Origin of the sequence: Sporolactobacillus pectinivorans (assembly GCF_002802965.1) — a bacterium.
Taxonomy (GTDB): Bacteria; Bacillota; Bacilli; order Bacillales; family Sporolactobacillaceae; genus Sporolactobacillus; species Sporolactobacillus pectinivorans.
Map to the genome: position 1 here is coordinate 3,547,402 of NZ_NXGA01000001.1, position 57,671 is coordinate 3,605,072.

The 57,671-nt window shown below is 38.9% G+C and carries 50 protein-coding genes and 2 pseudogenes (2 of these 52 only partly in view); 13 read left to right on the forward strand and 39 right to left on the reverse strand.

Annotated features, from left to right (window positions below; translation table 11 throughout):
• The 3 genes from COP04_RS17375 to COP04_RS17385 form a co-directional block, all read left to right on the forward strand.
• Positions 1–155, forward strand: partial view of an aldose epimerase family protein gene (locus COP04_RS17375; RefSeq protein WP_100489177.1) — the 3' portion only. Its footprint begins 892 nt before the window's first position; only the last 155 of its 1,047 coding nucleotides appear in the window; its start codon lies beyond the left edge, outside the window; the stop codon is at positions 153–155.
• Positions 156–387: 232 nt separating this feature from the next.
• Positions 388–822, forward strand: a complete 435-nt coding sequence (locus COP04_RS17380) for a MarR family winged helix-turn-helix transcriptional regulator (protein WP_100489178.1) — start codon at positions 388–390, stop codon at positions 820–822.
• A gap of 175 nt (positions 823–997) precedes the next feature.
• Positions 998–1,522, forward strand: a complete 525-nt coding sequence (locus COP04_RS17385) for an NAD(P)H-dependent oxidoreductase (protein WP_100489179.1) — start codon at positions 998–1,000, stop codon at positions 1,520–1,522.
• A 309-nt stretch (positions 1,523–1,831) separates the two neighbouring features.
• On the opposite strand, the gene COP04_RS17390 is transcribed toward COP04_RS17385, so the two are convergent.
• The 4 genes and pseudogenes from COP04_RS17390 to COP04_RS17405 all read right to left on the reverse strand — a co-directional run bounded on the left by COP04_RS17390 (position 1,832) and on the right by COP04_RS17405 (position 6,461).
• The gene (locus COP04_RS17390; protein WP_100489180.1) at positions 1,832–2,215 is read right to left on the reverse strand and encodes a VOC family protein; all 384 of its coding nucleotides are present in this window, start codon (positions 2,213–2,215) and stop codon (positions 1,832–1,834) included.
• A gap of 194 nt (positions 2,216–2,409) precedes the next feature.
• Positions 2,410–5,025, reverse strand: coding sequence for a phosphoenolpyruvate synthase (gene ppsA, locus COP04_RS17395; protein WP_100489181.1), 2,616 nt, complete (start codon positions 5,023–5,025; stop codon positions 2,410–2,412).
• Positions 5,026–5,347: 322 nt separating this feature from the next.
• Positions 5,348–5,512: pseudogene (locus tag COP04_RS20360) on the reverse strand (23S rRNA (uracil(1939)-C(5))-methyltransferase RlmD); the annotation flags it as partial.
• Entirely contained in the window at positions 5,463–6,461 is a 999-nt protein-coding gene (locus COP04_RS17405; protein WP_100489182.1) for a tRNA dihydrouridine synthase, read from the reverse strand. The pseudogene COP04_RS20360 and the gene COP04_RS17405, both read right to left, overlap by 50 nt.
• Before the next feature lie 532 nt (positions 6,462–6,993).
• Between COP04_RS17405 and COP04_RS20365 the strand changes: the two are divergent.
• Together COP04_RS20365 and COP04_RS20370 are read left to right on the forward strand one after the other, a co-directional pair.
• Positions 6,994–7,185: pseudogene (locus COP04_RS20365) on the forward strand (recombinase family protein); the annotation flags it as partial.
• 278 nt (positions 7,186–7,463) lie between these two features.
• Complete coding sequence (locus COP04_RS20370) at positions 7,464–7,772, forward strand: hypothetical protein (RefSeq protein WP_239985018.1); 309 nt, start codon at positions 7,464–7,466, stop codon at positions 7,770–7,772.
• On the opposite strand, the gene COP04_RS20375 is transcribed toward COP04_RS20370, so the two are convergent.
• Positions 7,664–7,888: a hypothetical protein gene (locus COP04_RS20375; protein WP_239984927.1), complete on the reverse strand. Its 225-nt coding sequence runs from the start codon at positions 7,886–7,888 to the stop codon at positions 7,664–7,666. The genes COP04_RS20370 and COP04_RS20375 overlap by 109 nt on opposite strands.
• Before the next feature lie 158 nt (positions 7,889–8,046).
• The gene (locus COP04_RS17415) at positions 8,047–8,685 is read right to left on the reverse strand and encodes a type 1 glutamine amidotransferase family protein (protein ID WP_100489183.1); all 639 of its coding nucleotides are present in this window, start codon (positions 8,683–8,685) and stop codon (positions 8,047–8,049) included.
• Positions 8,686–8,811: 126 nt separating this feature from the next.
• Between COP04_RS17415 and COP04_RS17420 the strand changes: the two genes are divergently transcribed.
• Entirely contained in the window at positions 8,812–9,744 is a 933-nt protein-coding gene (locus tag COP04_RS17420) for a helix-turn-helix transcriptional regulator (protein WP_100489184.1), read from the forward strand.
• Between the two features lie 45 nt (positions 9,745–9,789).
• Here COP04_RS17420 and COP04_RS19790 read toward each other — a convergent pair whose 3' ends face one another.
• The 7 genes from COP04_RS19790 to pdxR all read right to left on the reverse strand — a co-directional run bounded on the left by COP04_RS19790 (position 9,790) and on the right by pdxR (position 16,140).
• Entirely contained in the window at positions 9,790–10,080 is a 291-nt protein-coding gene (locus tag COP04_RS19790; RefSeq protein ID WP_162297123.1) for a hypothetical protein, read from the reverse strand.
• A 46-nt stretch (positions 10,081–10,126) separates the two neighbouring features.
• Positions 10,127–10,351: a carboxymuconolactone decarboxylase family protein gene (locus COP04_RS17430; protein WP_100489186.1), complete on the reverse strand. Its 225-nt coding sequence runs from the start codon at positions 10,349–10,351 to the stop codon at positions 10,127–10,129.
• Positions 10,352–11,133: 782 nt separating this feature from the next.
• Positions 11,134–11,889 carry an ABC transporter permease gene (locus COP04_RS17440; protein WP_100489187.1) on the reverse strand — a complete coding sequence of 252 codons (756 nt, stop codon included), beginning with the start codon at positions 11,887–11,889 and terminating at the stop codon, positions 11,134–11,136.
• A 4-nt stretch (positions 11,890–11,893) separates the two neighbouring features.
• Positions 11,894–12,835 (reverse strand): ABC transporter ATP-binding protein, encoded by a 942-nt coding sequence (locus COP04_RS17445; protein ID WP_100489188.1) that lies wholly within the window; start codon positions 12,833–12,835, stop codon positions 11,894–11,896.
• Position 12,836: 1 nt separating this feature from the next.
• Positions 12,837–13,295, reverse strand: coding sequence for a GyrI-like domain-containing protein (locus COP04_RS17450; protein ID WP_100489189.1), 459 nt, complete (start codon positions 13,293–13,295; stop codon positions 12,837–12,839).
• Entirely contained in the window at positions 13,296–14,165 is an 870-nt protein-coding gene (locus COP04_RS17455) for an AraC family transcriptional regulator (RefSeq protein ID WP_100489190.1), read from the reverse strand. It abuts the gene before it with no gap.
• Positions 14,166–14,757: 592 nt separating this feature from the next.
• A complete protein-coding gene (gene pdxR / locus COP04_RS17460; RefSeq protein WP_100489191.1) occupies positions 14,758–16,140 on the reverse strand; it encodes a MocR-like pyridoxine biosynthesis transcription factor PdxR in 1,383 nt (460 codons plus the stop codon).
• Positions 16,141–16,313: 173 nt separating this feature from the next.
• Here pdxR and COP04_RS17465 point away from each other — a divergent pair, with 173 nt between their 5' ends.
• From COP04_RS17465 to istB, 3 genes are all read left to right on the forward strand, one after another.
• A complete protein-coding gene (locus tag COP04_RS17465; protein ID WP_204988053.1) occupies positions 16,314–16,976 on the forward strand; it encodes a GNAT family N-acetyltransferase in 663 nt (220 codons plus the stop codon).
• 630 nt (positions 16,977–17,606) lie between these two features.
• Positions 17,607–19,115, forward strand: a complete 1,509-nt coding sequence (gene istA, locus COP04_RS17470; protein WP_100486864.1) for an IS21 family transposase — start codon at positions 17,607–17,609, stop codon at positions 19,113–19,115.
• A gap of 4 nt (positions 19,116–19,119) precedes the next feature.
• Positions 19,120–19,875 carry an IS21-like element helper ATPase IstB gene (gene istB, locus COP04_RS17475; protein WP_100486865.1) on the forward strand — a complete coding sequence of 252 codons (756 nt, stop codon included), beginning with the start codon at positions 19,120–19,122 and terminating at the stop codon, positions 19,873–19,875.
• A 544-nt stretch (positions 19,876–20,419) separates the two neighbouring features.
• Here the strand turns inward: istB and COP04_RS17480 are convergent.
• From COP04_RS17480 to COP04_RS17500, 4 genes are all read right to left on the reverse strand, one after another.
• A complete protein-coding gene (locus COP04_RS17480; RefSeq protein WP_100489193.1) occupies positions 20,420–21,034 on the reverse strand; it encodes a class I SAM-dependent methyltransferase in 615 nt (204 codons plus the stop codon).
• 628 nt (positions 21,035–21,662) lie between these two features.
• A complete protein-coding gene (locus tag COP04_RS17490; RefSeq protein WP_100489195.1) occupies positions 21,663–23,639 on the reverse strand; it encodes a hypothetical protein in 1,977 nt (658 codons plus the stop codon).
• 529 nt (positions 23,640–24,168) lie between these two features.
• Positions 24,169–25,113, reverse strand: a complete 945-nt coding sequence (locus tag COP04_RS17495; RefSeq protein ID WP_100489196.1) for a hypothetical protein — start codon at positions 25,111–25,113, stop codon at positions 24,169–24,171.
• 17 nt (positions 25,114–25,130) lie between these two features.
• Positions 25,131–25,868: a DUF4145 domain-containing protein gene (locus COP04_RS17500; protein ID WP_100489197.1), complete on the reverse strand. Its 738-nt coding sequence runs from the start codon at positions 25,866–25,868 to the stop codon at positions 25,131–25,133.
• Positions 25,869–26,354: 486 nt separating this feature from the next.
• Here COP04_RS17500 and COP04_RS17505 point away from each other — a divergent pair, with 486 nt between their 5' ends.
• A complete protein-coding gene (locus COP04_RS17505) occupies positions 26,355–26,918 on the forward strand; it encodes an RWP-RK domain-containing protein (RefSeq protein ID WP_100489198.1) in 564 nt (187 codons plus the stop codon).
• A 30-nt stretch (positions 26,919–26,948) separates the two neighbouring features.
• Here COP04_RS17505 and COP04_RS17510 read toward each other — a convergent pair whose 3' ends face one another.
• The 10 genes from COP04_RS17510 to COP04_RS17555 all read right to left on the reverse strand — a co-directional run bounded on the left by COP04_RS17510 (position 26,949) and on the right by COP04_RS17555 (position 41,416).
• Complete coding sequence (locus COP04_RS17510) at positions 26,949–27,110, reverse strand: hypothetical protein (RefSeq protein WP_157800367.1); 162 nt, start codon at positions 27,108–27,110, stop codon at positions 26,949–26,951.
• 590 nt (positions 27,111–27,700) lie between these two features.
• Positions 27,701–28,495, reverse strand: coding sequence for a hypothetical protein (locus COP04_RS20075; protein ID WP_193437432.1), 795 nt, complete (start codon positions 28,493–28,495; stop codon positions 27,701–27,703).
• A 179-nt stretch (positions 28,496–28,674) separates the two neighbouring features.
• Positions 28,675–30,441, reverse strand: coding sequence for a recombinase family protein (locus COP04_RS17520; RefSeq protein ID WP_100489200.1), 1,767 nt, complete (start codon positions 30,439–30,441; stop codon positions 28,675–28,677).
• A 61-nt stretch (positions 30,442–30,502) separates the two neighbouring features.
• Complete coding sequence (locus COP04_RS17525) at positions 30,503–30,655, reverse strand: SHOCT domain-containing protein (RefSeq protein ID WP_338062858.1); 153 nt, start codon at positions 30,653–30,655, stop codon at positions 30,503–30,505.
• Between the two features lie 632 nt (positions 30,656–31,287).
• The gene (locus COP04_RS17530) at positions 31,288–32,172 is read right to left on the reverse strand and encodes a hypothetical protein (RefSeq protein WP_100489201.1); all 885 of its coding nucleotides are present in this window, start codon (positions 32,170–32,172) and stop codon (positions 31,288–31,290) included.
• A gap of 517 nt (positions 32,173–32,689) precedes the next feature.
• Positions 32,690–34,306, reverse strand: a complete 1,617-nt coding sequence (locus tag COP04_RS17535; protein ID WP_100489202.1) for a DUF2326 domain-containing protein — start codon at positions 34,304–34,306, stop codon at positions 32,690–32,692.
• A complete protein-coding gene (locus COP04_RS17540) occupies positions 34,290–34,526 on the reverse strand; it encodes an ABC-three component system middle component 7 (RefSeq protein ID WP_100489203.1) in 237 nt (78 codons plus the stop codon). Before COP04_RS17540 ends, COP04_RS17535 begins: the two co-directional genes overlap by 17 nt.
• Positions 34,523–35,284 carry an ABC-three component system protein gene (locus COP04_RS17545; protein WP_100489204.1) on the reverse strand — a complete coding sequence of 254 codons (762 nt, stop codon included), beginning with the start codon at positions 35,282–35,284 and terminating at the stop codon, positions 34,523–34,525. Before COP04_RS17545 ends, COP04_RS17540 begins: the two co-directional genes overlap by 4 nt.
• Positions 35,285–35,342: 58 nt before the next feature.
• Positions 35,343–38,774, reverse strand: coding sequence for an AAA domain-containing protein (locus tag COP04_RS17550; protein WP_100489205.1), 3,432 nt, complete (start codon positions 38,772–38,774; stop codon positions 35,343–35,345).
• Between the two features lie 29 nt (positions 38,775–38,803).
• A complete protein-coding gene (locus tag COP04_RS17555) occupies positions 38,804–41,416 on the reverse strand; it encodes a DEAD/DEAH box helicase family protein (protein WP_100489206.1) in 2,613 nt (870 codons plus the stop codon).
• A gap of 308 nt (positions 41,417–41,724) precedes the next feature.
• Here COP04_RS17555 and COP04_RS17560 point away from each other — a divergent pair, with 308 nt between their 5' ends.
• A complete protein-coding gene (locus COP04_RS17560; protein ID WP_100489207.1) occupies positions 41,725–42,426 on the forward strand; it encodes a hypothetical protein in 702 nt (233 codons plus the stop codon).
• Positions 42,427–42,502: 76 nt separating this feature from the next.
• Here the strand turns inward: COP04_RS17560 and COP04_RS17565 are convergent, their stop codons facing one another.
• On the reverse strand, positions 42,503–43,378 hold the full coding sequence (locus tag COP04_RS17565) for a DMT family transporter (protein ID WP_100489208.1): 876 nt from the start codon (positions 43,376–43,378) through the stop codon (positions 42,503–42,505).
• Between the two features lie 234 nt (positions 43,379–43,612).
• Between COP04_RS17565 and COP04_RS17570 the strand changes: the two genes are divergently transcribed.
• Complete coding sequence (locus tag COP04_RS17570; RefSeq protein ID WP_100487473.1) at positions 43,613–44,638, forward strand: IS30 family transposase; 1,026 nt, start codon at positions 43,613–43,615, stop codon at positions 44,636–44,638.
• A gap of 138 nt (positions 44,639–44,776) precedes the next feature.
• On the opposite strand, the gene COP04_RS17575 is transcribed toward COP04_RS17570, so the two are convergent.
• The 7 genes from COP04_RS17575 to COP04_RS17605 form a co-directional block, all read right to left on the reverse strand.
• Entirely contained in the window at positions 44,777–45,004 is a 228-nt protein-coding gene (locus COP04_RS17575; protein ID WP_100489209.1) for a helix-turn-helix domain-containing protein, read from the reverse strand.
• A complete protein-coding gene (locus COP04_RS17580) occupies positions 45,001–45,468 on the reverse strand; it encodes a sigma factor-like helix-turn-helix DNA-binding protein (protein ID WP_100489210.1) in 468 nt (155 codons plus the stop codon). Before COP04_RS17580 ends, COP04_RS17575 begins: the two co-directional genes overlap by 4 nt.
• Positions 45,469–45,916: 448 nt before the next feature.
• Positions 45,917–46,963, reverse strand: coding sequence for an NAD(P)-dependent alcohol dehydrogenase (locus tag COP04_RS17585; protein ID WP_100489211.1), 1,047 nt, complete (start codon positions 46,961–46,963; stop codon positions 45,917–45,919).
• A 566-nt stretch (positions 46,964–47,529) separates the two neighbouring features.
• Positions 47,530–48,318 carry an aldo/keto reductase gene (locus COP04_RS17590; RefSeq protein ID WP_100489212.1) on the reverse strand — a complete coding sequence of 263 codons (789 nt, stop codon included), beginning with the start codon at positions 48,316–48,318 and terminating at the stop codon, positions 47,530–47,532.
• 20 nt (positions 48,319–48,338) lie between these two features.
• Positions 48,339–48,899, reverse strand: a complete 561-nt coding sequence (locus COP04_RS17595; RefSeq protein ID WP_100489213.1) for a cyclophilin-like fold protein — start codon at positions 48,897–48,899, stop codon at positions 48,339–48,341.
• A gap of 68 nt (positions 48,900–48,967) precedes the next feature.
• On the reverse strand, positions 48,968–49,834 hold the full coding sequence (locus COP04_RS17600; protein ID WP_100489214.1) for an aldo/keto reductase: 867 nt from the start codon (positions 49,832–49,834) through the stop codon (positions 48,968–48,970).
• 29 nt (positions 49,835–49,863) lie between these two features.
• Positions 49,864–50,106: a hypothetical protein gene (locus tag COP04_RS17605; RefSeq protein WP_100489215.1), complete on the reverse strand. Its 243-nt coding sequence runs from the start codon at positions 50,104–50,106 to the stop codon at positions 49,864–49,866.
• 125 nt (positions 50,107–50,231) lie between these two features.
• Between COP04_RS17605 and COP04_RS17610 the strand changes: the two genes are divergently transcribed.
• Positions 50,232–51,110 carry a LysR family transcriptional regulator gene (locus COP04_RS17610; protein WP_100489216.1) on the forward strand — a complete coding sequence of 293 codons (879 nt, stop codon included), beginning with the start codon at positions 50,232–50,234 and terminating at the stop codon, positions 51,108–51,110.
• Positions 51,111–51,540: 430 nt separating this feature from the next.
• Here the strand turns inward: COP04_RS17610 and COP04_RS17615 are convergent, their stop codons facing one another.
• The 4 genes in view from COP04_RS17615 to tcpF are tightly spaced (at most 15 nt apart) and all read right to left on the reverse strand, a layout consistent with a single transcriptional unit that may run on beyond the window.
• Positions 51,541–52,437 carry a conjugal transfer protein gene (locus tag COP04_RS17615; RefSeq protein WP_100489217.1) on the reverse strand — a complete coding sequence of 299 codons (897 nt, stop codon included), beginning with the start codon at positions 52,435–52,437 and terminating at the stop codon, positions 51,541–51,543.
• Positions 52,438–52,452: 15 nt separating this feature from the next.
• Positions 52,453–53,454: a bifunctional lytic transglycosylase/C40 family peptidase gene (locus COP04_RS17620; protein WP_100489218.1), complete on the reverse strand. Its 1,002-nt coding sequence runs from the start codon at positions 53,452–53,454 to the stop codon at positions 52,453–52,455.
• Positions 53,451–55,733, reverse strand: coding sequence for a CD3337/EF1877 family mobilome membrane protein (locus COP04_RS17625; RefSeq protein ID WP_100489219.1), 2,283 nt, complete (start codon positions 55,731–55,733; stop codon positions 53,451–53,453). The genes COP04_RS17620 and COP04_RS17625 overlap by 4 nt, the downstream gene beginning before the upstream one ends.
• Positions 55,734–57,671, reverse strand: the 3' portion of a protein-coding gene (tcpF, locus tag COP04_RS17630) for a conjugal transfer ATPase TcpF (protein ID WP_100489220.1). Its footprint extends 513 nt past the window's final position; the window shows 1,938 of its 2,451 coding nt (coding positions 514–2,451); the start codon falls outside the window, past its right edge — the gene reads right to left on this strand; the stop codon is at positions 55,734–55,736.

Sequence of the window (57,671 nt, forward strand, 5' to 3'; positions counted from 1 at the left end):
TCATGGACGGAAAGCCGATGAAAGCTCATCTCGGCATGACACTGGAGGCACAAATGATGCCCGACGCCATTCACCATGAAGGATTCGGCAACATCATTTTGCGTCCCGGCGTGAAATATGAAGCCGATACCGTTTATCGATTCGATTTGATTTGATCAAAGATTAGTCGTTAGTTTAACAAAACAGGTCATTTCATCTGATGGTGGAATGACCTGTTTTCTTTTAAACAAACGAAGTGGACGAATACGTTTCCTGCGATTAACCCTTCTATTGGAGTGTCTAAAGATGAAGACTATTGGCATGCAAAAATGATGTGAGTCTTTTCATTTGATCCTCATCGTGCTATGTGGTAATTTGTATATGCAAATGAAATGAGGACTGAGAAAAATGTGCGAAGAGAATCAGCTTTTGACCCGGTGTCTCTATTTTACTGCCAGCCGATTTGCCCGCAACATCACGAAATTAGCTGAAAAAACGTTTGATGACGATGATCTTGCGCCGACTTACCTGTACTTGATCATGACTGTCAGATTCCATCCGGGCATGACGCAGAAAGAACTATGCCACAGATTGTCCATTGCACCTTCGACGAGTACACGTTTTATCGATAAACTTGAAAGACGAAGACTCGTCACACGAACGGCAGGCGGAAAGGAAACCTACATCGCTCTGACGGATGAAGGAGAAAAGATCTACAAACGGTTTCGAAAGTCTCTCGAACTCCTGTTTGATCATTATTCTAAGATCTTAGGACGTGAGTTCAGCGAAGATTTAAGCAAGATGCTTCATGAAGCGAGCAATAAGCTGGAACAGAATCAATAATTTTTTTAGCCTTTCATTTGCATATACAAATATAAGTAAGGAGGATTCCGTCTTGTAGATTCGGTGATCTATATCATCGATATCGCCTGTGCCTTAATCGGATTGCCTATGTTTTTTGATGTATAAGAATCGATTGAATATGAAATTATAATTGATAAGGGAGGATCATTGAATAATGAAAATACTGGATATTGTCGTTCATCCCCACTTGGAACAGTCTATGATCAACAAAGCTTGGATGAATCGTTTACAGCAAGAACCAAACATTACCATTCACGACCTGTATGGTGCGTATCCGAACGGAATCATCGATGTGAATAAAGAGCAGCAACTTCTATTGGCGCATGACCGAATTGTTTTTCAGTTCCCTATGTACTGGTACAGCAGTCCTTCACTGCTCAAAGAATGGTTTGATGTCGTGCTGACACACGGCTGGGCCTATGGATCTGGAGGAACGAATTTACAAGGAAAAGACTTTATACTAGCTGTATCAATCGGCGGATCGGGCGTTCATTATCAGGCCGGAGGTTCAAACAAATTCACGATCAGTGAACTCCTCAGGCCCTTCCAGGCGACCGCAAACCTGATTGGCATGCGCTTCCTCCCTATTTTTAATAAACTGGGAGTTAACCTGTTCTCAAATGAAGAAGCTAAACAAAGTGCAGAAGAATTAGTTAAGTACCTTAAAGCAGAACATTGATCCGCCCTGTTCCTAAAACAGCCTGATCCCGAATCGGCTGCATCCCATTTTTCGAAAACCATTACCTGTATGTAAATGGCCTGTGCGCCGCACCGTAATAAATTCAATATCTTCGTCCCAAAAAAGCGACACAAAAGTAGATCTTTGTGCCGCTTTTTTTCAATCAGTATCTCTCTTTCACAAATCTTATTCTCTTGTACACCACACTCCAGAGCAACAACCACCGAAACCTAGATATAGTTTTTTATCACCATAAAACCGTACCATAGTTTGAAAGCATATATAAGTCATTTTGAACCGGTCATGAAGTTACTTCTGCACGATCTGAATAAGATTGCCGCATGTATCATTGAAGACAGCTATTGTGACTTCGCCCATTTCTGTCGGTTCCATCGTAAACTTCACGCCTTTTTCCATTAGTTGTTCGTACTCTTCGCGAATATCTGCAACGCCAAACATTGTTGCTGGGATACCATCGGCAAATATTTTCTTTTGATACTCCTTTGCGGCAGGATGATCATTCGGTTCAAGTAAAAGCTCGGTACCGTCTTGATCATTGGGAGAAATAAGCGTTATCCACCTAAATTCTCCGACGGGAACATCCTCCTTTTTTACAAACCCCAGCTTTTTTGAATAAAACTCCAGTGCCTTGTCTTGATTTTGTACAAATATACCGGTAACAATGATTTTCATACTGTTTACCTCCATTGATATTTGTGGCGCATAGTGCTGTGCGAACGATCTTGCTGCAAGCAAAAGCTATTGAATATTATGAAATTGACTCATGTCATTATTTTTTTCTTCTCAGAAGGCGCCCCTGATTGGACAGCCTTCTTAGCTTTCATCTTTTATTTAATTCCACAGAAGAAAGATAACATCTTCCCCGTTTATAGAATTTCAACATAGCCTTCCGTTCCATTGATCCGGATTCTCTGGCCATCTTTTATCAGTTTGGTGGCATTTTCTACCCCGACAACTGTCGGTAAGCCATATTCACGCGCGATCACAGCTCCATGGGTCATCAGTCCACCAACTTCGGTGACTAGACCTTTTATGGATATAAACAACGGTGTCCAGCTAGGGTCAGTAAAGGAGGTGACCAGTATATCTCCATATTTTAAATCAGCGTCTTCCATGTTTAAGATGACACGTGCCCGCCCCTCTATAACTCCAGAAGAGACAGGAAGTCCTGCATAAGCTTCGGCCGGGATATTTTCTCGTTTGTACTCACCTGCAATGATTTCACCATCAGAGGTGATCACACGTGGCGGAGTCAGTTTTTCGTATAACTTGTACTCGGCTTTTCGTTTCCTGATGATTTTGTTTTCCAGTTTATTTGAACGCACAACATCACGAAACTCTTCAAAAGTGAGGTAGAATATATCTTCTCTTTCATGAATAACATCCGCTTGTACGAGTTGTTCGGCTTCTTTCATTAAAGCCTGCTTATAAATGAAGTAACGATTAACGATGCCGTATTTTGGATATTCCCTATACCCACTGAAATTTCGGATTAGGTCAATCATTCGTTTTGTTTCTTTGACTTTTTGCTCACCGTCCGGTAATTGTTTCAATCGATCTAATAACTCTTGTTCTTTTTTCAAAGCAACACGCAGTCCTTGCTCAAACTTCCGACTGCCGGCATTAGGCTCAAAGTTTTTGATGTTACTGAGAATCATCGGGACAAGTGTCGTTGGTTTTTCACTCCAACGCGGTTTAGTAATATCGATTTCTCCGACACATCGCATTCCATATTTGTTGAGATAAGCATTGACAGCTTCTCGGGCTTCCCGCCCACCATCAAACTTAACCAGTTCATTCAAAAAGTTATCTTCTTTTACATGTTGTAAATAATCAATGACTTCCGGATAAGGACGAATCACATCTGCGACATCCAGTAGCGCTAGGCCCATTTCCGAAGTAATATTGTTTGGTACAGATTGAGAAAGCGTATCTGCTACGTTTCTTTCGCCTAACCACTTGTTCATTTTTTCATTAATCCATGATGAAGCATTCATAGCAGCCATAAAGACACCCGAACTTTGTGGATCAAATAAAATCTTTTTTAATTGTTGGATATCTTCCAGAATAAAATTAAATAAATCCAGCCCTGATTTCGTTTGGATGTTTTGTTTTAACTCTTCTATCGATGTTTGACTACGCTTTATCAAATCAGAAACAATTGTCGGATTATTTTTGATTGGAGCCTCAGAGCCCACAGATGACACACTTTTATTGTTTTTACCGGAACGCTGTGCTTGCTTATCATCTGGTAACGATTTTATAAAGTCTCCCCGCGCTATGATGGTCATCAGTGCGTCTTTTAAAAGTGGATCATGTTGCCCCATGGCAGCTAATAAAACTTTTCTGCTGGCCGGTGAAGCCAGTTGTTGCGTGACATCAACAAACAACCTTCCGCCAGCTCTATACATGGGTCGGGCAGTTGTTAACTGCCACAGCGACAATCCCAATGGTTTCATGGGATCGGTCATCATCTGCTGATGACCAACAGATAGATAAACGTGATTTCCCTGATCATTTGCTTCAGGGATCGGGTATAACGTCGTGATTGGCCGACTCTGGACAATATAAAAGGTATCTTCAGCTAAACACCATTCGATGTCCTGTGGGCTGCTAAAATGTTCTTCGATCTTTCTTCCCATGCGCTCAAGCTGCAAAATCTGCTCATCCGTCAGCACTTGCCTATTCTGCCGCTCGGGCTCAATCTCCTGTTCCTTCGTCCCGCCGTCTTTTAAGGCATAAATAGCGAGCTTCTTGGCGGGTATCTTCTTATCAATAACCTTACTATTACGCACTTTATAGTTATCAGCATTCACCAAACCTGAAACCAGAGCCTCACCAAGCCCGTAACTGGCATCAATGGACAACACGTTCCTATTAGACGTGACGGGATCGGCTGTAAACAAAATTCCTGATGACTGTGGGCAGACCATCTTCTGAACAACCACGGACAGATGGACTTTATGGTGGTCAAAGCCGTTTTGAAGGCGGTAGGTTACTGCCCGCTCAGTAAACAGCGATGCCCAGCACTTGCAGATGTGCTTGAGGATTGCCTTCTTTCCAATAATGTTCAAATACGTATCCTGCTGGCCGGCAAAGGAGGCCGCCGGTAAATCTTCTGCAGTTGCGCTGGATCGTACAGCATAGGCATTTTTTTCTCCAAGCCTGGAGAGAAAGCGGGTGATCTCTTCAGTAATATCTTCAGGGATGGCTTTCCCCTCGATGACCCTGCGAATCTCACCACTCAGTTCACCGATTTTATCCCGGTCTTCCACCTTTAGAAGCGATAACTGATCAAGCAATTCATTAAGCGCCGGCGTTTCCCCAATGATTTTTTTAAAGGCTTCTGTAGAAATACAAAAGCCATCTGGTACGCGTATACCTTCAATCTTGCAAAGTTCCCCCAGATTCGCACCTTTACCACCAACAGCCATGAGTTTTGTTTTGTCAATGTCCTTAAAGCCAAGCACATAGGAACTCACGTATTTCCCCCCCATTGGAAATTTTTTGAATTTAATGAGAGTACCCCCCAAACAAATCGCATTAACAAGCTATTGCATTATAGCACCGGCAAATGCAAACAAATAGTCTGCATTTGCGGTTTTTTATATGCTCCAATTAAGATGGAGGGGTTTAACTTTCAAAAAGGTAAACCTTGAAAAGGCTAACACGATGCCAACGTACATCCATTTATAATTAAATAAAATAGTTATTTAACGAGCTGAAATAGTTCAAACAATGAAGAGGCTGTCCCCAAAGTCCAGAAATCGTTCCTATACCACAATAAGCGTTAATCATCATTTATTCTCCAGTGAGTGCCGCATACTCAAGGGCTCTTCCATACAATACTTCGGTCTGTATCGGGTTGACATGAAAGAAAGAGCGTGCAGATATTGCGAAGGTAATGCCGCCAGTTTGATCATAGATCAGATTGCGGCCCCAGATCGTCTTTGTCTTGTTGCCGAACAAAGTTATCAAGCAATGCACGCACCTCATTTGTTGACTTTGTGCTCATCAATTGGTTTCTTAATTCACTTGCCCCTCGAAAACTACGGACATAAATTTTAAAAAAGCGATGAAGAGCTGTAAACGGACGTAGCTCTAATTCTTCCGCATATTGATCATGGAGATCCAGATGCAACCTTAAGAGATCAAGCAGTTCCTTACTACTATGATCTTTCGGTTCCTTTTCAAAAGCAAATGGATTTGTAAAAACACCACGCCCAATCATTAGCCCATCCACACCATATTGATCAGCGAGTTTCAAGCCGGTTTGACGGTCAGTGACATCGCCATTAATCGTCAAAAGTGTATCTGGTGCCACTTGGTCACGAAGCTTCTTAATCTCCGGGATGAGTTCCCAGTGGGCATCGACTTTGCTCATTTCCTTTCTTGTACGCAGATGAATGGTAAGATTAGCAATGTCTTGTTTCAATATGTGTGTGAGCCAGTCGTGCCATTCGTCTACATCAGTGTAACCCAGCCTTGTCTTCACACTTACAGGCAATCCCCCTGCTTTTGTTGCTTGTATTAAATCTGCTGCGACTTCGGGACGCAAGATAAGACCGCTTCCCTTCCCATGCCTTGTCACGTTAGGTACTGGACAGCCCATATTGATATCCACACCCCTAAACCCTTGCTTCGCCAAACCAATACTCATTTGCCGAAAGTATTCAGGCTTATCCCCCCATATTTGGGCTACAATAGGTTGCTCGTCCTCTGTAAAAGTCAAACGCCCACGTACACTTTGGATCCCCTCTGGGTGACAATAACTCTCCGTGTTTGTAAACTCTGTAAAAAACACGTCAGGTTTAGCTGCTTCACTCACTACATGGCGAAAAACTACATCCGTCACTTCTTCCATTGGTGCCAGTGCAAAAAAAGGTCGTGGTAAATCACGCCAAAAATTATCGATCATAGTTAAATTCAAATCCTCACATTATGGAATACCAGAACAAAATCTTTATCCCCAAAATTGTTTTCTTAACACTTATAGCATGCTTAAGCACTTTAAAGCAAACTATATAGATTTTGAATAATTTTTATACTTAACAAAACCAAATAAGAAAAGGGCGTTTGGGACCCGGAAATCGGAAATGTTTATTTTCGTTCAGAAGTTTATTTTTTAGTTAGACAATTTTCTCTCGAGTAAAACAATTACTTATACGTGGCTCGATAAGTGCACCTTGATGTCTTGAGTGTAATTTGTCATTTTTTCGTGCTCGGAAAAAAGTCGATAGTGATTTTTGTGGAATTATCCGTTCTTGGGAACATATCCACCCGTAAGTCAATATAAATGAGAATTCGCGGTTCGCGGAAATATGTCAACGACGTTTTTTCGCATACATTCTCATAAACTCATCAGCAAATTTTTTCACGAATTCTCGATCTAAGGCAGTAGCTAGCGTTTCTTCATTATAATTTGCTGTCGCCGTCCAATTGTATGAGCCATGCATAAGGCGGACGGTATTCTGAATGGCGCGGGTCGGGAACGGTGGCATACCAGCAACATCAGCACAATTCTTCGGAATGAAAAATACATCGGCGACGCCCTTCTGCAGAAAACCTACACCGTAGACTTCCTCACCAAACAGCGTGTCAAGAACAACGGCCTTGTGCCGCAGTATTACGTGGAAAACAGCCACGAAGCCATCATTCCGCGTGAAATTTTTATGCAGGTACAGGAGGAATTGGCGCGCCGTCGCATCGTCCACACCAACCCAAATGGGAAGAACCGGGTCTTCAGCAGCAGCCACTGTCTGTCGAACATCGTTTTTTGCGGCTGCTGCAGAGAGTTTTACCGCAGGATTCATTGGTCAACCGTGGCAAGAAGTCCATCGTCTGGCGGTGCATCAGCCGTCTTGAAAACACTGGGCTATTCTGCGATACCCGTACCGTGCCGGAAGGCCAGATTGAGTAAGTGCTGGTTACTGCAATCAATCAGACATGGAGTGACAAGGATACCTTCTTCGTCACTCTGCAAAAGAACATCGAAGCCGTTCTGGAATCCGAAAAAGGCCAGCCACTTATCGATGTCGACAAGCGGCTGGCAGAACTGCAGGAGGAGCTTTTGAAGCAGACCGGTGCCCGAGCCGACTATGAGGATGTCGCCGAGAAGATTTACCGCCTACGCGAGGATAGCTTCAGCTGGAAAGCGCCGGGCGAGACGAGCAGAAAAAGCGCATCGCCGACATGGGCACTTTCCTGTGAGAACAGTCTACCGCCCTGACCGAATACGACGAGCCGCTTATCCGGCGTCTGATTGAAAAAATCACCGTCTACGAGGACAAATTCACCGTAGAATTCAAGTCCGGCGTGACGGTGGATGTGGATGAATAAAGGCAAAAGTAAACAAGGTATTTACCGAATCGTTGTATCCGTAAAGTACCTTGTCCACTTTCTAAGTTTCTAATCAAGTAGAATTTTTAATCGAAATTTATATGATACCCATATTCTGAAAGCACTTATCATATGGTCTATGTCCTGTTTATGACATAGGTGGATCAGTTTTCATTGCTAGACGGCAAAGTTTGCATGAGGGCAAAGAAATGTTTAGGCTCACCGGTACTAAAATATTCATACCAAGATTCCAGTGTGTTTGATTGAAAAACACCTAAATGCTCAATAATTTGTTTCGCCCACAACAAAGCTCCGGTGGAACTTGCAGTAATAAGGTTGTTATCCGCTACAGATGGCTTGTCTATATAAAAACTTTGCCCTTTATAACCAGGAGAAACCATTTCAAGAAATCCCGGTCCATTACTGGTATGCGGACGCTTATCCAATAGCCCAAAGTTGGCAAGCGCAGCGGTAGCCCCACAGATTGCACACACCGTAGCGCCTAAAGAGAGAAATTCGCTTGCTTTTTCGATGATAGCGCCATGCTTTGGGTCGTTCCATGTATCTGCGCCCGGTAATAGCAACATGCTTGTTTCACTCACAACAATATCATCAATTAAGCAATTGGGCACTATTGTCATCCCGCCCATTGTATTGATTGGCTCTTGAGAATAACTAACCGTTTTGAGCGATACACGTTGCGCGCCCTTTTTGAAAAATCGACCAGAATTCAGCTCCGAAATAACATGCCCCAGTTCCCAGTCCGCTAAAGTATCAAGAGCGTAAACGTAGATTGTAAACATAAATTTCCTCCATTTTCATTGATAGGTAGATTGATTTGCTTGCTTTTTTATTGTACTATGCAATCGTTGACAACAGTATGGCAACAATTTAAAATGATAACAAGAAATTTTAAAGGCGGCTATCAGATGAAAGTTGACAGGCTTGTTAGCATTATTATGATACTCCTTGATAAAGAGCGTATAGGCGCACAGGAGTTAGCAGATATGTTTGAAGTTTCACCTCGCACAATCTACCGCGACATAGACACTATCAACATGGCGGGTATTCCTGTTCGCGGGGCATCGGGAGTGGGCGGCGGCTTTGAAATCATGCAGAAATACAAGATTGATAAAAAGGTTTTTTCGACTGCCGACCTTTCCGCTATCTTGATGGGGCTTTCCAGTCTTTCCAACATGATACGAGGGGACGAACTGGTAAACGCCCTTGCGAAAGTCAAGAGTTTTATCCCCGCCGACAGAGCGAAAGACATTGAATTAAAAGCAAATCAAATATATATAGATTTAAGTCCGTGGATAGGCAACAGGAACATACAACCCTATTTAGAGATTATCAAAACAGCTTTACAGGAAAGCAAGCTACTTTCGTTTGAATATGCAGACCGCTACGGAAATAAAACCACACGAACAGCCGAGCCGTATCAGCTTGTATTGAAAAGTAGTCATTGGTATTGGCAAGGGTATTGCTATAAAAGAAATGATTTTCGCTTATTCAAACTATCCCGCACATCAAACCTACAAATACAAGAAGAATTTTTTACGCCACGAGATTATCAAAAACCGCAGTTAGATTTTTCTGATATTGTGGCAACTATGCAAACAAAAATCAAAATTCGTATTCATAAATCTGTTATGGACAGGGTACTTGATTATTGCACTTATGAAAACTTTTCGCCAGACGGTGATGAGCATTACATTGTTAGTTTTCCTTTCATAGAGAACGAATACTACTACAATATTCTTTTCAGTTTTGGGGATAAATGCGAGTGTTTAGAGCCGTTACATATCCGCGCAGAAATGAAGCGTAGAATACATGATATAGCTACCATATACGAAAGTTAATACATGGAGTAAGACGAAAAAGACAAACGAGTTGCCTTGCCCTTTTTATTCCGTTCCAACTATCAAGCCTATCAATGAACGGGTAGTGTTTTTTCGCTTTACCGCCTGCACGAGGATAAGCAGAAGCTTCAGCTGGAAAGCGCCGGGCGGGATGAGCAGAAAAAGCGTATCACCGACATGGGCACCTTCCTTCGGGAGCAACCCACCGCTCTGACGGAATACGACGAGCCGCTTGTCCGCCGGTTGATTGAAAAGGTCACCGTCTACGAGGATAAATTCACCGTGGAATTTAAATCCGGCGTGACGGTGGATGTAAATGAATAGGCAGGAAAACAAACGAGGCACTCTACGAAATCACATCGTAGGGTGCCCTTTGTAATGATTATTTTTCGATAAGTTCACTCAAGTATGGTAATGCATCTGCAACCTGAATACCCATAATTGGCAGGGGCACAAGAATAGCACTTTTTATTTCTTCTACGCTTGCACCATGTTCTTTTGCTTGCTGGATATGAAATGGCAGTCCACCATACATTTTTGTCGGCACTAATACAGAAATATAGGCGAGTTCGTGAGTCTTTTTATCAAGCGCGCTTTTTTCTGACATTTTAATCCATCTTTCTATTCAGCATAATGGCTAATAAACATTTAAGCATATTTCTGCGAAGTTGATTAGCCTATTGTATAGCTTTTTTATACCAACATCCGACCTGTTCCCACGCACATATAAAATTGAGTTAGTCTTTTAAGTGGACACACCAGAATGGGATCCCATATGAGGTGTGAAGTTTATTTAGTTCAAATTCGGAAATTTCTGACATAAAGAGTTCATGTCTGCTTCGTCTACCAATAGACCTGCGGTAATTACTTTTGGTACGTATCATCACTTTTCTTGCTAGATAATCAAATTGGATGGTCGTCTGAAAGTCATCCTGTATCTGACAGTTGAGCCTTCCATGTGGTAATTTGTTGAAAGAAGACAGTTTCATGGTGTATCACCTCCTTTCTTAGCCAGTGAGAATTAAGAAAATTTCATTCTTCTTCCCCTCTTCCACACTAACTCTCACCGAGAGGATGATATTTGTTGCGGGAAATACCTCCTATCTAAAAAAATTTTTAAGAATTTAAAAAACCTGAACGGACGTAAGCACCCGTACAGGTTTTTGTATAGACATATTCCTTTGCAGTCTTACATAATTGAATATGAGTTAGACCGTCGCTATCTCAAATTGAAAATGGTTTTTTTAAAAGGTAACTTTATTTATAACCTGCATTCCCTTCTTTTTAAATTAAGGAGGTAAATATAAGTTGTTTGTTGGGAGAAATAACAATCCCATAGTAAAGCACTCTATTCCTATTAAACTCACGTAACACTAGTAAATATCATAATTATTGGACTGTTTCTTTTCTCAGTCTCCAAAAGGCCAATAAAAAACTGACGAAACAGAGACAGATAAATAACCCTGTTACAAGTAAAACGTACAACCAATCAATAGATGTTCCCAGAATCAGACTCCGAAGGCAATTTATAATATGAGTGAACGGATTGATCATGACCGCAATCTTCAAGCCGCCTGATATACTGTTCAGTGGAACTAATGCTGTACTAGTGAAGAATACAGAAAGTACAATCAGATTCATGATCGTTTCATAAATTGCTTCATTAGGCAAACACAGACTAATCGCATATGCCAAACCTGACATAAAGAATGCCGTAAGAAAAATAAGAGGTAACATCAGAAGCAATCCAGTAAATCCAGATGTCATACGTACTGATAAGAATACAGACAGAACAAGCATAATAGCTATTTCAATGAATGAAACAAGAACTGCTTCCAGCATTTGCCCCAAAACAACAGAACTTCGTTTCACAGGTGCTATGAGTATCCTGTAGAAACTTCCTTTGGATTTCATAATAAAATTGATATAACCACCACTGCTACAAACTGCAAGTGTAACAAGCACCATAATACCGGGCAGTATAAACGCAGTATAGTTACCGCCTGATATTTGCTTCATAGACTGCTCTGCAATTGCACTGTACAATACAAGCCAAATGAGAGGCTGTATTATGGTAAGCAGTATTGAAATAGGATTTTTAAAACGCCACTTTATGTTACGCCATAAAATTACCATTGTATCCATTGGGTTACCTTCCTTCCGTCCCCGTTAACTTCAAGAACACATCTTCAAGGCTGGGCTGTGCGATTTCAATTGCCTCAAAAGGAACATTGTTTTCCAAAAGCCACTTATTTACATTTTCAAAAGTCTTTCTGCCCTCTGCAGCATCGGCAAGAATTGAGTATTTACGGATATTGATGGACGGAAGTATGTGTGTTTGAGCAAGTATCTCTGCACAATCTTTCGCTTTTTTCATATCTGAAAAGCCAATACTAAGTATGTTTTGCCGGGTATATTGCTTCAAATTTTGAGGAGTTCCCTGTACCAATTCATGACCTTCTTTTATAACACAAATGGTATCACTAAGTTGATCAGCTTCTTCAAGATAATGAGTGGTCAGGAAAATCGTTGTTTTAAAATCATCCCGAAGTTTGCACATGATTTTCCACATGGATTTTCTGGATGAAATATCCATACCAACTGTTGGTTCGTCTAAAAAAAGTATTTTAGGCATCGATACCATATTCATTGCAATATCCAATCGACGCTTTACTCCACCAGAATAGGAAGCAACTGGGAATTTTACATACTGCGACAGTCCAAAAAGATCAATCAGGGTGTTGATCCTTTTTTTCGCCGTAACATTGTCCACTTTGTAGAGCCTGCTTTGAAAGATCATATTTTCCATCAGTGACAGATGCTCATCAATAGAAATACTCTGCGCAACACAAGCGATCTGTGTTCGTCCCCAAGCAGGTTCCTTGCATAAATCTTTCCCCAACATGGTTACCTTTCCAGATGTAGGCTTGTAAAATGTTGTTAGTATGTTGATAAGAGAAGATTTACCTGCCCCATTCGGACCGAGTAGAGAAAAGATCTCTCCGCTGTTTACCGTCAAACTTAACTCGTCCAAAGCTCGGACGCCGTTTTTATACTGCTTAACCAATTTATTTATTTCAATGGCTAACATTCTACTCCTCCTCTTTAATCGGAAACAGTATTTCTGTAATATACTTTTTAGGATTTCCTTTCAGAAACATTCCCGGCCCTTTGATATAAACTTCCCTAAACGGCGGCCGTAAGGTCAGGTTATTTTCCCGCGAATAATGGTCAATTGCTACATAGGCGTTATTCATCGTTTCATAAGTACCGATATGGGTCACACAAACAGCTTTTATTCGTGGCATTTCTTTTACTGAAATACCATTACCGTTTGGGGTTTCAGCGGTAGGAACGCACAACTCCATTTCACCCATTTTCGATTTCTGATCCATGACATAGTAGCAGAAAAATGGTGCGCCGTTTGCTTTGCCCTGAATAGACTTAAATACATTCGGGAAGACTTTATTTGCTTGGGTGGCGATCCCTTTGTACTTTATAAAGGCTGCTCGAATCGGTTCGATATCTCTAAGTTCAATTTGATAGTCCATTTATTTTTCACCTCGTTCTTTCTTAACTGCAACCCAGACTTCTGCATGGCCGCCTTTTGATCTCTCATCATTTACAGGATAAACTTCTATATCCGGTAGCTCAGCGTATTCATAGCCTGAAACGGGAAGCCACTCTGTAAGAAATCGTTTAAATATGGTCTGAACGGATTCCTTAAAGTGCCCGTTATATTCAAAGATCACCCAAGTAGCGGCAGGTATCTCAAATTCAGTCATGCCTTCAGGTACAGGCTTATCCGTTGGTGCAGCTATGTAGTAATAAATATTCTGCGGATTCGTATAGGCTGTAACGCCGAGAATATAGCACGAATCCTTGTTTGTAAGTCTGCAGATTTCCGAAAACGATGTACTTTTCAGCATTTTGTCCCAAAATACGGGAACAATTTTCTGGTTTTGTTCCATATCCTCTTGTAATGCAGTCCTAACTCCAACAATCCTAATAGGAGATTTTGTCTCAATTCGATACCTCATCCTTTCACCTCCAATAATGTTAATGGAAAAACGAATACGAGGATAGGCGTTTAATGACGTTCCCTCTATACGAGCAGCAGTTGGGGCAATACCATGAACATGTTGAAATGCACGATTGAATGATGTGGGCGAAACATAACCATACTTTGAACCAATATCTATGACTTTCGCATCGCTTACCTGTAATTCAAAAGCTGCTTCTGTCATTCTCCTACGACGAACATAATCAGAAAGCGAAATACCTGCTACATAAGAAAACATTCGCTGAAAATAATAGGTTGAACAACAGGCTATTTTTGCGGCTTCCTTATAGGAAATATCATCTTTCAAGTTGTCTTCTATATAATCAATCGCTTGACTTAATCGCTTTAACCACTCCATATCACCACCCCCTTGTATAAAAGCTTAGCACAATATAAAATATGTACTTCTCTTTTGGTGTCCGGTTTTGTAAACATCAAATAATCCCCAACCTATTCATAGATGGGGATTACCAATTACATAATGAGAATCGACAGGAATAGAGACTGACCAAGATTGTGTATCCATTGAAACTATAAGGAAGATTTACTCATAAGCAAAAAAGAACAAATATTAGTTAATCACTCTTTGAAATAAAATATTGCTATTTTTAATAAAAAGAGAGTATATATCCTCTTGATGGATTTGAAATAAAGTTGCACTGTTTTGAAAAAGTTGAACCGTTTATAAAAAAGTTAAACCATTTTACCCCTTTTCGATTGAAGAGTTCTAAGTGAGTTTTAATCAAACAGTGTGTTCATTTAAAAAGCGAGGAATCCATTTTGATCAATCTTCTTCAAAATGGATTTTTTTATGTGCCCCAGAACGATGATTTGTGGGATATTTTTGATCAAACTTTATTTCAAAGTGACACAACTTTGTTTGGTAATGGAACAATTTTACAGATTAGGAATACGGTTTCATGGCTTTATTATGATTTGCCAACAACAGATTACAGTAACCAAGCTTTTTTCAAGAGATTCACTCCAAGCTGGATTTCACCAAAAGAAAGATTACTAAAGCCAAGTTTAATTAAAGGTTGATCAGTATTATTTTTAATGAAATAGGGCGAAGTAGGATACACTTTAACACCCCCATCGTAGGCGCGTTGGATTAGCTGTTCTTCTGAATGCTTCGTGTGTACTTTGACTAATATGTACAGACCAGACTGTTCGCCAATAATGGATACATTTTGCTCAAATTGTTTTTTTAATAAAGATACTAAATGTTGCATTTTTCGTTTATAAACAAGACGCATGCGCTTAATATGCCGATTCCATTCTCCTTCTTCCATAAATTTAGCCATTGTCAGTTGGCTAAGAAGTGACGTGGTACTCTCGAAATGAAGAAACTGATTTTTATAACGTTTTAAAAGTGGTTGTGGTAACACCATATAGCTTAAACGGAGTCCTGGAAGAAAAGACTTTGAGAAATTTCCGAGATAAATGACCCTTGCCGAATCAATGGAAGCGAGAGCCGGAAATGGTTGTTGCGTATAGCGAAATTCACTATCATAGTCGTCTTCGATAATGTATCCTTGCACTTGGTTAGCCCATTGAATAAGCGTTTGCCGTTGTTGAATCGGCATGCTTACCCCGTAAGGACTATGATGGGAAGGCGTGACATAGATTAATCGAGATTCCATTTGTTCAAGTTTTGAAAAATCAGCACCTGTCTCATAAACGGGTAAAGTTTCAAGCATAAAATGATGGAATTGAAAGGCGTTCCTGGCGCCATCATAGCCAGGGTCCTCTACTGTAATGCTGGGGTAATCATCCTTCAGTATAAGACCAAGATAGATAAGTATTTGTTGCGTACTACTGCCGATAACGATGGCATTTGCATCTGCTTTCATCCCACGAGACTGCAGTAAGTATTCGGAAATTTGTTCACGTAAGCACATTTCACCAAAGTGCTCCCCGTATAGAAAACTCTTTTGGAAAGTTAATACTTGATTGGACATTCTCCTCCAAATTGATAAGGGGAAATGTGTTTGATCTACCACGCCTGCTCGGAAATCAACGCGGACAGGTTTCGCTGATTCTGTTTGTTTTTTGCTGTGGGACTTTAACGCTTCTTGAAATACAAGTGGTTCTAACTCATTGACAAAATAACCTTTTCGACCTTCTCCTCGAATATAGCCTTCAGCTACAAGTTGATCATAAGCCATTAAGGTTGTATTACGACTGACTTGAAGGGAATCTGCAAGATGACGAATGGGAGGTAGTTGCTCATCGGCAAGTATGTCACCTTGCTCAATAAATGATTTAAACTGCTCGTATATTTGTTTGTATTTGGGGGAGTCATTTTTAAAAGCAAAAATGGTATTTTTCACTTAAAATCTCCTTTTGACATGTTAATTTATTTGAAATTGTATCTTATAAAATGTCAATATGTATAATAATATATCCTATATTAGAAGACAATTTCAAATTTATTAAATGTTTAGGAGGGATTGTATGTATATGCCAAAGCATTTTCAAATTATGAAAAAATGTGATTTATGACATGATTAAAGAAACTGGCTTTGCTACGCTTTTTTTTTCAAGCATCAGGGGCATCCCAATACACAAAAGATTAATTGATGAAGGAAGGATTAGAATTATGTTGACACATATTGGTACTTTGAGGGTCGAAACAGAAAGGTTAATTTTAAGAAGGTTTGAATATACAGATGATGAAAGTATGTTGAAGTATTGGGTTAGTGACCCTGCAATTCAGTCAATGTATTCTGAACCCGTTTACACAACAAAGCAGGAGGTTAAAGAACTGCTTAATAAATATATAAGTGCCTATGAAAAAGATGACTACTACAGATGGGCTATTATATTAAAGGAAACAGGTAAATGCATAGGGCAGATTGCATATTTTTTAGTAGATAACCATAATCATTTTGCAGAAGTTGAATACTGTATTGGTAGTAACTTTCAAAGAAAAGGTTTTGCCACCGAGGCTACAAAAGCTGTTATCCAATATGGCTTTGAAAAAATGAATTTACATAAAGTGCAAATATGTCATAAATCAATAAATACTGCCTCTCGCAGAGTTATTGAAAAATGTGGACTTGTTTATGAGGGAGCATTGCGAGATTTCTTCCATATGGATGGACAATATGTAGACAGACTATATTATTCAATTTTGAAAGATGAATTTATGTCAAGACAAAAATAAATTAACTACAAACAATGGAAGCTGCTGACCAGTGCAACAAGTTTAAGTGAAGCGCACAGCCTTATCGAACATCGCGCTTCGTTTAGAGGCGATAAGACGATGTCTCCGCCTAACCTTTTTGTGTATCAGTCGGACATGAACATGACGATCTGAAAGAATATTTATTTCAGGTGTCGTGTTGATAAGCATGTAGGAAAAATGATTGGGAAGAAAGAGCAATGAAACAAGAAATATAAAGATGCGAATATTAAAACAATTCTAAAGGCGTTTGACATATTGCTTACACAAGTGAACCAAAATGGTCAAACGTTATTAAAGAAGCTACATACCAAATTGCTAAGGAAGAGTCCACTTTGATCAATCCTTTTTCAAAATGGATTCTTTCTATATTGCTGTTAATCAGAATCCATTAGTTATTTTTAATCAAACTTTATTCAAAAGCTACGACAGAGCTGCATCAAGCAAATTTTGAGCAATATAGTCCGGTGTTGTTTTTGATAACTTGGAATTGAGCCATTTATAGGCAAAATGATCGCATAGAAATGAGCCACATGATTTCCAATTTTTAGCCCATCTTTCCTATGATAGAAAAGTAACCAGCAATTCTACATAAGGGAGAGGGAAAAAAGGATGATCGATATGGCTCTCTATGATCGTATCAAAATTATGAAGGAGGTTGAAGGCCTTTCTCAACGTGAGATTGCGAGAAATTTAGGGATTTCAAGAAATACGGTGAGTAAATATCTCAAACAGAAGGAGCCTCCGACCCTTGCGGTTCGGCAACGTTCGTACGGGAAGAAAGAATACTCAGAGGAAACTCAACGCATTCTGCCCGTCATCGATCAGTGGCTCCTTGAGGATCAAAAACACTGGGTCAAACAGAAACATACGGCGGCGAGAGTTTATCAACGATTGGTCGAAGAATACAACTTCAAAGGATCTGCCTCTAACATTCGTAAACTCGTTGCTCGGAGAAGGCAAAAACAGAAGGAGGTGTTCATCCCCCTTGAGTTTCAATTGGGCCTTCAATTCCAGTTCGACTGGGGTGAGGCGGATATCATCCTGAGCGGGCGGACGCAGAGAATCTTTTTGTTTTGTCTCCAGCTCTCATCTAGCCGTTTACGTTTTGTCCGAGCCTATGCCCATCAGAAACAGGAGGCTTTTTTGGATGGCTTTGTACACGCTTTTGAATTTCTGGGAGGTGTGCCGGTCGAAGGCCTCTTGGACAATTTGAAAACAGCCGTAGAGAAAATTCTGGAGGGCCGGCATCGCCTGGAACAGGAAGCGTTTATCGCGCTCCAGGCGCATTACGGATTCAAAGCCACATTCGCCAATCCCCGAAGGGGAAATGAAAAAGGCCGGATTGAAGGAACGGTCGGTTATGTCCGGCGTAACACACTCGTTCCTTTTCCAGACGTACAGTCCCTGGATGAGCTGAATGACTACCTTCTGGAGTGGTGCCAGAAAGAAGCGGAACACGTCCGTGTTCCGCATACCGATGAAACGGTGGCCCAGGTTTGGGCCAGGGAAAAGCTGACGCTCCATCCCCTACCGGAAACACCGTTTGAAGCCTGCCAACTGGTGTCCTGTCAGGTCAATCAGCTCTCCTTAATTCATGTGGAAACGAATCAGTATTCCGTTCCTTGCGTTTATGTGGGACAGGCCGTCTGGGTCAAGAAGTTCGTGGATCATCTGGTCATTGTGGCTCAGAATCAAGTGATCGCGGAGTATCCTCGTTCTTACGAACGAAATCAGCTGTTCACCCGTCTGGATCACTATCTGGAGGCGCTTCTGAAAAAACCGCGTGCCATCCGAGATGCGCTCCCCTTTCAGAGTCCGCAGATCCCTGAAGTTTTCCGGCAATTTCACCGCAAAATGCGTGAGGCTGAAGGCGCAGCTGGAGACCGCAAATTTATTCGACTTCTACTCCTTCACCGGGACTTGGGTATGGCCACATTGACCGAGGCACTGACCGAAGCGGAACGAAGGCAGAACTTCACGTACGAAGCGGTTTATGAAATCATTCAACAGGTGACCGGCAATGTGACTCGCCTGGCTGGCCAAACTTCGGAAGCCCTGCAGGGCTACAAGGTGAAAGTGACCGATATTAGTCAATACCGACAACTGGTAAGGGGGTGAACGAATGACCACGGAACTTTTATTAGATCATCTGACACGTCAGCTTAGAATGCCAACTCTGGCCAAACAGTACCGGTCTCTGGCACGAGAAGCGGAAGAACATAATCTGCGTTACGAGGACTACCTATTGGCCTTGCTTGAAGCTGAAGCTCAGAGCCGGGAAGAGAATCAGCGTCAGAGACGATTGAAACAGGCCCGCTTTCCCGTGCATAAAACGCTGGACACCTATGATTTCAGCCTGATGCCCAGTTTAAACCGAAATCATTTTCTTACTCTGGCGAAAGGTGAGTTCGTTCAAAAGAAAGAGAATGTGATCTTTCTCGGCAACAGCGGTACCGGAAAGACCCATCTGGCGATTGGCCTGGGTATTGAAATGATTCAAAACGGTTTTAAAACCAAATTTATCACGGCGTCTGAATTAGTCGAAGAGCTGCTTACAGCCTATGAGGAGCAGAAATTAAATGCGCTAGAGAAAAAATGGTTGAAGTTGGATGTGGTCATTGTAGATGAACTCGGCTATGTCCCCTTCTCCAAAACCGGGGCTGAGCTTCTGTTCCAATTCTTCTCAAGCCGATACGAGCGGGCCAGTCTGATTCTGACAACCAATCTGGAATTTAATGAATGGACGAGCTTGTTTGGCGATGAAAAGATGACTGCCGCACTCCTTGATCGGGTCACGCATCGCTGTCACATTCATCTGCTTAATGGGGAATCCTACCGATTCAGGCAGAGTATGAAACGGCAAGAAGACAAAGGGTAAGCCTGGAATTAGCGAAGGTTTAAGGGGGCAATGGCCCTCCCCGGGCCATTGCCCCCTTAAACCCATATTATCCCATTAATGGTATTTCAGTTTCATAAAGTGGCTCACTTTTAATGTGATCACTCTGGCTCAATATCATATTGACAAAAACAGGTGTAACATTTTGTTTCTTTTTTCTTGAAGAGATCTTCTTCCCTTTCCTGTCAGTACTAAGATTTTCATCAGACCAACCGGCCAACATATTATTTCGCCCAGTATCTCCAATAAATTCTGTTTCTGTTAGGTCAAGATTATACTTTTGCGCTGCTTGAAGCAGCAGTCCAGGTTTTGGCTTACGGCACGAACAGTGCTCATCCGGACATGCGGACAGATAAAGGCGTCATCAAATCCATACAACGTAAATTCGTTGTAGAAATCTTTTACTGACACTTGTCCCTTACTTATTCTTGTTTGATTCGTGCAAGCAAATATCTTTATATGATGAGTTTTTAATAAGCTGAATGTTTCTCTGCTAAATAATTCCAACATTATGTTTATTTTTATCTTAATTATTTTTTTGAACTATATAGTCTATATATCCTTGTTTTATTTTTTTACCTTCATATATTCTCTCTAAAATCCTATTTTCTTTAAATAGTATTTTCATGTCTATAAAGTGTGTTTCAGCCTCTTCACTATCATAATAAGTATGGATAACTTTCTCGTCTCCTTCACTCTGCAAAAATTCTCCTTCTCCCAATTTATCACCGTGTCCATAACGACAATCATTTATCGAAAGAAAATTTATAAAACAAATTCCTCCTGGTCTTAAGACTCTTTTTATTTCATCTATAGCCTTTGCAATATCCTCTTTTTTCATATGAAAAATAGTATTATATGAATAAATATAACTGATTGATTTATCTTCAAAAGGAAGTTCTCTAATATCTCCTTTTGAAATATTAAGTTCAACATTATGCTCTTTAGAAAAAGTTTTAGCCATTTCAATTTGTGAATGGCTTATTTCAATTCCATATGTCTTATATCCGTATTCTAAAAAAAGGGCAAGTGGTGGGCAGTTTCCTCCTGCTCCACAATCTAATATGTTCTTCTCTAAATTAATCTCATTGCAATAATTTAAAAATTTATATAACTGTGTTTGTCTATATATAACTTTCATGGAACCCTCCGTTTGTTAATTTAAATATTTCTTCAGATTACTATTAACTTATAAACTGAGAGATCAACCGTAATATAATTTATTTATGCGAATGTGATCTAAGGCACAAAAAAGCTATTTAGCATGCATATATTTATATATTTTAGTTTTTTTGATCTATCTATGATATACCTTTAATTAATCTACCGACCTGCTTATTTGGCTTTTCAACGAACATATTATATAACTTTTCGCTGAAAACAAGATACCTTTTCAAATAGTTAAAATATAATTCAAGTGTTTCGCCTGTAACCATGGGAAGATCATCGTCTTCACCTTCTTTCCCCTTTGAAGCGGAATCCTTCAATATTCCTTAGTCGCTTCCCCTTGCATCTTCCATCTGATGACCTCTTTCCTCTAATTTCAGAAAGGACATTCACGAAGCAATTAAAGATTGAACGCCTTCTGAATCAAAAGGATATAACTATTCCTCATCTTTCACTGAACGTTTTCCAGGAGCACACAACACTCGATGTGCGTAGAATGCAGTGTGTAGCTAGATAGTCAATATGAGTTAGTGGAATTCACCTTTAAATGTATCTTTTATTACACCACTGCACACATGGTGGTGTTTTTGAGTTGATTTTTTTTAATAAAAATCTAGGACATCTTTTATTTGTGACAATTCCTTTTGTATATCCTCTCTATCGATTTCAGAAAATCGAAAACTATTATAAACTTTATATTTATCGGAAAGTAATATGCTTCGTAAAATCATATAACTGCACAATCCAAAATCTCTTCTTATTCCTTTTATCCCTAGCTCTTTAAACTCTTGGTACTTACTAGAATCAAAATCAACAAAAAGAGATTTCCATAACCATTCTAAGAATTCGCTAAAAATAAAATGCGAAACGTTAGATTGAGCTATCTCATCACTCAACTCATCAATGAACTTATTTTTATTAAGCTCACTTAAATTTTCACCGAATGGTACTTGATAAATTCTATCCTTCCAAATCTTAAATTCATCACTTGTCATATTTTTAGACTGAGAACGTTCTACATATGCTAAATGGAATATTAATACAACAATAATATTTTTATATTTTATAGAGTTTAATAATAATTTAAGTTGAGGAGCAGAAAAACCATGTCCACTCATTAATATACTGTAGCTATATTTTTCTGCTTCGTTCAAAATAAACTGATTGCAATGCTTTGAATATAATTCCTTATTGATTTCTTCCAAACAAGCACTGTTTTGACCCTCAGTTTCTAATACACAGTCAAATAAAGCTTCAAATACTTCCGATACGTAATTCTGATTCTTAATCAAACCATCAATGTTGTTTAATGTATCCAGAATTGTATATATATCAGTTCTATACTCTAAATGTTCGTAATTTTTGGTGTTATTAAATATTCCCTTTAAATTATCTACTATCTTTGAAATGCATAGATTTTTAACTTCTTTGTTATTATAGATGGTATGAATTTTAGATGTGGCATAAGCCCCCCAAAAGGTATTTTTATATATTTTATTTAAATCTTTACTTTGATTCACAAACTTCTTTTCCAAATTATACAGTCTTATTAGATCCCAATTTGCAATTTGAACTATAGCTGATGGAGAATATTCAAAAAAATTAGATTGTTCTATACTATTCCACTTACCTGTGTAGTACCATCTAATTTTTTCTAAATATCTACTAAGTACAAATGATTTAATATAATTCCAGTATTTTTTGTTTGTACTATTTGAATTCACGAATTTATCAATTTTTTCAAAATTATTCTCCATAACAGTTATCTCTTTTACAAATACCAACTCTAAATACTTTTTAAATTCTGCTTCAGTATTTTTAACCTCGTATGCTCTGTTAAAAATAAAATCTGTTAATTCGCTAGAGCTTGCTGCCTCTCCATTATAAGAATTAAAAAGATAACCAAAGCTTACTTTTAATACTTTATCAAATTCACGAGTAAAGTATTTTTTTATTTCCATTTCTATCCTAATTTTTGCAATCCAATTCTCTGATTGATAGATATTACTCATCCGAAATATATTTTTTGCCTGATAGATGGACTCAATCAATATGGCAGCACAATAAATGCAAATCATTATCATAATGGATAACCAAATAGAGTATAAACTACTACCTATTACTTTCAAATTATCAATGACGCTATTTAGCATACCGTATTCATAATGATAATTTGAAGCAATTTTCAAGACTGGAATAATAATTAGTGACCAAAGAAATAATTTAATATGCATTTCATTAAATCTTTTAATCCAAAAATTATCATATAGGTTTCTTTTTAAATTATATCCCAAATAGAAATTTTCTTTTTTGCTTGAATCCACAGTAACACTTTGTAAAAACGTTACTATAAAAGTCAATATTGTAACCAACCCTGCCGAAAAAAGAAACATTTCCTTTCCACTTAACTTATATATATCCACTTTATTTATACAGAAATACACAGCAGTTGCCATCCAAATAGAAATATTTATTAGCGGATGGATCATAATATCAATAATAAATGTAACTAATTGTACTAACCTGGAAACAAGCTTGTATGCAATAAACCACGCAAAATATTTTATTTTTTCGACCATAATTTAGTAGCTTACCCCTTCTTCGAACTATACTTCTTATTCTTTCTCTTCGTGACTTCACCATCTGAAACCACATTACTCCTCATAGTCTTTTCTACCTGTACTGCATCAAAGACTTCTTGCGTAGTGATAGCTTCATGATTATCTTTGGATAATAATAGTTCTCTTGGCTGACGGAATCTAATAATTTTGCTGATCGGATTTATTTCTCATTACTCAAGCTCTTATTATAAGCACCTTTGAGCACCCTACTTCTTTACTCTTGTCATTAATACTACCTTCTTAACGTGGGACAGGACTGCTATAAGAGGGCAATTTATTGGCCTCGTTTTGGTTATAAGGCTATAATTTATCAGATGTATGTCCTGCTTTTGCATTTTTTCTCAGAGGCTTAATATGGTTGACAAACATTTGTGTTGTTTAAGGAATTCTTAACTGAAAGAGTTTTGAAGGCGTACAGCCGATCCTTTGTCTCAAATCAAGAAGATTAAAGATACATATATTTCGAATATGATAATGTTACATATTATCATTTATCCATTACTGGGAGAGTGTGTTCAACTAAATTAATTCCTATTGTTGATACTGTATATTTTCCATCCTTCCTAATTAAATAGCCATATCTTGATCCAGTTGCATCAGTTAAATTTTGTTGCAAATTTTCTGGTATTTTGTAAGAAGCAATAGACTTGTAACAAGTATAAATATGATCTATCGTAATTTCCTTTTCATTTAAATAATTTTCAATAAAATAAACAAATATCGTTGTTTTTTGCATATTATTTTTAGGTTTCTTTTGATCAAGAAATTGTTGTAATGTAAAACCTTCTTTAGAGATTAAGTTTAAATCTTTTATGAGTCGAAGCGAAGTTACATTTGACTTTTTCTTGGATCTGTTTTTTGTAGAGTTTGCACTTTTCTTATTTTTGTTTGGATCATAAGATTCAACATATGCAATCCCATCGGCAGTTAACTCATACTGTTTCGGAGCTTTGTTCTCCGCATTAGGAGCATCCATTATCAATCCCTTTTTAATCAACGTTCCTAACAGTACGCTGTAATTTGAATACTCGCTCCTTCTTGCATCTGAATAATATCGTTTTACATCTTCAGATGAGAACATGCGAGTGCTATTTTTCCCCTCATCAAAATATATTGCAATTAGTGTGAAGTCTTGGTCATTCAGTACACCATATTTTTTAATAAATGAAGATAAACTTACCCTTGATAAATCTTCATCTAAAGCAGTACTACGAACTGTTGACTCATCTATATCAATTGGTAAAAGCTTTCGATGACTTTCATCTTCAAAATATGATTTTTCTCTTATCACCCCACGTGTACGTGCTATTGCATCAACAGCAGCCGGAAGAAGTGCATTTAAAAAAACATTTCTCTCACGTTCGACGACTTCGGCAGATCCATCCGCTTCAAACTCAATTTCTCCAATTTTAAACTTCACATGGTTTTCCATTGTTATGCTCCTCCTTATTACATAAGTCCAGATTTATTATAAAGTTCTTCTAACATTACGCGATAACTAAGCTTAATATCATCAATGTCCTTTCTGCCAGCAGAATATGTAATATTATGTGCTGAAAAATTACCAACTTTTCTAAACGTATCAAACTCGTTTTTAATTCGTGACAGCTTTAGTATTTTGTTACTTTTTGCATTTCTTATAATTTTGTCAAGCATGAGATATCCCGAACCAGAAGGATCTCTGATTTCATCATCAATATGTAATTTCTGATATGAAAGTACAAGCATAACTTCAAATAATCGTCGCATTAATACAGCACAAGCATCATAACAGTTATATGCATATGAATGATTGATTTGCATTATTAAACGATCTATATATTTGCGCTTACCACAAAATTTGTCTTCATCTATAATTTCACTTGATGATTCTATCGTTTCTGTATCGTTCCATGACACCCCAATTTCTTTTTCAAGTTTTTGAAGAATAGCGGGTATAAATTCGAGGACGTTTTTTGTATTCTTGACAGGAAACAATACTTTGTCTTTGCTCTTTGTAAGTTTTTCCTTAAGTCGAGAAGAGTTGGGAATATTAAATCCGCATTTTTTCATTAATTCTGTAATTATTACCATAGTGAACTTCGATTCACCGGTTTCTTTATAATGATAAAAGCACAACAGCTTAGCACGTTCTACTTCTTTTTTGTTTTTCAGATCAGCTAACTCTATAAAATCAAATATTTGCATATAATTTCCTCTTAATTTAATTATTCTATTTTCAATAAATAATGTAAGGATCGGTGACAGGAAATCAGAAGAAGGATATGCACTCTACCAATACTTTTATTGAAAAATCACCACGCCTTTTCTTCGCATCCTTACACGTCTGCCCATTAAGCCCCAAAACACTTGGTAACGATACTTAATCACCCAGATCGCGTAATATTTAATGTCATAAACCGCATGACCACTTTTCTAATAGCCGTCCATTACTTTTCACCTTTTAAAAAAGTATAAAAATAAAAAAATATGGCTAAAAGTAAATAATACCTAAGTCGGTAGGTCTAGCACCTGTTTCTTAAACTAAATAATCAGTACTTTATAATCATTAATGTTATTTTACAACAAAAAAAGCATAGATCATAGTAAATATGACAAATTATAGGTACTATTCACTCAATCCATTTCAACAACTACTCAATTAGTAAATACCTTGAAAAAGGAGTGAACGTCATGACCTACTGGAACCAATCCATTCCCCAAATCACCAATGATCAAAGAATCGAAATATATGAGGGTATATGGAATAAACCAATAAAAAAGGTAGCAAAAAAGTATGGCATCTCAGATACTACTCTAAGAAAAAGATGTGGGCTGTATGGAATTCCTCTTCCATGTGCAGGTTACTGGGCAAAAAAGAATTATGGAAAAGACGTTAAAGTTACACCACTGCCACCTGTTGCTAACCATTCAAAAGTTTATGTAACCAACTATCATTTGAAATTTATTTCTGGATTAGACGATTATAGTTATGATGCCCTTCAAAATCTAAATCCGTTAGAAATTTTGTCTGATTCTTCAAGATCCCTTCTCACTCAAAAATTACAGAAGGTGGGTGTTTTTGTTAATCCTGATACCTATCATGAATACATAAAGAAGCAAATCCAAGATGATAAGAACAAGAAATTAAAAGCGGAGGCATTAAGCAAATTATCGAAAAAAAGGATCCAGTCCCTTACTGTTCATGACCGCATAAGGCGCTTTCAGAAGCCGTCGCTTCTCATTCTTCACCCATGAAATGCTTGCCTTCAATGTGTTGCCGTTTTTTTAATCCACGGCAAAGGTTCCATCTGCCTCCGTAAACAAAAAATCCGGCTGCCGCTCTCCATCAAAGTCTCCATGGGCAACTTGGATCGCACGCTCATGACCCTTCTTTTCTTGAGCTTCGCCGACGGCGTGAACACAACGCATGACCGTGGTGTGACTCATTTGAACTTGAGTCCAATTCGCTAAGGGTTTCACAACCTCCCGACAGGTCATATGGCTCGCTAAAGTCGCGGTTTCATTCACCATGGGGCGAGTACCGCATTGTGTTTTCTCAATTCCAGAAGGTCGTCAAACAGATAACACGCGTGACTCTCAAAGTTCACCAAACACGTGTGATATACAACGTCACGGGTCCAAATAGAAATTGAAACACCCGTTGATCCTTATGGCTGTCTACTTTCCAGCCCTACGCCTGTTTCTCATGGGTAATCGTCTGATCAAGTAAAGAAAAATCCCTTTCAACACTCCGCCTAATGAATTGATACATATAAGATGGCCGATTCCTCAAACGCCAAAAGATTCGTTTGGTTCTTCCAAATTTCTAATAAATCTTCTATACTATCCATGTGAGAAGGCTTTTATTCCTGATGCATTCACCTTGGTCGGTACAGAATAAGGAGCCTTATCCTTTTCGTCCAGTCAAAAAAGGATAAGGGACACGTTCACATTCCAGTGGTTCATAAAGGTAAATATTATGAACCACAAAACCAAATCCGATACCGGTGAAACAAGGACGAACGCTCCTACACTTTCTACATTTCTTCTTCAATAACAATAAGCCTTGAATCTCTTAGTTTACAGTTGTATGAATATTTACTTTTTTTCATTTCCCCTGCAAAGCATAAATAAAAGATTTGTGCATCTTCTTTCTCAGTCGGAATTACATCAAGCACGTCATTTAAATAATTATAAACATTTGTGGATATAGAGAGGTCACAAATTAGTTTTCTGCTATCCAAATTTAGAATTTTTAAGTAATATACTTTTACTCCCATCTCTCCACTTGGAATATATTTATAGAGATACAATGCACATTTACCATAATATATTTTAGTGTTATCTATCTCGTCATCAAACGTTCCCGAATACAAACTTTTATGTGGTAGATATTTTTTCTTATTTCCTTCTGTTGTAATATTGAAAAAATCTTTTTTGTGCCTTCCTTTAGAGTTTGCTCCTGAAGACTCCACATCTCCTAACTTATTAGTGCTTTTAAGCATTTTGTTCATACAACATACTAATCGATTTTTCATGTCTGTATCATTCAAATCTTTATAAAATGTTTTCGTTTCTCGTTTACTGGCTTTTTCAAGCCTGTAAGAACAAGCATCATCATGCTTGTCCATATCAGACTCAATCACTTTGAAATACCTGCGTTCATTTCCCTTAGCAACTGTAAGGGGTGCTAAGTTGCAAAGAGGGCAAAACATATGTCCTTCATATTTTTCAATGGCTTCTTGATGGTTTTCATCATATAGATCCCAATAAACACTTGCAGGATAATTTTTGTCGTTTTCAAAATAAAATTCTTCATATTTGCTCTTCACTTAGTCACCAACTTTCCTCTTATGGCCAATAGTCTAAACAATGTTGCGAAGTGTCCATATGATGTTGCTTGATAAGTTTTCGTAACCCCACTAACACAGGTGTTTTATACGATTAGTGTAGTTCTCCAAATTACCCAAACCCCATCTTTCAAGAGTTTTTCACATCTCACTCAGATATCCTAGACATCAACACCATGCACCCCACATGTGACAGGGCTGTTATAAGAGGACAATTTATTGGTCTCGTTATGGTTATGGGGGGACAATTTATCAGTGGCATGTCTTGCTTTAGCATTTTTTCTCAGTGGCTTAAATTTCTTGCCATTCAAATGATTTTTCAGGCCCATTTTATAGACAAAGGTGAGTTGTGCCGGATCTTTATTGCCGTCTTCATCATAACCGCCGACAATAACTTTCTCTACGATGCTCTCAAAAGTAAATCGATCAAATTGATTCAGCGCCTTATTCTGTTCTAGGGTCTTCTTGAATTCCTTCAAACGTTGCTTAATGTCCTTCTCATGGCCGGCTGTTTCCTGAAGTTTCTGTTGCTCGCTTGAAAGCTGTTCCTGCTTTTCAATCAATGCAGCATACTTTGGCTCGTACATTTCTTTCCCGATGGTTGCTTCCAGAAGCATGTCCACCAGCTTGTTTTTCTTACTCTCGGCAGTAGCGATCTCTTTCTCTAACGCAGCAAGCTGTTTATTCACCGTGCTACTGCTTAACGTTTCGTCTATTCTTTGAAGAAATTCATTCAATAGTTCTTTGTCATCGCTGCAAAGCAAACGATAACTTTCAACAAAAGCATCCTCAATCGCTTTTTCGGATATACCCTTGCTATCCGGACAAAACTTCTTGCCTTTTTTGGTTGCTGCGACGCACTGCCAGATCACCTTGTTGTACTTGGAACCACTATGCCAGTGACGTCTTGATAAATTGCTGCCACAGAAGCCGCATTCCAGCAGACAGCTGAACGCATATTTCCGGCTGAATTTTTCTCGCTTACCAACTCCTGTCGTCCGCGCGCTGTTTCTCTTATTAAGAATCCTTTGGGCGTTTTCAAAAACTTCTTCACAAACAATCGGCTCGTGATGATGACGAATGTAAAATTGATCCTCTTCGCCCATATTTTCGAGTCGTCGTTTTGAAATCGGATCAACCGTAAATGTCTTACCGAGTAATAAATCTCCTTTATACTTCTCGTTCTTAATAATCCCGAGCACTGTCGTCGGTACCCATGTTGCACTTCCATGTTTCGTCTTGTAACCAAGGTTCTCCAATTCATGCCCGATCACGGAGCCACCGGCACCCTCAACATATCGGTTGAAAATATATCTGACAATCTCTGCTTCTTCTTCATTGATGGTAATCGTCTTATCTTCCGGATGATAGTCATAGCCGAGGCAACCTTGAAAGCCGACCAATTCCCCACGCTTCATTTTCATTTTTAAGCCTTTTTTGACGTTTGCGGAAATGTTCTCCACTTCCTGCTGAGCTACCGAACTGAGTACAACAAGCAGAAGTTCCCCATCCATGGTCAGCGTATTGATCTTTTCATCCTCAAAATAGACAGCGATGTTCTTTCCCTTCAACATCCGAACATATTTCAGCGTATCCAATGTATTCCTGGCAAATCTTGAAATGGATTTGGTAATGACCATATCAATGTCACCATTCATACAGTCATTAATCATACGCTGAAAATTTTCACGTTTCGTTACTTGCGTCCCCGTAATAGCTTCATCTGCATAGATATCAACTAGAACCCATTCTTTCTTCTGGTTAATCAAATCCGTGTAATAACTCACTTGTGACTTGTAACTATTCAGCTGGTCTTCATCGTTCGTACTGACCCGACAATACGCAGCCACACGCAAACGCTCGATGGATTTGCCACGTAAACGCTTTGACAAACCACTTGTTGCTTTTATCACTTCGACTTCCTGCATATAACTCACCTCTTTTTGTGTCCCCATTATATTTTAATAATATTATCCAGGGATTCACAATTCAAACGGTTATATCTGAAAATATTCTATAGTCCTTCATTAACCGGTTTTTCACAAGTTGGTATTCTTTTTGAGAAATCAATTCACTCGAAAGCAGTTGATTTAACATAGCCAGCTGCATACTGTATCGAATCAACTTTTCATTTTTCTCCACTCAAAAACCTCCTTGTTTCTAAAAAATCTAAGCAAATCGGACGGCTTTGGCAAGCGCCACAGGAGTTTCACCTTATCCCATTCTCGTGGGGTACCGCCCAATGTCGTGCAGACGTTCAAGGCGGGTGTATCATTATACCGATCAGCAGGTCTTGGCAGTGATCTTGCCAAAGGTCACTTGCGGTTCACTGGAAGAGTCGCTCATCTCAAATTATTATATTTGGAGATCATGGCGTTCCAATCCGCTGGCTCGCTGCATATCGAATGTGTCCGATTGCTCTATACTACGTGCCATACAAGGCGCGTTTTCTTTTTCAAAGAACGGGAATAGGCCTTGTCAGCCTATCGAAGCATGCTGAGTAAAGTTTTAGTAAGAAGACAATTCACCGTCAAAAAATAAATATGGTAAGTTGTCTGCTCAACATTCTCCTTAAGATGGATGAAGGATAGCTTACTGAAATGTACGCGTCCTTCTTCTAAAGAGAACTCATTGCCCCTTGCTCACAATGACTCTCACCGAGAAGAGGATATTTGTTGCAAGATTAAATACGAAAGTCGGGTTGAACTAAAAAGTAAGTGCTAAATACCCCCCCATCTACGTAAAATCACCACCTCTCAAATATGAAAAATCCCTCATTTTGAGGGATTGAGAAAATTAATATTTATTTTAGCAACTTTATACTTTTCAAATTCTTTTAATCTTTTAACCAAATCGTCATATGGTAAATTCGTAATATTTAGGTTCAGCTTATCCTTGTTTTTCTCCAATTCATCATCGTTATTTAAATTAGTAACAATAGGTAACCCCATAATTTTAGCTTTATTCAAAAGTTCAAAGTAAGGAGTACATTTTGAAAAAAAATCTTCATGTATCGAAACTAAAGCAGCTTGATATAGCCTAAACATACAACCAGTAAAAGTCTTTAATACTGGCATAACAGGTAATCTTTCCGGTTTTCTTTTAAGATCTTCTAAAACCACTGGTTTCCAATCAAAATTTGCATTCAAAAGTATGTTTTTTTGAAAATCGATTCTTAATTCGTCAGGCTGACCCACAGATTGCTTAAAATTTATATGAAGAGTTTGCTTTCCTATGTGTTGAGTAAAGTTTCTAAATTGATATAAAAACCTATATTCAAACCGTTCTTCATACTCCTTATGAGTTGCTTCTTTCCAAATTAAAAAATTTTCCCCATCTTCTCCATAAACGTTTTTTAGAAGTGCTTCGGTATGATCAATAAACATTTTTGCACTCGAAAGGTAATTAATCAGTAATCTATTAAAATTGAGAGAAACATCCTTTAATTTTTCATAAGTGTTTAATTTTTGCTTATTTAAGTATTGATAATAATTATAGATGTCAGTAGAATTATTGATCGACATTAAAAACAATAATTGAATTCCATCAAAAATATTCGTTTGATTCTTTAGGCAATCAAAGATATCTTGATCATGTTTACTCACTTTCCTCAATAGTATCAATTCCTTGTTCCTGAAATACCCTAGCTTTTTAATCATTCAAACGATCCTCTCAACTATCAATTTTTGACTATTAGACCAACAAAAATCAGCCATAAACCGGATAAAACCACGCATTTGCATCGTTACGGCTCATCGGGAAGACACTCTATCGAAGGATTGCTATAAGAGAATATGTGTCCGCTATAATTTCGATGTAGCTGCATTATAAGATTATCCTCAACATCCATCCACTCAAGCCTGTCAAAGCCCATAGCCTGATGCCATCTAGCTGTTATTTGTCCAAATATGGTACCCATCTGGTCAACTACAATGAACTCAACTATTCTTCGTCCGTCATGCGATACGATCGACCGACCAGGTTCTGACGCATGTCAGAAATGTTCTGATTCCTTGTAGAAGATACTCGTCTCGGATCGAACTGACCTGATCAGTGAGGGCAGTTTGATACTTTGAAAAGATGATACAAGTCTAAGTAATCTTCCCGAATTTTAAAATGGAAAAAAACAAATCAAAACTCCTATTTAGAGGGCAATGAGAACAATATCAAATTTATTTATTCACCACTATACTTCCAGTTTTTAATAAACAATAGTTTATCTTTAGAAAGTTGTAATACTCTATTTTTTGTGATTGTTTGTGCAGTCTCAGGATTATAAGAATTAATTTTATCAATTGCAATAAATATTTGTTTTTCACTTTCATTGTACAATTTAACTATATTTTCAAACGCTGGATTCTCAATATTTTTCAGTAAAGGTAAGTCGTGGGCTATTGCAGGTAAGCAAGTTAATTCCAGTATTGTCAAATCAAAAGTAATTAAGTTAGCAAATGCGGTGCCCGTACCTGTATCTCCATCTGTATTAAATAGATATTTATCACCTTTAATTTGTAAAGTTGGGGCACGTCTTTTGTCTTTGTAGATTTGGTTATTTAATTTACTCATCTGATCATTGATTTTATTACACATTTCATCCTGAAGTTCTTGTTTATGGCTTTTCAACTCATCAGAGTCTGACTTTATAGAATTCGAGATATCTATTTTCTTAGTATAATATCCATTTGCATTTTTTAGCTGTTTAATCTCCGAAGCTAATTGAATTACTCTATCAATCGCAAATTTTGGCGCATTGTTTATGCTCAACTTAGAATTAATCTCTGTATCAATACTACTAATTTGATCTGATATCTGTTTTATTTGAGTATTAAGTTCTTTTTTTGTTTTTTTAAGTTCCTCTTCTAGAATTTTTGTTAAAGATGAATGAAAGGAATCAATCTTTTTAATCTCATCAACATTTGTATCAGGAAAGAATTTTTTGAGGTTTGATAACTCTGGCTCAAGATTAATACTACTATGTGCGATATTAACTAATGTACGTTTTAGCCTATTTTCAAGAAGATTTTTTTTAACTGTTAGATCACTCTTTTTTGATTGTAATGATAGCACTTCTTTAGAAACTAGAGCTTCAATTTCAATGGATGCAGTAAGAATACTTTTTTTTAATTTATTAAGTTCATCATTTAAGCCATCAATTTTTTTGTCGTTTATTTTGAACAATTTCTTTGTTAATTTTGGAATCAAATTTTTCTTTGCTGCATCTTCTAGAATTTTCTTTTCTTCTTTAAGATTTTTAATCCGCATTTCTAATTCTTTAATACTGGTATATTTATTAAATAATTTCAACAATGCAATAATTGATGATCGTGCAGTTTCTTTCTCAAAGTATTGAATAGGTTTTTTTTCGTTAAGATTTTCTTTTCCATAAACACGAAAGTATCTACCAACCATATCTCTAAATGTGAGGTCTTCAATTTCTGCATTATATTTTTTTTGTAAAAGCGATGTGAATTGGTTAATTGACAGTACTTTGACGTTCAAATATTTCTCATTACAGAGTGAAACATGATCCGGATCTTCTGTAGAACGTATAAAATATAGTTTTTCGCCTGTAAAATCAAATTCAAATTTAAAAGAATGATGTCCTAAATTAACTACTACATCTTTGTTTTTACTTATATAATCCCTTCCACCAAACACAAAATCGATAATCATTAACATATTTGATTTTCCAATGGAATTAGAGGCGAGTTCATCTCCGACAATGGTGTTTAATCCTGAATGAAATAAAATTTCTTTCTGAGTGAATTTACTACATTCAATTTTTCTCAACATATTTTATTACCTTCTCATCCGGATCAAGTTCAATTTTTTTTATCGCAAAAAGAACATCTAATGTTAAAATAAATTGATTAATATCTTCAAACTTACTACTAAGATCATTAAAAAGTTGCTCTATATTTATTTTTCTTTCTAAGTTTAAAGATTCTAGCACATATGTCATTTTTGCGATTATACTACTTTGAAATGGAATTAATTTATTTGGCAAGATCATGAAAATACCTCACAGTCTTGTATAAAAAATGCAATCACAATTTCACACGCTCGTTTTGAATAGTGATTTGTTTTTTCATCTAACCAGTCAATTAAAGTATTATAAATATAATTTTGATCAGTATTTATTTGCTTACATTTAATATAAAATCCCTTAACTTGTGTAGCAATAAGTTCAAACGTAGATGGATCTAGTTTGTCAATTTCAATAAAATTATTTCTAACGAAAGAAAAATAGTCAACCACATCATTTGTAATTGTTCTTTTTATTAGATAGGGCATTGATTCATTAACTTTGTCATCAACTTTTAATGATGTGTAGCTAAGTGGTACTAATAGCTTGTCAATATTAGATTCATTTAGCATTTTTAATATATGTGAAATTTGGTGCTCTATGTTGAACAAGCTAAACTCTTTTTCAGCTTCTTTTTTTTCAATTAATCTTTTTTTTAATTGGTACCATTTCTGATATTCATCTATTGTGCGTGGAGTATCGAATATTCTATGACATTGTTTACATACTGCTATTACGTTATTTAAATCATTAACATCCTCACTTAATTTTTTTTCATTTTTTAATAATTCTCTTTCTTCAGGGCGAGGATTAGCGGGATAAATATGTGCTATTTCAAAAGTTTTATGTATATTACTTCCTTTTTTATGGGTCAAATTCCCCCCACAAATTGGACATCTACCATCAACCTCTTGAAATAATACTAATTTTTCATTTTCTGAAAATAATCTTCTATTATCTTGCACTACTTAACACCATCCAATCCCAATTTCTTAAATTACTTACCAATAGATTGAATACTGTTTAACTTTTTATTTTAGGAATTAGTCTTTTTTTAAGATCCTCTTCAACTTTTAATATCATATACTCGACTTGATCACCCCGATAAACAATTGAGGTTTCATAGCGACACCACGGGTCAGTCTCCTTACGACGAGCAGAAAACCAATTAAATGAACCTTCAATTAACATAGAATGATCTCGCCATAAAGACTTATTATGAATTCGTTTTGCAAAAATCACGTTAATTCCTAATTTCCCCAACAATTGTAGTGCTTCCGAAAAGAACAATCTTGGTGACCCATCTTTTTGATTCAGTTGAGGATCTGTGTAAACCGTAATGGATTTTCCATTATCTATAGCATCTTTTAAAGATTTTTCTAAAGGTTCATCTTTAATCACGATTGAAGAAAGAAAAGGAGACACAATAGTAAGTTCCTTCTTGGCTGTTTGCACACATCGAAGTAATGCAGCATTATGAGAAGGAACATCGCGGAGATATATGATATCTCTTGAATCTTCGATGAATTTATTAGGTATTTTTACGTTTTTAATCTCATTTTTTTCATTCGCGAATAAATAACGAGCCAGTTTACCTGATGGAGCAGGTGACTCTGAATTAAAAATTCCCATATCCCCAAAGACAAGAAAACTATCCTTGGCTCTCGATACTGCAACGTTGAGCATATTGACACCATGATCAAAAAAATAACCTGAGGTCGTATGAATATCATATACCGGAGAAAAAATAATAATGGGTCGTTCGGCTCCTTGTAATGCATGGACAGTTCCGACAACAACTTTCTCATAACCCTTTCTCTTTAATTTGTTCTGTATATCTTTTCTCTGTTTGGTAAACGGTGTAATTACAGCAATAATTTCATCTAGGCTTTTATTCGGGTAGAGCTTTTGTAAAAACAATTTATTATCCAAAATCCAATGAACAATTACATCTGCCTCTATTGGATTATTATGGCTTCCTCCGGAACTTTGCATTGTTCCCGGAATATGTGCATAACCCAGCGGTGGGAGCGGATAATTCGTGTTACTTTTTCTTCTAGGTTCCAATCTTCCCTGATAGGCCAGCTCATTACAATATTGTATGATCTCAGGAACACATCGACGATGTTCTGTCAGGTATAAGCCACGAATATCTTCAAATTTCTGGTATCTACTCGCACGTTGAGCAATAACCATGACCGAACCACTTGAAGCTGCCAATCCTTTATCAAAAAAATTGTCCATCTCCTCTAAGGAAGCCGCTCCTGAGCTAATGATATTGGCAACGTCGACGGTTTTAGGAATATCCCAAATCGGTTTAATTTGAAAGATATCCCCCACTGCTAATGCTTTTTTTGCAAGCGCAAACGAAGCTCCTGCAATCTCTGGCCTCACTTGACCAGCTTCATCTACAATCAACAGGTCAATATACTCATAGAGCGGGATATTTTTACCTTGCCATGCTTGAAAGAATCTCGGTAGTGAATGGAAAGTTGAAACAAAACAGGGTGTCAATTTTGCATATCTATGCCATCTTTTTTTTTGTTTTCTTTCTGCCTTGCTTTCATTGTAAGAAGTAGAAATTTGTTCACGTATTTCTAATAACCATTGCCCCTCCCAGTAATGCGTTGCCAATTTAAACGCTTTATACCTGGTTTTTGTATCCAATTCTTCAAGAAAGTCAGAATTGCTAGTTTCTAAATTGAGAAGTACCATGTAGTCGTGTTGACGACTCTTCATTTCTATTATCTTTTTATATAGATGTTGTATCTCTTCCAATTTTCCTGATTCATCGTTCAGGGAGCGCTTTCCTTCCTTCAGAAGGGATTGAATATAGCTTTCAAAATCTTGATCTTTATCGATGGGGAGTTGATGAAGCAAAAAAAATCCTTTGTTTCTTAAAGTTCTTTTTCTCCGAACAAACGGGATAATAGAAAAAGCAGAATACCACCAAGGTTCTGATACGTTAAAAGTATTCCATTCAATCTCAAGATCTTTGAATTTCTGCAATTCATTTTCTATTCGCTCGATTTTCTTTTTCTGCTGTTCCCTTGCCATATCAATTCCATCAGGATACTTATCATAAATTTTAGCATTTAATAGAGCAAATTGATGGACTGTTTCTACAAATCTCTGCATCAGATCGATGTTCGTTTTGATCTCTTGATGGATAAAGCTTACCGCTGAAGCCAAGTTATGAAATTCTTTTCGAGCATAGGTTTCACATTGTTTTATATAGTACTCTTCTGCTCTTCTGACATAGGTATCTGTCTCAATACTATGTGGAAAGTCAGTCTCATCATTCTTGTTTTCTTTACTGCTTGTATTAATCGAGACCATCTGCCAATTAGAACTTTTGCTTTTATTATATGCTGTTGCTGAAGGTAAATAGAGACCGTAGCTATGTATATCCGGTAGCCATCTTCCTTGCAAAGGATTAGGTACTTCCTCTACTTTTCCAAAGCTCTCAATAATATTTGTTACCGCCTGATTGTTAGTGGAAGTTGCTACAATAATCGGAGGATCAGTTTCCTTATAAGCGGCTTCAACCCACAAAGAAGCGACAATACTTTGTAATAATGTCGTTTTTCCGGTTCCAGGTGGACCATTTATCGCCAAAATATCTCCTTTATCAAGGGTACTAAAATGATGAATAGCTTCCCGTTGAGAGGGAGAGACAGGAAAATGATTGGACATCTGACCGCGGTGGTACTTAGCAATATCAAACGAATCCCACTGATTAAGTAAGGGTACTGTTACTTTATCTTCTTGATCAAGATATCGGGTTAGTAATTGAGGAATTTGCTCTCTTTTGAGAAGCTCATCATACAATTGAATAATTGCGCTTGACATACTAGATGCAACACCGTCGTCCTCACTTCTAGTCAATATTTTAGCTGTTTTCATTCTTTGATAATCTTCTAATGCAAAGTCGTCAATCTTTTGACTTGTAACAGAAGAAAACATTTTTTCCACAAAGCTCCACAAATCTTTCCAAGAATCAATTTGTGCTGAATTTACTGTCAAGAATTGGTCCAAGTCGCTAACATTTCCAATAATTGGTGTGTCTCCAAAACAAGGCTCCAAATAGTTTCTTGAAATCCATGGCAGAATTTCTTGATCTACAAAAAGTTCTCCAGCTTTATTTAATTTGGCTGGAACCCAAATTGGAATAACTGTTTCATATAAATTCCCTTTTGATTTTCCGTGATCATATTTTGATTTCAGAACTAAAGGACACAGTAGAACGTGAATTCCATTATTCAGACTACGTTCTCCATTTTTCATATTTGATTTAAAAAGACGTGTTACGATTACTTCATCATCAATTTTTCCGCTTCGAATAAATGATAGATCGGTGTCTGGAAACTCAGACAAATTTATATCTAATGACAAAAGATCAGCATCAGCTAAACTGTTTCGCCAATAATTGAGCATTTCTTTTACCTTTTCCATCTAACTCACTTCCCTGAAACTATTACTATTTATAAAGTATCTATTTTTTGATTGCGACATATTTTCAAATAATCTTTATATGTCAAATGATTATTCTCAAATATACGGATTGCCTCATCCCTCCATAACATATCTCCTTCCCCCGGGAAAGAGGAAATCAAATCTCGAAGAATTGAAATGGCATCTGTAGCAAATGTCAGAAAATCCTCTCTCTTTACATAATAGAGATTATCCGTATAATCTTTAGCAGCTGAATCTATTTTTTTCGCAGTAGTAATAAATATTTGTATTACTTCAGCACCTTTATCCAATTCACTTTCATTCTTTTTTATCCAATTAAGATGACTATTTGCTTCTGTAATGTGTCTTGGCGGAATTTCCTTTTCTTTGTTTGTATAAATTTTATCCTCCGAAACGATACATAAATGCCTGTCAATTATCCACCATGGATCTGGTGCCGTAGAAACTTTACTATTCTTAGATATATATCCTAAAAAGTTACCTAATTCCTGATGTCCTCGTTCAAATAAGGTTCCATCATTACTTGATAGTTGACTAATAACTTCCTTAGCCTTAATTTCAAATCTATTATCAACATTAAGATTATTATCCATGATGTAACTTTCAATTCTAATAATCATTTCTTGCATTCTACTATTATAAATATCGTCCGAATCACTATTATTGTTTTCATTAGTCAGTAACTTCTTAAACCATGTAATCGAATTTGTTAAATCGGAAGCCTTTTGCATCGATTCAATTGCATTATTTAAATAAAGTTGACTTTTTCCAAGCTCAGCATATATTTGATAATTTAAATAGCCCTTAATGTAATACCAAAAACCACGCAGACCTCTCAAAGGATTTTTGCTTAATGCTGCTATTATGTTGTCAACTTGGATCAACGCTCCTTCATAATCTTCTTTCCACAGATAAAATTGATATTTCACCTCATATTTAGCTGAATTTTGAAGAATTGTATTTAGTTCAGTTTCGGTACCACTATTTGACGATGAGATTATTGAATCTCTTTTGTGAATAATAACTTTTTCGGCACCCTGCCATTCAGAATCATCTTTGTCCTTTTCTAAAAAAAGCTTTAACATTTTATAAATATTTACTTCATCTTTATAATTTTTCATTAAATCAATTGAAACAAGAAGTTCAGCTTGGATTTCTGGTAAAAATCGTTTAATTTTTTTTGGAGATATTAACTCATTTTCAAGCTTATTATCTAATACTAATACTGCTTCAAAGTCAGTTTCAGATCTCGTGCATCTCCCTATAGCTTGTATAATCCTTGTTCGGATTCTCTCCTCAAAAAGAACATTTGAAGCGAGTCTTGAAATTATAAACTTTTCTTGTATATCGCTAGCATTAGGGAAATCCGTTATCACCATAAGTCTACATTTATTCTCATCTAAATCCACGCCATCGTAACGATTAGCAAGAACTGCAACTGCATTTTCGTCCGTTATGAACTCATTCATTTTATTCTCTAATTCTTTTCCAGAATATGTTTCACAAATTCCATTAAACATATCAATGATTTCTTTCTCACGATGATCATCCTTTACAAGGAACAAAATACGTGGTTGTATTTTTTTTAATTTATGAAAAAAGGCAACTCGATTTTCCTTGGAGATTGTCTGATTAGGGAAGATAAATAATCTTCTCCCTAAAGCACGGTTTTTGAAATCACTTACCATTGGTAAGCGAAAAACATCAGAAATTCCAGTTATTCTCTCTAACTCGCCGCTTTCTCCTAGTGTTGCCGACATATATATTCTTTGTTTTGCGTTAAAAAAGGCAGGGTTTGTATAAGTCGGAGGAATAAATGGACGAATTAGTATTTTTTTATTTGCTAAAAAAATATTACACGCCTTTAAGTGCCCTCTTAAATTTTGCCATGGATAATATAGTTTATTATCTTTATTACAATAGGTGTCAAAGATCGTTGTTAACTCATTAATGATATCTAACACTCTAATATTCGGATAGATATCATACCAATTTTGATCTCCGTTATTCTCAACTAACTTTAATAATGAATCTTCATTAATTCCTTTACGGAATAATTTTGCCAATGTAATAAACAGCTGTTCATTGTTTTCCTTGTCAACTTCAATACTCCAATTTTTAGAAATATAATTTTCTGAGCTATGTGCATCATCAAAGATCAATACGTCAGCATCTCTAAAAAAGGAGTTTGTATTAAAGATTGAACTATAATTAGTAATCGCTATTGTTTTCGCTGTATTGTAATCAACGTTGTTTTCATAATCATAATCATTTTTAGATCCAGTAAAAGCACATGCAGTTAAGCCATAATATTTAGCTTTTTCTTCAGTTTGCTTAACTAGTTGATTGTTCAAACAAACAAATACAACTTTTTCATTTTCTTTTCTTCTTCGATATTCACCTATTAAAAGTCCTATTAAAGTCTTTCCACTACCAGTCGGCAACTCTATAGCAACATCTTTTTTATCATAGCCTTTATCCATATAAGCATTTATCATATCTGTTTGATAATCTAGAGGGCCCTTAATTTTTTTCTTTTTGTTATCTCTATACATTTCTTGAGGTGAGCTATAGTTAAACTCATTAATACTGTCTTCAATATCAAACAGGCCCATCATCATCCCTGACCTTCCTTATATAATTTTGAGATGTAAATATTAAATAACTTACAGTGAGATGTGTTTATATCATTTATTCTCTGAATACTGATTGATTAAAAATAAATTTCTTAATGATTGATGAAGATTATAAATGCCTTAGATTTTTTAGTGCTAAGTAGTTAGCGCTTTATAACTATTAATGCTATTTTACAGCAAAAAAAGGTTGGATTATAGTAAAGATGGAAAATTATAGTTACTATTCACTCAATTTGTTTTAATAGCTACTTAATTAGTTAATATCTTGAAAAAGGAGTGAACATCGTGAATTATTGGAATCAATCCCCAGGATTACTAATGATCAAAGAATCGAAATATATGAGGGTATATGGAATAAACCCATAAAAGAGGTAGCAAAAAAATACGACATCTCAGATACTACTCTCAGAAAAAGTTGTGGGTTATATGGAACTCCTCTTCTATACGCAGGTTACTGGGCCAAAAAGAATCATGGGAAAGGCGCTGAAATTACACCATTGCCACCTATTGATAACCATTCAAAAGCTTATGTAACCAACTATCATTTGAAGTTTATTTCTGGGTTAAGCAATTACAATTATGATGACCTGCTCGCTCTAAAACCGTTAGAAATTTTGGCCGATTCTTCAAAATCCCTTCTCACTCAACATTTGCAGAAGATGAGTGTTCTTGTTAATCCCGATACCTATCATGAATACATAAAGAAACAGATTCAAGAGGATAAGAACAAGAAATTAAAAGCTGAGGCGTTAAGCAAATTATCGAAAACATCCTATAAACGACGAAAAGCCGTCGAAAAAAAGTTTCCAACCAATCACGACCGACAATTACCTGTTTATTGCTCAAAGGACAAAATGGCTAGAGCTTATTCGCTTCTTACAAATTTGTTTACTGTTACCGACCGCTACGGCCTACAGCGGACTTTCACCGCCAAGTTATCGCCCATGCCGGGTGCACCAAAAAAATCAGAACTGACAATAAGTTCTGATTCATAAATACAATGATCTAATACAGTGCGATTTTATGATGGAAGTATTTCTTATTCTCCTATAATGTATGGGTTCACTATACCTATTCTTTTCTCTGCTTAGTTAGAAATAAAAATACACCAAGCAACACAAAAAATCCACCAATAATTTGCATGATAACAACATGTTCGCCTAAAAGAATAACAGCTAAAATTGTTGCTCCAACAGGTTCACCTAAAATACTCATAGATATTGTTGCAGTGTTTACATAATTTAATAACAAATTATAGATCACATGTGCAATTGTAGGAAACAAAGCTAATAATAGAAAAATTCCCCATTCTTGGGAGCTGTATCCACCAAGGGCAACGCCTGCAAAAAGGTTGTATAATGTTAATGCAAAAGCCGCAAATAAGAATACACAAAAGCTGTATATCCAATGAGAAATTTTCTTTACAGTATTCTGCCCAATTAACAAATAACTGACAATTGCTATAACGCTTAAAAAAGATAAAAAATCACCAATAATAACATACTTACTTAGCCCAAAGTCACCCCATCCAACCATAACAACTCCTATGATAGAAATTCCTATGGTTACTAAAGTAGAAAGCTTTGTTTTTTCTTTGTAAACAAGAAAGCCTCCTAATAAGGCAACAATAGGTTGCAAAGAAAGGATAATGGTTGAACTAGCTACAGTTGTAAGTTTCAAGGAACCAAACCACAGAGCAAAGTGCAGCGCTAAAAAAACTCCAGAAAGAGTTAAGAACAGCCAATCTTTTTTAGATAGTTTACTAAATTCTCTCCTCTTCCTCCATACCATAGGAAGTAATAGTACACAAGCTAAATACATGCGATACATACTTATTACAGTAGCAGGCGCATGAGACCATTTTACAAAAATTGATGCAAAAGATATTGCAATCATAGAAACTATTAACAATAATCCTACAGATGATGAGCTATTTCTTTGTTTCATTTTTCCTCCTATGTTTAATGTCTCCTAAGAGTATTAATTAACACAACCTTTTATAAAAACTCATAGTAAGAACATATTAGCACAGAACTCCTACAAATAATTAATTAGATCTGCTCTGCTTACTTGAATACAAATTCCCGGATTTAAAATCTAAGTGCAACACATCAAGATTACACAAATAGGCCATGGAGACCTAAACTTAAAGTGCCAAAACTCTAAAGAAAGGAAATCTCCATGACCCAATCTAAGAATAGCACTGCCCAGCATTACCAACAACTCACACCAGAAGAAAGAGGCGCAATTCAAGCGTATTTGAACGCGGGTAAGTCAAAAGCCGAAATCAGCCGTCTGCTTCATCGCAGTCGTAGTACCATCTCCCGCGAAATCAAGCGGGGCATGGTTCAACAGCGTAATCATGACTACCTCTTTGTCTATCGATACTACGCTGACACCAGCCAGCTCTTTCATGAACGGGCCCGTCAAAAATGCCATTCTAAGGGCTTAGAAGAACGCTGCCGGTTGTTCTTCAGGATGTTCACAAAGGCGCTCAAACGGCGTCCGCGGATTGAAAGTGTGGACAGTTATATCCATGTCTTCAGACAAGCGCATCCAGACCAGCTCTGTCCATCAACGCCGACCGTTTACCGCTACATTGATCAAGGCCGGTTAGACGTGAAGAACATTGATCTGCCGGCCAAACTGAAGCGTCATGTGAAAGCCAATCACCCCAATCATTCACGTAAGAATAAGCGCTTGGCGGGCACCTCAATTGAAGAACGGTCAGACGTCATCAACGACCGGAAACGCTTTGGCGACTGGGAAGGTGATCTGGTTAAAGGCAAGCGCCAGGCCAGTGAACCAGCTCTCATGACGTTAACTGAACGACAGTTGCGTTATGAACTGATTGTGAAGATTCCCAACTACCACGCTGACACCTGTTTGGAGTATCTTCAAAACGTTGTCGACAAGCAGCCTGAGCTCTTTAAGACCATCACCTTTGACAACGGTTCTGAGTTCAAACTCTTAGATCAAGTCAAGGGCCCTCAGATCTACTTTGCCCACCCTTATTCACCCTGGGAACGAGGCAGTAACGAGAACCAGAACGGTCTGATCCGGGAGTACATTCCTAAAGGCCAGTCACTACATGGCTTCTCTAAAGATGCTATTGCTCAGGTTCAAGAGGCACTGAATCAGAAACACCGCAAGTTGCTCGGCTATGCCAGCGCCGCCGAGCTTATTGAGGCCGAGCTAGCTTGCTAGCTCACGGCCTGACTCCATGGTTGTTGCGCTTGATTTGACATTCCGGGCTTTGAATACAAATTCTCGACAGCGCCCTACACGGCATTAATATTCCATAATTATGTGCTTATGGGATACTAATGCCGTGTAATTTGTATATTAGATTTTGAAGTCTAAAATCATTTGAAGCAAAGCGGAGTTCAAGTAATCCTGTAAGTCCCTATCTAAAAAGTAATATCCGCTGCTGTATTCGTCGGTAAGTACTGTTGTCGATAGTTTGGCCATATAGCCTTCATAATGTTTCAATATATAATGAACAGCTATGGTGTCGCCTTCACATGCAACTTGGATAATAGGAAAAGGAATTAGTCGTTTATTGTTTTTCATAGCTCTTCCTCCAATAGTGTTTTTACGTTCTCTAAGGCACTATGGCGGTTGCGATAAACGGTGCTGCGATTGACCTTTAATTCATTTGAAATTTCTACATCGGACATTCCCAAGTAATAGAACATTAGGATAGTATTACGCTTCCGCTCTGGTAACATATCTAATGCCTTCGCAATTTTATTGTTCCTCACTTCTACGTTAAACGACAATACTTGATACATTTGGCTATCCAGATGATAAGTGTCAAATATGGGCAACATTTTTAGATCAATATTGGAGATCTCTGAAAAAAGAGCTTCATGATTATAACGTCTGCCCCTAGATCGGCGATAGTTGCTTTTTGAACGAATTAATGTTTTTCTTGCAACATAATCAAATTGAAATTGGGTCGTCCTCTGAAAGTCGTCCTGCATTAGATGTTTATTTTCTTCTAAAGATACTCTATTGAAAGAAGATGGCCTCATAAATATCACCTCCCTTTCGAGCCCCAAGAAATGAGAAAAATTGTTTTACTTTCCTCTTTCACATTGACTCTCACCGGATGGATGATATTTGTTGCAGAAAACTTATCTTTAAACAAAAAGCCGCACAGGAATCGTTTGTGCGAGCTTTATGTGTTCATATTTTCTAAATTGATAGCTATCTTTGTATTGTAAAAAACGTTCAAGCAAGTTCGCACTTTGCTAAACGCATCGGATAATTCTTGAATACGTTAATTTCTTGCAGGTGTTAAGATTTCTGGTCTGACTATCGACGACGCGAAACGGCCGAAGGAGCTAGAGAAGGCAGCGCGTGAACCCGATCTCGGGCTATACCAATAATGCCAATTTGATCTTTATCAACAAATGGACGCATACACATAATCAACAGCTGCACTAAAATCTTCTACAAATAGATCAGGCTTTACGCAACTCACATTGTGCTGATGTCAATCACGAATCGATATCTTACATCTGAAGCTAATACGCGTTTGTACGCTTTGTTAATTTGGTCGGGGTCAGCTGAAATGACCTCAATCTGAGGAGCAATGTCATGTTCTGCACAGAAATCCAGCATCTCCTGGGTCTCATGGATACCTCCAATTGCAGAACCGGCAAATGAACGGCGCTGACCAATAAGTGAAAACACGTTTACCGACAGGGGCTCTGCGGGCGCACCAACATTTACTAGAGTACCATCTAGATTCAGCAGTGAGAAATAAGCCTCCATATCAAGCTTTGCACTTACTGTATTAATAATTAAGTCAAAGGAACCGGCAAGTTTTTTGAATGTATCTGGGGCGCTCGTAGCATAGTAGTAGTCTGCACCGAACTTTAAGCCGTCGTCCTTTTTCCTCAATGTCTGTGAAAGAACGGTGACCTCTGCACCCTTGGCATGCGCAATTTTAACAGCCATATGGCCAAGACCACCCAGTCCGACAACCGCCACTTTCTTACCCGGTCCGGCTTGCCAATGGTTCAGCGGTGAATACGTTGTAATACCGGCGCAGAGTAACGGTGCAGCCACATCAAGTCCAATATGATCAGGGATCCTGACCACAAAGTTCTCGGTCACGACAATATGGGTCGAATAGCCGCCTTGAGTCGGTTCGCCGTATTTATCAACACCAGCGTAGGTAGGGGTCATTCCATTAAGACAGTATTGTTCTTCTCCATTAAGGCAGTTCTCACATTCACCGCAGGAATCAACCATACATCCGACCCCTACCCGGTCACCGACCTTGTACTTTGTGACCTCTGGACCGACATCGGCGACAATTCCTGCAATCTCGTGTCCGGGAATGAGCGGATAGTGCACAGCACCCCATTCGCCATGAGCCGTATGAATGTCAGAATGGCATATACCTGCATATTTAATTTCAATCAGAACATCATGCACATCAAGATCACGTCTTTTAATTTCAGTCACTCGAAACGATTTGTCCGGACCATCGACAGCTCGTGCTTTAGCAGTGATCATTAATAAAACCTCCTAGAATTCATCCATCTTTTTTTCTCTTACAAAATAATTTCAATCCTTATAGTTAACTCTAAGTCAAATGATCAGCTTATATTCCTTTCTACTCGAATTGTTAAAAGATCATTTTTATCGACGCCGCTGATCTCGTTTACATGTAAGATCAACCAAATGGCCCATTTCGTTTTTCTTTTTGAGAAAGATCTTTCATGACGCATTGGTCGGTTCACCAATCAATTGACGAAAGTACAGATAAGCGTTCTGCATCTTGAGCTGTATATGTCCGGTCTTCCCTATAGATCATCTGCTCGTACTGTTCGGAAAGCATAAGCATTCAGATCTAACTTGATCAACACGTTCTGCAAACTCAAGCAAAGTCTCCGAATCCGGCCTGATGATTCCATCCAGTCGAAGAATTCTAAAAAGTACACGATAGGAACGCTGAAAATCATTGTTGTTGCCCAGCAAATTACGTGCAAGACTCCTCCTAAAAAGCAAACGCATCATTTTTTCCGTGTCAAGAAAATGGCAAGTACGCTGATCATTCTAATCTTGATCGTGTTTTAATCTTAATACCAGCCAAATAAGCTTTCGTTTTTATCCAGTGCTTCTATTTTTCTCATATCTTCTTCACATAAGGAGAAATCGAACACATTGATGTTTTCAACCATTCTCTCTTTATGCGTTGATTTCGGAATGACGATAATATCGCTTTGGATCAAAAATCTCAAGATTACCTGGGCTACCGTTCTGTTGTGCTCCCTTGCTATACCAGCTAAAATCGGGTTTTTAAACATATTTGCTTTGCCCTCGCCAAAGGGGGCCCATGCTTCCAAATAGGTGCCATTCTTCTTATAAAGAGCTCTTAGATCCCTATTTTGGTAAAATACATGGGTTTCTAGTTGATTGACCGCTGGCATAATTTCACAGTGATTAATGATGTTGTCAAAATCGCGGCCGTAGAAATTACTCAGACCAATAGCCCGTACTTTGCCCTGCTTAACGGATTCTTCCATCACCCTGTAGGTGGCTAGGTCGTTTCCCATCACCCAGTGGATGAGCAGCAGATCAATATAATCGGTTCTCAGCTTTTCTAGAGATGCGTCGATCAGACCGGTGACATTCCGGTTGCTTTGAATTTTGGTCGTAATAAAGATTTTGTTTCTTGGGATGCCGGAAGCTGTTACCGCTTCGCCCACGCCCGCTTCATTGCCGTAGTACTGCGCGGTATCGATCAGACGATAGCCAGTCTCCAAAGCATCCATTACACATCTCTTGGTGTCGGACAACGAAATCTGATAGACACCAAACCCCAATATAGGCATCTCCACATGATTGTTCAGTTTTACCGTTTCCATCATGGGTTCCTCCGCACGCTTCAATTGTGTATCGCCGTGATTGTTACCGCCGCGCCATCCGGGAGCGCGCTTAGCTGGTTCGTAGTCGCGTCAATTCTGCCCAGCGGCACTTTTCCTGCCCAATAACCGATGTGGCCGTAATACAGCGCGACCCAATTGCCTGGCTCATAGTAACCGACCTCAGGATAGCCTGGATTGTCACCGGCTGGCGCACCTTCCATTGAGAGTGGTTTTTGCAGTCTAACAATCTTTTCATCCCATCCAGCATAATTATTGACCGTTAAAGTAAGCGGAAGCTGGGAATAGAAATCGTTTGTGGTTGGGTTGTTGTACAGATCGACGGAAAACGTTTTATCTCCAATCTTTATCGCTATTTTTTTGCCGCTCAGCTTTCTCAAACCGCTGTTCGTGGGGCTTTCCACCATGCTTCTTTTTGATGTACTGCTGGCGGACTCGCCGCTGCTGGACTTGCTGCTGGTGGATGCGCTAGAGGCCGACTGCGTGCCTGATTGCCCGCAACCCGTCAAAGAGAAGCATACAAGCGAAAGCGCGAGAAACAGCATAACACCTTTCTTTTTCAAATGAATCAGCACCTTTCTTTTCTATGTTTTTCATACCAGCCCAATAAGCTCTTGTTTTGATCCATGATTTATTTGAGTTTGCCACCGTATACTGGGAAGATACTCGCCTCACCGTAATTTTTAATGCGCTCCACTTCTTTCAGCGTCTCCATGTCAGCATCGGAAATCTCGAAATTCAAGGCGGCATTGCTGCGCATGTGCGCCGGGTTCGCCGTTTTCGGCAGTGGCAGCGTGCCAAGCTGCAGGCAGTAGCGGATGCACAACTGCGGTACGGTCACACTGTACTTTTCGGCCATGGCCGTGATCTCCTGACTCTTCAGGATTTCACCATGGGCGACAGGTGAATATGCCTCCACCAGAATCCCTTTGCTTTGTGTATAATCAATCAGTTCAAAGGGAGTGTTGCTGACATGGGCAAGAATCTGATTGACCATAGGTTTGACAGTGCCGTGTTCCAGCAAATTATCCAAGTCCACCTGCTCAAAATTGGAAACACCAATGGCACGGAGCTTGCCAGCCTGGTATGCTTCCTCAAGCGCACGCCACGCCTCCCGGTTGCCCTCGAAAAAATGATCGTCCTCATGGAAATCCGTCCAAGGCTGTGGTGCGTGAATAATCATCATATCAAAATAATCCAGACCAGATGTTTTTAGGGAACCATCTATGCCAGAAATTGCCTCTTCATAAGTCTTATACGCGGCTTCCAATTTGGTTGTAACAAAAATCTCCTCACGAGCAACACCACAGGTACGAATGCCTTCACCAACGCCTCGCTCGTTTCCATAGCCCTCAGCAGTATCAATATGGCGGTAGCCAATCTTGACCGCATTCCGAATTGCCTGTGCAGCCTTATCATCTTCGATTAACCAGGTTCCCAGACCCAGCTTCGGGATCTTCACTCCGTTAGAAAGTGTATAAGTTTCATCAAAAATCATGTTTCTACTCCTTTCAATCTGCACTATCTTTACAACTCAAGGCCCTTGTTTGACTTTAGTTTTCTGATTAAAAAATCCATGCAGTACAACTTGTCCTGTTTCGCATGAACATCGGATAGAAGTTTGGAACGATGGGACAAGAGAATCCATTTTTCTTTATCCGTCTGCCCCGAACGGAAGCTCTCCATGAACTGTTCAATCATCTCCGATTCCATTCCTGACTCCTCCAAAGCAAGAAGTATCTCCTGCTCATCAACAATTGGACTATTCAACTTCACACCTCCTATTATTTATTATGCTTGGAAAAGGAGGAATTACAAATACTTATATTATATGATTTTCCATACTTTCTATTTATGGATTGCTGTGGTTTAATAAAGATAACGGAGGTGTTATTATGGATATTCGTATTTTGAAATATTTCCTTGCAGTTGCACAGGAAGAAAGCATTACAAGAGCTGCCGAGGTTTTGCATACCTCTCAGCCTAATCTTTCTAGGCAGCTCACTGAGCTTGAAGAGGGAGTGGGTAGAAAGCTGTTTGAAAGAGGCAGCCGAAAAATAACACTGACAGAAGAAGGTATGTTCCTGCGCAAGCGCGCGAAAGAGATTGTCGAACTGCTGGAACGGACAGAGGCAGACCTTAGCTTATTCAATGAAGCGACAAGCGGAGTGATTCACATAGGTGCTGCCGAGACCCATGCCATGCGGCTTTTGGCTGATGCCATACTGTCACTCAGAAAAGCGCACCCACAGATTCAATATGATATTTTCAGTGGCAGCACCATAGAGGTAACAGAGCAGCTTAATAAAGGATTACTTGATTTCGGAGTTCTGGTTGCACCTGTAGATTTACAGAAATATGATTATCTCAAGTTTCCGATCAATGATATTTTTGGAGTCATGATTCGAAAGGACAGTCCCTTAGCAAAACTTAACTCTATTTGTCCGGATGACATAAAGAATCAACCAGTTCTATGCTCAAGACAACAACTGGATGGAAACGTTCTATCCGGCTGGCTAGGGGACGACTCCAAAAACCTGAATATCGTTTCCACCTTCAATCTGATAACGACACCCGCAATGATGGTAGAGGCTGGACTTGGACTTGCTTTTACCTTTGACAAACTTGTGAACACCACAGGGGACAGCAATCTATGCTTCCGCCCATTGGAGCCAAGGGTGGAAACAGAGCTTTATCTTGTCTGGAAAAAATATCAGATGTTTACGAAACCAGCAAAAGTGTTTTTGGAAGAAGTGCAGCGTAGTATATTCTAAGACAAAAATCAGTCAATATGTGTAAGCGTCAAATAGCCCCACCTTGAAAAGTAGAGCTATTTGACGCTTACACAATATCAATATAGAAATCTCCACGAATAATTGCGTTAATTCCAGTCTTTATTGCATAACTCCCTTGATGAAAAATTTAATAACCAGGGTTACAGGAGTCAATATTCTCTTTTATTGCATTTAGAACTTCTTCTCGGTTGTCTCTTAATATTTGATTATCATCATCTAATTTAATTGTTTTGTGAAAGTAATTAAAATACTTCTGTAATTCAGCCTTATGGATCCCTCCATTCACATATTTAGTATATCGCATAATCAATTGTTTCTATATTTAGTGGTAAAAAAATTTTCTGGATATGGCGTTCTATTTCTAAGCACCATCTATATATTTCTTTTTCTCAAAATCTTTCGTTACCTGCTATTTAACAATCATCCAATTTCTGTCCTTTTTCAATGTCAAATCGAATTGTGAAATCTGCATTGCCTTTGTCTGCTGATCAAGATACATCACGGTTACTGAAGATTGTACTTGACTGCCCGCTTTCCGATACACCGGATTGATCAGCTCTGAAAAGACATAGTCCTTACCAATCGGTTTCAGCACACTGCCTTTGACATAATAGGACAGTTCTTCTTGACTTGCAGAAGGGTAGAGTTTAAAGAACGTCTTTAAAAATTCGTTAAGTTCCTCTATAGTAGTTTCATCAACCGTACCGTCACTTTCTACTGCCTTTGGCTCGTAATCGGACTTCCCAGGAATCCCACAAATAGTGGGATTCTTTATGATAACCATGTTTCCACTTTGATCCACATAGACCATCACTTCATAGGAGGCATTCACTGTCTTTCTCGTTTTACCCTCCGTTATCAATTGGTCAATAGAAAAGATGACAGCATATTTGTGGTCATTGATTCGTCCCACCCTCCAAATTTCCTCATCATTAACGGTGGAAGAAGTGGGGATGTCCCTACGAATGGTATCGGTGTTTAAATCCTGTAATGCTTTAGTCAGATATCCATTGAGGGATTCTGTCCGTCTGTCTATTGAATTCTGATTGTTTTCCCACGAATAATAGACCTTGGCAAAGTTTTTGACAAAATTTTCGATTGAACTCGTATCTACTACCTGTTTTTCAATCACTTTAGTTTCATGAACAGTGTGCACATTTATTGCAGTAAAATTTTTGTAGATGCCAAAGGCAACACTGCTTATCAGCAGTATCCACAGGAAAATGACCCCCTTCCTGTGAGGGCCAATTTTCACCACATGGACTTTTTTGGGCTTGAGTTGCTTTTCCTTTTTTCTTATTTTCATCTTAAATCTCCCTTTCTATTTGTTTTTGATTCGACCTGCGCTGACGAAGTGTTTCTGCCAGTAAGAAACCGTGAGGTCGGCATACCCAATCGGATCGCCTGCTTGGTACATGCGGTTGTTCCCGACATAAATTCCGACGTGTGTGATATAGGTGCCTGCATTGTAGGTATCGTGGAAAAACACCAGATCCCCCGGCTTTGCTTCTGAAAGAGGAAGATGTTGCGTCACGTCATACTGTTCTTGAGCAGTCCGAGGTAGTTTAATACCCGCTTTTCCAAAGCACCACTGTGTCAATCCACTACAATCAAAAGACGTGTTGGGGTTGTCGCCGCCAAACTCGTATTTCCATCCCTGATATTTCAACGCCTCAGTCATAATGGCTTGAACGGTCGCATCGTCAAATTGGGCCACGGCCAAATATTGAGAGACCAGAGCGACATAGAACATGTTTCCGTAACTGTACCGCCATCCCCCATCTTCCTTCATCGCAATAGGGTTTGAATCCGTTACTTTTTTTCCACTGGATTTTTCTTTTGCAAAGCTCTCCGCAAGTTCAAGAGTGTACTTTTTACCGTGACTAGCAACGTAATCTATGAACCTTCCTCCGTAGTTGTAGGATTGGATCACCGTATTGAGATCGCACCTTTCTTTTTTGGAAGTTTGTAGTAAAGCCGCAAAGTATTTGCAACCCTGCTTGATGGATTCCTCCACAGAAAAAGAACGCTGAGGCCGCCCTGTCGATTCAATCGACTGCATGACATCTACACCACGTCCGCCACTTTCCACCTGCATGATGGCAAGCAAATCACCGACATAGCCCTCAATCCCATAGGCCTTGGCATACCTCTCCACCATCGGTTTGTGGGACAGCACGTCCTGTGACAGATTAGTGCCTGCTAGATCCATCTCATTGCCATTTCCGCTGTCATCATCCGAAATGAACACAGCAACAAAGATAAGCAAGGAAAACAGCACAGCGAAGACGGCACCCAAGACAATCCAATATCTAGGTTTCATTTCTGGCGCCCTTTCCGCCTGCGGACAATGCTCTGCCTTGTCTGTTGACTTTTTTCTGTCAGTTTCTGTCTCCTGGCTATCTGGCTCTGATGTGGGGTATTCTTTAGCGTGACCGGCCGCACCGTTGATTTAGGGAATACGCGTTCTAGCTTTTTCCGTTTTGCAGCCAAGCGTTTCGTGTTAAAAGCAGGATTTTCTAGATCTTGATGTACCGTAGAATTTGGCATACGGACTATTGGACGGTTTAGAGCGGGAGTTTCCATATGACTTGTTGTCGCCCGAGCATTGGATGAGTGGGGTGGGTTCACAGGTCCATTGTCCATCGTAGGCGTAGAACTAGGTGCTAAAGACCGCGTACGTATTGGACCGGCAACTGTCATTTTCTGTTTTTTGGATGGTTCAATTTTAGGTTGTTTACTTTTAGGTAGTTCGGCAAAGGTCTGCTCGGTTGTGCTTTGCTGACGTGCCCGATCCAGTTCCATTCGACGTTGAGCAAGGGTCGGGCGATGCTGGATTCGGTTCTCTTCATGTTTCTGGTTATTGCTCGCTAATTTTTGAGTCGTACTGTTTCCGAGTCCATCTCCAATTTTTGTAGCCCTGTCAGATATTTGCTTTTTCCCTTGAACCAAGACGTAGCGAGCGTCGATTGGCAAGTCTGTCACCTGCTCGTTTCTTTGATTAGGCTTGTTTGCGCTACGTTTTTTCGTATCCCTGCCCACTCCGGCTCCCTGACCCGCACGCACCTCAAAGTTTTTCTTATCCCTGAATAGTGATAGTGTACCGGGTTCACTCGAAGGACGTTTATGATTGGCTTGCGTGCTTTGGGAAGGTCTGGATTGTCTGGCCGTTCCTGCACCTACCCCAGTGCCTTTTGCCGTACCGCCTGTTCCAGCCGTGAAGACACGTCCCATTTTCCGCCTCAGTTTGCGGGTCTCGCGACTCAAGAACAGATAGGGTTTTTGCAGAACTCTGCGCCCCATCTGCTGGGAATCATTCGCTTGCAAGTGGAACAGGCCCATGAGGTCACCCAGTTTGGCATAAATCCCCGCAAAAGTCACGATCTGTAAAAAGGCAATCAGGAAAAACGGGAATGTGCTGGACAAGGCATAAAGCATGGTGGAAATGGAAAAGGCGATTGTGACAATCAGGGTAATGCCTGCCCGTGTCATGATGACATTAAAGAGCTTCATGATTGCCTGTTTTCCCATGCCATTAAAACCCGGAATCATAGAAAGCAGAAAACTGATAGGTAGGAAGAGAGCATAGATAATGAACAGGATCTGCGAGAAGATCATGATCCCCGAAAGCAGGAACACAAAGATGGAAATCCCGATATTGAAAAGAAACAGGAAGAACACCATCCCCAAACGCGGGGTCGTCTTGGTAAGCGTTAGGTTCTTATTACCATCTTTTTCAATCTCCTCTTTAACGACTGTTTCTCGGTCTTGTCCGTTGTTCGCATCCGGGTCTGTGGACAGCAACTTTTCCACCCGTTTCGGTCCGATTTTAGCGATGTCGGAGTTACCATATTGCAGAAGTAGCCAGGGCTGCTGCACTTGGATCGAAAACAAGTTGTTCCGGATGAGGACGGCGCTGTCTTGGCCTTGGCTTGCCGAATGGGGCATAATCATTTTCGTGCCCAGTGACAGGCTGGCCTTGCTGACATCCGCTGAGAAACTATTGATTTTGCTGATATAGTCTGGGGCATAGGCAATAAAGGATGCCGACAGAAGAAAAACTACCAGAAAGTTCATCACGGCGTGAATCACTTTGGTGGTTTCTCGCTTGATCAATCCCACATAAGTTACATAGATCCCAAGGATCAAAATAAAAATGAGCAGGAATCCTGGATAAAAACCGGAGCTTTGAAAGCCGCTGGGCGAAATCCCAGCCAATGTCTGCATGTTCTTTCCGATCGCGTTTGCAGTCTTGGAAACGAAGTCTAAGGAATAGGCTTCCTGAACAAGATACCCGGTCGCGTTGGATAGGTAGAGGGAGAGTGTCCAGATAAAATTCGTGATGGCATAGAGTCCATACATGACCTGCTTGCCGATACCATCCGTCCAATTCCACGGCAGCCAGTCCCATGAATTATCTACATAGAAGTCCAGCTGGTAATTTCCCAGCGGATATTGAGAGTAAGCATGTTGCGCATTGACTGTATCATCGACAAGTCCTGATGCATGAGCGACCGTCCCGAGCAGTGTGAAGAAAAGGAGCGATCCGGCCGTGACCAGATAAGTGATTTTAAATATTCGCCAACTCTTTTTCAAGCGCATTTAGGTCGCCTCTTTTCTGACTGGTGGGCGGGTGTCAAAGGCATGAAGGAGTGCCTCAAAAACCGGATGAATTTGGATCACACCCACACGGCCATACAAGTCTGAGATAAGGCACTGACCATTTTCAAGATCACGCAAGCGTTTCTGGTTTTGCTCATCTTCCTTGTCTACGCCGAAGAATTCCAGTGTCTTCTTAATCTCGTGGATATCCGTGGAACGAAAGGCAAATTTCAGACCGATATTGTTTTTCATCTTTTCGTCCAGTAAATCGTCTGCGTTCTGCGTGACGAAATAAACCCCGGCATTCATCGCACGTCCAGCCCTCACTAGCTTGTTAGAAAGGGTTTTACCCTGGGCGACTTGCAGGAAGCTCCAAGCCTCATCTAGATCCACTATTTTAAATACACTACGGTCGGAATGAATGAAATCCAGGGCAAAGGTGCTGATGACCATTAAAATCGCGACACTCAACAGTTCTACGGTAGTGTAGTCTTTAAATTCCGTTTCCGCGTCAGGCAGCACAAGGTCCGCCACTTGGATGATGTTCAGCTGCTTATCCAGACTGATCGATTGAACGGTGGTGCCATCGGAGAACAATAAGTGTCCAAGGTGACTATCCTTAATGCTGTCAATATGGTCAGCTAGGCTGTGCGCGACGGGGTTATCTTCCTTATAAAGCGCATCAATGACGCACAATAGCCCGCGCTGATCACTCTGCGTCACCCGACGGATCGCCTTACGAAGCGTGGGAAACTTCTCACCATCTCGACTGGAAATGCCGGTGAGAAAGGTCAGAATGTCGATGGCAAGACTCTCTGCATCTTTGGTCTGTTTCATGATCACATAGGGGTCAAGCAAGCCCTTGTTGCGTTCCTCTCGGGTCAGATTAATGATGTTAATCTCCTCAGCCATTTCCGGCAGGGTCTCTTTCCATCGTCCACGCTCGGACTTAGGGTCCACGATCACCGCCTGTCCGCCGTAGAGAACGGCATAGTAGACTAATAGGTTGTTCGAAAAGGATTTGCCACCCCCAAGGGAGCCGAGAAAGGCGGCCGCAAGGGCATTAGTGACGGAGCCTTTCACACCCTGAGCTGCAAGACTCGGCTTTAAGTACACGTTGCGCCCGGTATCCAGATTGTAGCCGATATAAATTCCTTCTGTTTCTCCGAGCATCTGCGCGGCACCGAAGCCTAAACCCGCAAGAAAGTCACTGGTCACATACTGGATGTAATCATTCATATACCGTTTACTGGCCGGAAGAAATTCGCCGTGCAGCCCAAGCATATCTCCGAACGGGCGTACGAGTTTAATGCTTAAATCATCATAGAAGTCCATCACTTCATTACAACGACGCTTCAATTCGTCCAGATCCGGCGCGGCTACACGTATCACGTAACTGAGCTTATACATCGCTTCTTTGGTCTGGTCGAGATTCGCCTCCAACTCGTTCACGCTATCTAGGGCTTCCATTACATCGTTACCCGACTCATTGTTAGACTGCCACGCATGGTTATCTAAGTCTTTCAGCTCTTTTTTCTTATTTCGAACCGTTGTTAAGGCTTTCTTATTGGTCACAATTTCCACATTCATCGACGTGTCAATCGGAAAAGTGAATTGTTGTTGTTGATAGTAAAAAATTTCTGAGGAGGGGAAGTCCAGCTCCCGCACAATCGAATTGATCGTGAAATAGGAAACATAAGTCGTCTGGTCTTCCTGCTCGATTTTCAAGTACCTCTGGTTTTCCTCGATGAGGCAGCGAGTCGGTTTGATGAGATCAAACCGCTTCACCAACGTTTCCTGCTTCAGCTGCTCTGTCGGTAAGTGGTAGTTGTATGCCTCATAAGGTGCACCGGTCTTCCCATAGAGATGTTCAATCAGATAGCCAAAATCATCCTTATCCAGACTGCGGACTTTGAATCTTCGGGCAATCTTATTTTC

Bases quoted from the DNA above. Each gene is read 5' to 3' on its own strand.
- COP04_RS17380 (WP_100489178.1), top strand. From the start codon at position 388: ATGTGCGAAGAGAATCAGCTTTTGACCCGGTGTCTCTATTTTACTGCC.
- COP04_RS17385 (WP_100489179.1), top strand. From the start codon at position 998: ATGAAAATACTGGATATTGTCGTTCATCCCCACTTGGAACAGTCTATG.
- COP04_RS17390 (WP_100489180.1), bottom strand. From the start codon at position 2,215: ATGAAAATCATTGTTACCGGTATATTTGTACAAAATCAAGACAAGGCA.
- COP04_RS17405 (WP_100489182.1), bottom strand. From the start codon at position 6,461: ATGATCGATAATTTTTGGCGTGATTTACCACGACCTTTTTTTGCACTG.
- COP04_RS17415 (WP_100489183.1), bottom strand. From the start codon at position 8,685: ATGTTTACAATCTACGTTTACGCTCTTGATACTTTAGCGGACTGGGAA.
- COP04_RS17420 (WP_100489184.1), top strand. From the start codon at position 8,812: ATGAAAGTTGACAGGCTTGTTAGCATTATTATGATACTCCTTGATAAA.
- COP04_RS17430 (WP_100489186.1), bottom strand. From the start codon at position 10,351: ATGTCAGAAAAAAGCGCGCTTGATAAAAAGACTCACGAACTCGCCTAT.
- COP04_RS17440 (WP_100489187.1), bottom strand. From the start codon at position 11,889: ATGGATACAATGGTAATTTTATGGCGTAACATAAAGTGGCGTTTTAAA.
- COP04_RS17445 (WP_100489188.1), bottom strand. From the start codon at position 12,835: ATGTTAGCCATTGAAATAAATAAATTGGTTAAGCAGTATAAAAACGGC.
- COP04_RS17450 (WP_100489189.1), bottom strand. From the start codon at position 13,295: ATGGACTATCAAATTGAACTTAGAGATATCGAACCGATTCGAGCAGCC.
- COP04_RS17455 (WP_100489190.1), bottom strand. From the start codon at position 14,165: ATGGAGTGGTTAAAGCGATTAAGTCAAGCGATTGATTATATAGAAGAC.
- COP04_RS17465 (WP_204988053.1), top strand. From the start codon at position 16,314: ATGATTAAAGAAACTGGCTTTGCTACGCTTTTTTTTTCAAGCATCAGG.
- istA (WP_100486864.1), top strand. From the start codon at position 17,607: ATGATCGATATGGCTCTCTATGATCGTATCAAAATTATGAAGGAGGTT.
- istB (WP_100486865.1), top strand. From the start codon at position 19,120: ATGACCACGGAACTTTTATTAGATCATCTGACACGTCAGCTTAGAATG.
- COP04_RS17480 (WP_100489193.1), bottom strand. From the start codon at position 21,034: ATGAAAGTTATATATAGACAAACACAGTTATATAAATTTTTAAATTAT.
- COP04_RS17490 (WP_100489195.1), bottom strand. From the start codon at position 23,639: ATGGTCGAAAAAATAAAATATTTTGCGTGGTTTATTGCATACAAGCTT.
- COP04_RS17495 (WP_100489196.1), bottom strand. From the start codon at position 25,113: ATGGAAAACCATGTGAAGTTTAAAATTGGAGAAATTGAGTTTGAAGCG.
- COP04_RS17500 (WP_100489197.1), bottom strand. From the start codon at position 25,868: ATGCAAATATTTGATTTTATAGAGTTAGCTGATCTGAAAAACAAAAAA.
- COP04_RS17505 (WP_100489198.1), top strand. From the start codon at position 26,355: ATGACCTACTGGAACCAATCCATTCCCCAAATCACCAATGATCAAAGA.
- COP04_RS17510 (WP_157800367.1), bottom strand. From the start codon at position 27,110: ATGAGTCACACCACGGTCATGCGTTGTGTTCACGCCGTCGGCGAAGCT.
- COP04_RS17520 (WP_100489200.1), bottom strand. From the start codon at position 30,441: ATGCAGGAAGTCGAAGTGATAAAAGCAACAAGTGGTTTGTCAAAGCGT.
- COP04_RS17530 (WP_100489201.1), bottom strand. From the start codon at position 32,172: ATGATTAAAAAGCTAGGGTATTTCAGGAACAAGGAATTGATACTATTG.
- COP04_RS17535 (WP_100489202.1), bottom strand. From the start codon at position 34,306: ATGTTGAGAAAAATTGAATGTAGTAAATTCACTCAGAAAGAAATTTTA.
- COP04_RS17540 (WP_100489203.1), bottom strand. From the start codon at position 34,526: ATGATCTTGCCAAATAAATTAATTCCATTTCAAAGTAGTATAATCGCA.
- COP04_RS17550 (WP_100489205.1), bottom strand. From the start codon at position 38,774: ATGGAAAAGGTAAAAGAAATGCTCAATTATTGGCGAAACAGTTTAGCT.
- COP04_RS17555 (WP_100489206.1), bottom strand. From the start codon at position 41,416: ATGATGATGGGCCTGTTTGATATTGAAGACAGTATTAATGAGTTTAAC.
- COP04_RS17565 (WP_100489208.1), bottom strand. From the start codon at position 43,378: ATGAAACAAAGAAATAGCTCATCATCTGTAGGATTATTGTTAATAGTT.
- COP04_RS17570 (WP_100487473.1), top strand. From the start codon at position 43,613: ATGACCCAATCTAAGAATAGCACTGCCCAGCATTACCAACAACTCACA.
- COP04_RS17575 (WP_100489209.1), bottom strand. From the start codon at position 45,004: ATGAAAAACAATAAACGACTAATTCCTTTTCCTATTATCCAAGTTGCA.
- COP04_RS17580 (WP_100489210.1), bottom strand. From the start codon at position 45,468: ATGAGGCCATCTTCTTTCAATAGAGTATCTTTAGAAGAAAATAAACAT.
- COP04_RS17585 (WP_100489211.1), bottom strand. From the start codon at position 46,963: ATGATCACTGCTAAAGCACGAGCTGTCGATGGTCCGGACAAATCGTTT.
- COP04_RS17590 (WP_100489212.1), bottom strand. From the start codon at position 48,318: ATGGAAACGGTAAAACTGAACAATCATGTGGAGATGCCTATATTGGGG.
- COP04_RS17600 (WP_100489214.1), bottom strand. From the start codon at position 49,834: ATGATTTTTGATGAAACTTATACACTTTCTAACGGAGTGAAGATCCCG.
- COP04_RS17610 (WP_100489216.1), top strand. From the start codon at position 50,232: ATGGATATTCGTATTTTGAAATATTTCCTTGCAGTTGCACAGGAAGAA.
- COP04_RS17615 (WP_100489217.1), bottom strand. From the start codon at position 52,437: ATGAAAATAAGAAAAAAGGAAAAGCAACTCAAGCCCAAAAAAGTCCAT.
- COP04_RS17620 (WP_100489218.1), bottom strand. From the start codon at position 53,454: ATGAAACCTAGATATTGGATTGTCTTGGGTGCCGTCTTCGCTGTGCTG.
- COP04_RS17625 (WP_100489219.1), bottom strand. From the start codon at position 55,733: ATGCGCTTGAAAAAGAGTTGGCGAATATTTAAAATCACTTATCTGGTC.